Source organism: Kitasatospora sp. NPDC008050 (genome assembly GCF_042957465.1).
Taxonomy (GTDB): domain Bacteria; phylum Actinomycetota; class Actinomycetes; order Streptomycetales; family Streptomycetaceae; genus Kitasatospora.
Window position 1 is genome coordinate 1 of sequence record NZ_JBIBIJ010000016.1, and the last position, 55862, is coordinate 55862.

At 73.2% G+C, this 55862-nt stretch carries 53 protein-coding genes and 1 riboswitch (1 of these 54 running past the window's edge); of the genes, 30 read left to right on the forward strand and 23 right to left on the reverse strand.

What is annotated here, in order from left to right; translation table 11 throughout:
- Window positions 1-309: 309 nt before the first annotated feature.
- From ACFZB9_RS26715 to ACFZB9_RS26735, 5 genes are all read left to right on the forward strand, one after another.
- On the forward strand, window positions 310-450 hold the full coding sequence (locus tag ACFZB9_RS26715) for a hypothetical protein (RefSeq protein ID WP_329577890.1): 141 nt from the start codon (window positions 310-312) through the stop codon (window positions 448-450).
- Window positions 447-1625 carry a methyltransferase domain-containing protein gene (locus tag ACFZB9_RS26720; RefSeq protein WP_391451220.1) on the forward strand — a complete coding sequence of 393 codons (1179 nt, stop codon included), beginning with the start codon at window positions 447-449 and terminating at the stop codon, window positions 1623-1625. Before ACFZB9_RS26715 ends, ACFZB9_RS26720 begins: the two co-directional genes overlap by 4 nt.
- A gap of 70 nt (window positions 1626-1695) precedes the next feature.
- Window positions 1696-4680, forward strand: coding sequence for an AAA family ATPase (locus ACFZB9_RS26725; RefSeq protein WP_391451221.1), 2985 nt, complete (start codon window positions 1696-1698; stop codon window positions 4678-4680).
- Between the two features lie 346 nt (window positions 4681-5026).
- Window positions 5027-6709, forward strand: a complete 1683-nt coding sequence (locus ACFZB9_RS26730; protein ID WP_391451222.1) for a hypothetical protein — start codon at window positions 5027-5029, stop codon at window positions 6707-6709.
- A gap of 175 nt (window positions 6710-6884) precedes the next feature.
- A complete protein-coding gene (locus tag ACFZB9_RS26735; RefSeq protein WP_391451224.1) occupies window positions 6885-7661 on the forward strand; it encodes a thioesterase II family protein in 777 nt (258 codons plus the stop codon).
- A 76-nt stretch (window positions 7662-7737) separates the two neighbouring features.
- Here ACFZB9_RS26735 and ACFZB9_RS26740 read toward each other — a convergent pair whose 3' ends face one another.
- The 9 genes from ACFZB9_RS26740 to ACFZB9_RS26780 form a co-directional block, all read right to left on the reverse strand.
- Window positions 7738-9084 (reverse strand): ammonium transporter, encoded by a 1347-nt coding sequence (locus ACFZB9_RS26740; protein ID WP_391451226.1) that lies wholly within the window; start codon window positions 9082-9084, stop codon window positions 7738-7740.
- Window positions 9081-10451, reverse strand: a complete 1371-nt coding sequence (locus ACFZB9_RS26745; RefSeq protein ID WP_391451228.1) for an ammonium transporter — start codon at window positions 10449-10451, stop codon at window positions 9081-9083. Before ACFZB9_RS26745 ends, ACFZB9_RS26740 begins: the two co-directional genes overlap by 4 nt.
- Before the next feature lie 103 nt (window positions 10452-10554).
- Entirely contained in the window at window positions 10555-11490 is a 936-nt protein-coding gene (locus tag ACFZB9_RS26750; RefSeq protein WP_391451230.1) for an urease accessory protein UreD, read from the reverse strand.
- Entirely contained in the window at window positions 11487-12107 is a 621-nt protein-coding gene (gene ureG / locus ACFZB9_RS26755) for an urease accessory protein UreG (RefSeq protein WP_391451232.1), read from the reverse strand. Before ureG ends, ACFZB9_RS26750 begins: the two co-directional genes overlap by 4 nt.
- Before the next feature lie 41 nt (window positions 12108-12148).
- On the reverse strand, window positions 12149-12856 hold the full coding sequence (locus ACFZB9_RS26760) for an urease accessory protein UreF (protein ID WP_391451233.1): 708 nt from the start codon (window positions 12854-12856) through the stop codon (window positions 12149-12151).
- Entirely contained in the window at window positions 12853-14577 is a 1725-nt protein-coding gene (ureC, locus tag ACFZB9_RS26765; protein WP_391451235.1) for an urease subunit alpha, read from the reverse strand. The genes ACFZB9_RS26760 and ureC overlap by 4 nt, the downstream gene beginning before the upstream one ends.
- The gene (locus ACFZB9_RS26770) at window positions 14577-15035 is read right to left on the reverse strand and encodes an urease subunit beta (protein ID WP_391451236.1); all 459 of its coding nucleotides are present in this window, start codon (window positions 15033-15035) and stop codon (window positions 14577-14579) included. Before ACFZB9_RS26770 ends, ureC begins: the two co-directional genes overlap by 1 nt.
- Window positions 15036-15122: 87 nt before the next feature.
- On the reverse strand, window positions 15123-15977 hold the full coding sequence (locus ACFZB9_RS26775; protein WP_391451238.1) for a CbiX/SirB N-terminal domain-containing protein: 855 nt from the start codon (window positions 15975-15977) through the stop codon (window positions 15123-15125).
- A gap of 108 nt (window positions 15978-16085) precedes the next feature.
- Window positions 16086-16391 (reverse strand): urease subunit gamma, encoded by a 306-nt coding sequence (locus ACFZB9_RS26780; protein ID WP_391451240.1) that lies wholly within the window; start codon window positions 16389-16391, stop codon window positions 16086-16088.
- A 525-nt stretch (window positions 16392-16916) separates the two neighbouring features.
- On the opposite strand from ACFZB9_RS26780, the gene ACFZB9_RS26785 reads away from it, so the two are divergent.
- Both ACFZB9_RS26785 and ACFZB9_RS26790 read left to right on the forward strand, forming a co-directional pair.
- On the forward strand, window positions 16917-18581 hold the full coding sequence (locus tag ACFZB9_RS26785; RefSeq protein WP_391451242.1) for an APC family permease: 1665 nt from the start codon (window positions 16917-16919) through the stop codon (window positions 18579-18581).
- 282 nt (window positions 18582-18863) lie between these two features.
- Window positions 18864-20303 (forward strand): GuaB1 family IMP dehydrogenase-related protein, encoded by a 1440-nt coding sequence (locus ACFZB9_RS26790; RefSeq protein WP_391451244.1) that lies wholly within the window; start codon window positions 18864-18866, stop codon window positions 20301-20303.
- A gap of 83 nt (window positions 20304-20386) precedes the next feature.
- Here the strand turns inward: ACFZB9_RS26790 and ACFZB9_RS26795 are convergent, their stop codons facing one another.
- On the reverse strand, window positions 20387-22024 hold the full coding sequence (locus tag ACFZB9_RS26795) for a cellulose binding domain-containing protein (RefSeq protein ID WP_391451245.1): 1638 nt from the start codon (window positions 22022-22024) through the stop codon (window positions 20387-20389).
- 273 nt (window positions 22025-22297) lie between these two features.
- Window positions 22298-22987 carry a DUF5995 family protein gene (locus ACFZB9_RS26800; RefSeq protein WP_391451247.1) on the reverse strand — a complete coding sequence of 230 codons (690 nt, stop codon included), beginning with the start codon at window positions 22985-22987 and terminating at the stop codon, window positions 22298-22300.
- A 73-nt stretch (window positions 22988-23060) separates the two neighbouring features.
- On the opposite strand from ACFZB9_RS26800, the gene ACFZB9_RS26805 reads away from it, so the two are divergent.
- The gene (locus ACFZB9_RS26805) at window positions 23061-23315 is read left to right on the forward strand and encodes a hypothetical protein (RefSeq protein WP_391451249.1); all 255 of its coding nucleotides are present in this window, start codon (window positions 23061-23063) and stop codon (window positions 23313-23315) included.
- A 121-nt stretch (window positions 23316-23436) separates the two neighbouring features.
- On the opposite strand, the gene ACFZB9_RS26810 is transcribed toward ACFZB9_RS26805, so the two are convergent.
- Complete coding sequence (locus ACFZB9_RS26810; RefSeq protein WP_391451251.1) at window positions 23437-23730, reverse strand: hypothetical protein; 294 nt, start codon at window positions 23728-23730, stop codon at window positions 23437-23439.
- Between the two features lie 205 nt (window positions 23731-23935).
- Window positions 23936-24063: riboswitch (FMN riboswitch) on the forward strand.
- A 189-nt stretch (window positions 24064-24252) separates the two neighbouring features.
- Between ACFZB9_RS26810 and ACFZB9_RS26815 the strand changes: the two genes are divergently transcribed.
- The 9 genes from ACFZB9_RS26815 to ACFZB9_RS26855 all read left to right on the forward strand — a co-directional run bounded on the left by ACFZB9_RS26815 (window position 24253) and on the right by ACFZB9_RS26855 (window position 31937).
- The gene (locus ACFZB9_RS26815) at window positions 24253-24987 is read left to right on the forward strand and encodes a riboflavin synthase (RefSeq protein WP_391451252.1); all 735 of its coding nucleotides are present in this window, start codon (window positions 24253-24255) and stop codon (window positions 24985-24987) included.
- Complete coding sequence (locus tag ACFZB9_RS26820; RefSeq protein WP_391451254.1) at window positions 24984-25631, forward strand: nicotinamide riboside transporter PnuC; 648 nt, start codon at window positions 24984-24986, stop codon at window positions 25629-25631. The genes ACFZB9_RS26815 and ACFZB9_RS26820 overlap by 4 nt, the downstream gene beginning before the upstream one ends.
- Window positions 25628-26878, forward strand: a complete 1251-nt coding sequence (locus tag ACFZB9_RS26825; protein ID WP_391451256.1) for a bifunctional 3,4-dihydroxy-2-butanone-4-phosphate synthase/GTP cyclohydrolase II — start codon at window positions 25628-25630, stop codon at window positions 26876-26878. Before ACFZB9_RS26820 ends, ACFZB9_RS26825 begins: the two co-directional genes overlap by 4 nt.
- A 109-nt stretch (window positions 26879-26987) precedes the next feature.
- Entirely contained in the window at window positions 26988-27461 is a 474-nt protein-coding gene (gene ribH, locus ACFZB9_RS26830; RefSeq protein ID WP_391451258.1) for a 6,7-dimethyl-8-ribityllumazine synthase, read from the forward strand.
- A 152-nt stretch (window positions 27462-27613) separates the two neighbouring features.
- Entirely contained in the window at window positions 27614-27886 is a 273-nt protein-coding gene (locus ACFZB9_RS26835; RefSeq protein ID WP_327065557.1) for a phosphoribosyl-ATP diphosphatase, read from the forward strand.
- Window positions 27887-27987: 101 nt separating this feature from the next.
- Entirely contained in the window at window positions 27988-28833 is an 846-nt protein-coding gene (gene hisG / locus ACFZB9_RS26840; protein ID WP_391451261.1) for an ATP phosphoribosyltransferase, read from the forward strand.
- 43 nt (window positions 28834-28876) lie between these two features.
- Window positions 28877-29359, forward strand: a complete 483-nt coding sequence (locus ACFZB9_RS26845; protein ID WP_391451263.1) for a PH domain-containing protein — start codon at window positions 28877-28879, stop codon at window positions 29357-29359.
- Window positions 29360-29577: 218 nt separating this feature from the next.
- Window positions 29578-30900, forward strand: a complete 1323-nt coding sequence (locus ACFZB9_RS26850) for a hemolysin family protein (RefSeq protein WP_391451265.1) — start codon at window positions 29578-29580, stop codon at window positions 30898-30900.
- Entirely contained in the window at window positions 30897-31937 is a 1041-nt protein-coding gene (locus tag ACFZB9_RS26855; RefSeq protein ID WP_391451267.1) for a hemolysin family protein, read from the forward strand. The genes ACFZB9_RS26850 and ACFZB9_RS26855 overlap by 4 nt, the downstream gene beginning before the upstream one ends.
- A 59-nt stretch (window positions 31938-31996) precedes the next feature.
- Here the strand turns inward: ACFZB9_RS26855 and ACFZB9_RS26860 are convergent, their stop codons facing one another.
- Window positions 31997-34033, reverse strand: coding sequence for an AAA family ATPase (locus ACFZB9_RS26860; RefSeq protein WP_391451506.1), 2037 nt, complete (start codon window positions 34031-34033; stop codon window positions 31997-31999).
- Window positions 34034-34404: 371 nt separating this feature from the next.
- The gene (locus ACFZB9_RS26865) at window positions 34405-35058 is read right to left on the reverse strand and encodes a uridine kinase (RefSeq protein WP_391451269.1); all 654 of its coding nucleotides are present in this window, start codon (window positions 35056-35058) and stop codon (window positions 34405-34407) included.
- A gap of 232 nt (window positions 35059-35290) precedes the next feature.
- Here ACFZB9_RS26865 and ACFZB9_RS26870 point away from each other — a divergent pair, with 232 nt between their 5' ends.
- Window positions 35291-36460 carry an acyl-CoA dehydrogenase family protein gene (locus ACFZB9_RS26870; RefSeq protein WP_391451270.1) on the forward strand — a complete coding sequence of 390 codons (1170 nt, stop codon included), beginning with the start codon at window positions 35291-35293 and terminating at the stop codon, window positions 36458-36460.
- Window positions 36461-36621: 161 nt separating this feature from the next.
- Here the strand turns inward: ACFZB9_RS26870 and ACFZB9_RS26875 are convergent, their stop codons facing one another.
- The gene (locus ACFZB9_RS26875) at window positions 36622-37119 is read right to left on the reverse strand and encodes a hypothetical protein (protein ID WP_391451272.1); all 498 of its coding nucleotides are present in this window, start codon (window positions 37117-37119) and stop codon (window positions 36622-36624) included.
- A 264-nt stretch (window positions 37120-37383) separates the two neighbouring features.
- Here ACFZB9_RS26875 and ACFZB9_RS26880 point away from each other — a divergent pair, with 264 nt between their 5' ends.
- The 4 genes from ACFZB9_RS26880 to fxsA all read left to right on the forward strand — a co-directional run bounded on the left by ACFZB9_RS26880 (window position 37384) and on the right by fxsA (window position 42243).
- The gene (locus tag ACFZB9_RS26880; protein WP_391451273.1) at window positions 37384-37824 is read left to right on the forward strand and encodes an Lrp/AsnC family transcriptional regulator; all 441 of its coding nucleotides are present in this window, start codon (window positions 37384-37386) and stop codon (window positions 37822-37824) included.
- A gap of 75 nt (window positions 37825-37899) precedes the next feature.
- Window positions 37900-39558 carry an amidohydrolase gene (locus ACFZB9_RS26885; RefSeq protein ID WP_391451275.1) on the forward strand — a complete coding sequence of 553 codons (1659 nt, stop codon included), beginning with the start codon at window positions 37900-37902 and terminating at the stop codon, window positions 39556-39558.
- Between the two features lie 179 nt (window positions 39559-39737).
- Window positions 39738-41567, forward strand: coding sequence for an apolipoprotein N-acyltransferase (gene lnt, locus ACFZB9_RS26890; RefSeq protein WP_391451277.1), 1830 nt, complete (start codon window positions 39738-39740; stop codon window positions 41565-41567).
- A gap of 58 nt (window positions 41568-41625) precedes the next feature.
- A complete protein-coding gene (gene fxsA / locus ACFZB9_RS26895; protein ID WP_391451279.1) occupies window positions 41626-42243 on the forward strand; it encodes an FxsA family membrane protein in 618 nt (205 codons plus the stop codon).
- 156 nt (window positions 42244-42399) lie between these two features.
- On the opposite strand, the gene ACFZB9_RS26900 is transcribed toward fxsA, so the two are convergent.
- The 3 genes from ACFZB9_RS26900 to ACFZB9_RS26910 all read right to left on the reverse strand — a co-directional run bounded on the left by ACFZB9_RS26900 (window position 42400) and on the right by ACFZB9_RS26910 (window position 45003).
- Window positions 42400-42774: an RNA polymerase-binding protein RbpA gene (locus ACFZB9_RS26900; protein ID WP_101384134.1), complete on the reverse strand. Its 375-nt coding sequence runs from the start codon at window positions 42772-42774 to the stop codon at window positions 42400-42402.
- Between the two features lie 302 nt (window positions 42775-43076).
- The gene (locus tag ACFZB9_RS26905; protein WP_391451282.1) at window positions 43077-44681 is read right to left on the reverse strand and encodes an FtsK/SpoIIIE domain-containing protein; all 1605 of its coding nucleotides are present in this window, start codon (window positions 44679-44681) and stop codon (window positions 43077-43079) included.
- 127 nt (window positions 44682-44808) lie between these two features.
- Window positions 44809-45003 (reverse strand): hypothetical protein, encoded by a 195-nt coding sequence (locus ACFZB9_RS26910; RefSeq protein ID WP_391451284.1) that lies wholly within the window; start codon window positions 45001-45003, stop codon window positions 44809-44811.
- 437 nt (window positions 45004-45440) lie between these two features.
- Here ACFZB9_RS26910 and ACFZB9_RS26915 point away from each other — a divergent pair, with 437 nt between their 5' ends.
- The 4 genes from ACFZB9_RS26915 to ACFZB9_RS26930 all read left to right on the forward strand — a co-directional run bounded on the left by ACFZB9_RS26915 (window position 45441) and on the right by ACFZB9_RS26930 (window position 47649).
- Window positions 45441-45872, forward strand: a complete 432-nt coding sequence (locus ACFZB9_RS26915; RefSeq protein WP_391451285.1) for an ankyrin repeat domain-containing protein — start codon at window positions 45441-45443, stop codon at window positions 45870-45872.
- Between the two features lie 76 nt (window positions 45873-45948).
- Window positions 45949-46428 carry a GNAT family N-acetyltransferase gene (locus tag ACFZB9_RS26920; protein WP_391451287.1) on the forward strand — a complete coding sequence of 160 codons (480 nt, stop codon included), beginning with the start codon at window positions 45949-45951 and terminating at the stop codon, window positions 46426-46428.
- A gap of 211 nt (window positions 46429-46639) precedes the next feature.
- A complete protein-coding gene (locus ACFZB9_RS26925) occupies window positions 46640-46975 on the forward strand; it encodes a hypothetical protein (RefSeq protein WP_391451288.1) in 336 nt (111 codons plus the stop codon).
- 11 nt (window positions 46976-46986) lie between these two features.
- Window positions 46987-47649: an acyl-CoA thioesterase gene (locus tag ACFZB9_RS26930; protein ID WP_391451290.1), complete on the forward strand. Its 663-nt coding sequence runs from the start codon at window positions 46987-46989 to the stop codon at window positions 47647-47649.
- A gap of 52 nt (window positions 47650-47701) precedes the next feature.
- On the opposite strand, the gene ACFZB9_RS26935 is transcribed toward ACFZB9_RS26930, so the two are convergent.
- From ACFZB9_RS26935 to ACFZB9_RS26945, 3 genes are all read right to left on the reverse strand, one after another.
- Window positions 47702-48109, reverse strand: a complete 408-nt coding sequence (locus ACFZB9_RS26935) for a RidA family protein (protein ID WP_391451292.1) — start codon at window positions 48107-48109, stop codon at window positions 47702-47704.
- Window positions 48110-48220: 111 nt separating this feature from the next.
- The gene (locus ACFZB9_RS26940) at window positions 48221-48961 is read right to left on the reverse strand and encodes an IclR family transcriptional regulator (protein ID WP_391451294.1); all 741 of its coding nucleotides are present in this window, start codon (window positions 48959-48961) and stop codon (window positions 48221-48223) included.
- Window positions 48958-49992, reverse strand: a complete 1035-nt coding sequence (locus ACFZB9_RS26945) for a sugar kinase (protein ID WP_391451296.1) — start codon at window positions 49990-49992, stop codon at window positions 48958-48960. The genes ACFZB9_RS26940 and ACFZB9_RS26945 overlap by 4 nt, the downstream gene beginning before the upstream one ends.
- Window positions 49993-50110: 118 nt before the next feature.
- On the opposite strand from ACFZB9_RS26945, the gene ACFZB9_RS26950 reads away from it, so the two are divergent.
- From ACFZB9_RS26950 to ACFZB9_RS26960, 3 genes are read left to right on the forward strand one after another with little or no spacing between them, the layout of a single operon-like run.
- Entirely contained in the window at window positions 50111-51397 is a 1287-nt protein-coding gene (locus ACFZB9_RS26950) for an amino acid deaminase (RefSeq protein ID WP_391451298.1), read from the forward strand.
- Window positions 51397-53001, forward strand: a complete 1605-nt coding sequence (locus ACFZB9_RS26955) for an amidohydrolase family protein (protein WP_391451299.1) — start codon at window positions 51397-51399, stop codon at window positions 52999-53001. The genes ACFZB9_RS26950 and ACFZB9_RS26955 overlap by 1 nt, the downstream gene beginning before the upstream one ends.
- On the forward strand, window positions 52998-53630 hold the full coding sequence (locus ACFZB9_RS26960; RefSeq protein ID WP_391451300.1) for a bifunctional 4-hydroxy-2-oxoglutarate aldolase/2-dehydro-3-deoxy-phosphogluconate aldolase: 633 nt from the start codon (window positions 52998-53000) through the stop codon (window positions 53628-53630). The genes ACFZB9_RS26955 and ACFZB9_RS26960 overlap by 4 nt, the downstream gene beginning before the upstream one ends.
- 31 nt (window positions 53631-53661) lie before the next feature.
- Here the strand turns inward: ACFZB9_RS26960 and ACFZB9_RS26965 are convergent, their stop codons facing one another.
- Together ACFZB9_RS26965 and ACFZB9_RS26970 are read right to left on the reverse strand one after the other, a co-directional pair.
- A complete protein-coding gene (locus ACFZB9_RS26965; protein ID WP_391451301.1) occupies window positions 53662-54540 on the reverse strand; it encodes an SGNH/GDSL hydrolase family protein in 879 nt (292 codons plus the stop codon).
- 139 nt (window positions 54541-54679) lie between these two features.
- The gene (locus ACFZB9_RS26970) at window positions 54680-55576 is read right to left on the reverse strand and encodes a hypothetical protein (RefSeq protein WP_391451303.1); all 897 of its coding nucleotides are present in this window, start codon (window positions 55574-55576) and stop codon (window positions 54680-54682) included.
- A 264-nt stretch (window positions 55577-55840) separates the two neighbouring features.
- Between ACFZB9_RS26970 and ACFZB9_RS26975 the strand changes: the two genes are divergently transcribed.
- A protein-coding gene (locus ACFZB9_RS26975) for a DUF6299 family protein (protein WP_391451305.1) crosses the window boundary here: on the forward strand, window positions 55841-55862 show its beginning. It continues 437 nt past the right edge of the window; 22 of the gene's 459 nt are visible here — the first part of the coding sequence; it begins with the start codon at window positions 55841-55843; its stop codon lies off the right edge, out of view.

A 55862-nucleotide genomic window follows, 5' to 3' on the forward strand; every position in this document is an offset into this window, starting at 1 on the left:
GTTGCGATTAACGTCGCACGACGGGTTCGGGAGGAGGCCGCTGGGAAAAGGACCAAGCCCACGGGCTGGTACCTCGCCCGGCGGCCCACCTCACGTGCGACGCCGACCAACTGGTGACCGGCGACCGGCGCCTTGCCGTCCTGGTGGACGCCGCGCAAGCCAGAACACCATCCACCTTGAAGGGAGCTCACGCGTGAGTACACCTCCCCCGCCGCACCGCCCGCCGATACCCGGTCCGATGCCGCCGGACGGCAATCGCACGGCGGCCTGACCGAGTACATCGACCAGCGAGTCAAGGAGAGAGCAGATATGGGATGGGGAACCGGTAAGGGCGGAAGCTCCGGCGGCGGCAAGCACGGCGGAGACAAGGACTTCAGCAAGGACAAGCCGTCCAAGGACGGGCAGCGGCCGACGCCGGACCCGAAGCACAAGGGTGGCGCGGAGAAGTGACGCACGATCCCCAGCTTGACGAGCAGGCCGCCTCGCGCGGCCTGCTCCGCTCGGTGACGGCCGACCTCGGGCACGAGATCCCGGACGAGTGGGCCAAGGCGCTCACCGCGGTCCCCCGTCACCTCTTCATCCCCGATCGGATCTGGGTCGGCGACGACAACGAGCCGCTCATCCGCGCGGACGACCCGGCCGGCTGGCTCCGGGCCTCCTGCGCGAACGCTCCTGTGGTCACCCAGGTGAACGACGGGGCGGCCCCGGGGGAGGGTGTGGTGTGGCCGTCCTCGTCCGCGTCCATGCCGTCGGTGGTGGTGCGGATGCTCGAAGACCTCGATGTCCGCGAGGGCATGCGGGTGCTGGAGATCGGAACGGGAACGGGGTGGAACGCCGGTCTTCTCGCGCACCGTCTCGGCGATGCCAACGTGACCTCGGTCGAGGTGGATGCCCAGGTGGCTGCCACCGCCCGTACTGCGCTCGGTGCCGCCGGCCTGCGTCCCGAGGTGGTCTGCGCCGACGGCGGTGGAGGGTGGCCTCCTCGTCAGCCCTTCGATCGGATCATCAGCACGTGCGCGGTCAACCGGGTACCGACGGCCTGGCTCGCTCAGGCGCGCCCCGGCGCGGTCATCCTCACGCCGTGGGAGAACCCGTGGATCGGCTGGGGCACGCTGCGCCTAGTGGTCGGCGACGGCCGGGCCGAGGGCCGCTTCATGCCCTACGGCTCGTTCATGCTGATGCGCTCGCACCGCACGGATCTGCGGATCTTCCGCGACGTGGTGCGTGACGACCACCTGCCGGACGAGTCGACGACTGACCTGGATCCCTGGGTCGTGTCCGGATTGGACGCCGATGTCCAGTTCGCCATGGGTTCCCGGCTCGGCGATGTGTGGCACGCCCGGCAGCACGATCCGGACGTGGACGGTGTCGCGGTGCGGCTGTGGCTGGCCACCACCGACGCCTCCTCGTGGGCGGCTGTCGACTGGGACGGGGACCCGGAAGCAACGCGGTTCGCGGTGTGGCAGCACGGGCCCCGCCGGCTCTGGGACGAGACCGAAGTCGGCTATCGCTGGTGGCTCGACAACGACCGCCCCGGGCCCGGCAGGTTCGGCCTCACCCTGACCGGCGACGCTCAGCACCTCTGGTTGGACTCCCCGGCCACGGTGCTGCAGTGCTTCGGGTGACGAGCCGTCATAAATTGGACATTGCTTAAGGACTAGACCATTGCGGCGTCTCGGCGCCACACTCTTCGTCATGAACGACGTGACGGCTCTCCTGGGTCGCGAGACGACCCTGCTGCGTTGCCGGGCCGGTCTCGCGGGTGGTGGCGCGGTGCTGCTGACCGGGCCGGGCGGGATCGGGAAGTCCGCGGTGCTGGACACCCTCGCCGCCGAGGCGTCGCTGAGCGGCACGCTGGTGCTGCGCAGCGGTTCCTCGGCGCTGGAGGCCGGGTTACCGCATCTCGCGCTCTACGACCTGTTCGCCGGCCCGCTCGCCGAGCAGGACGCCCGGGCCGAGGGGCCGCGTGACGGGCTGATAGCCCCGCACCTGCGTGCCGCGCTGGACGTCGCGCTGCTGCGCGCCCCGGCCGGCGACGGCCCGCCCGGCCGACCCACCGGCCCCCACCCGGACTCCCGCGCGGACTCCCATCCGGACTCCCGCCCGGACCCTCACCTGGGCCGCCACACCGACCGGGCGGTCGACCAACTGGCCGTGCGGGTGGCTGTGCTGGAGCTGCTGCAGGCGCTGGCCGCGCAGCGTCCGGTGCTGCTGGTCCTGGACGACGCGCACTGCCTGGACGCGCAGAGCGCGCAGGTGCTGGCCTTCGCCGCCCGTCGGCTGGCCGGGCACCGGGTCCAGGTGCTGGCCGCCGAGCGGCTCGCCGACGGGGGCGAGCCGCACTGCCTCGCCCTGCTGCCGGGGCCCGCGACCGAACTCCCGCTGAACCCGCTGCCGGCCGCCGTCATCGATGAACTCCTGCGCACCCGGGGCTGCCTGACGCCGAGCGATCCGGTCACCGAGCGGATCGCCCTGGCCAGCGGCGGCAACCCCGGCTACGCCCTCGACCTCTCCCGCGCGGTGCGGCGCTCGCCGGGCCCGATCCGCGCCGACGACCCGCTGCCGGTGCCCCGCGGACTGCGCACCCCGCTGGCCGGCCGGCTGGCGGCGCTGCCGCGCGCGACGCTGGACGCCCTGCTCCAGCTGGGCGCCGCCCACCAGCCGCACCCGGCCCAGGCCGCGCCGCCCGCCTTCGGCCTGGCCGTGCCGCCCATCCTCGGACCTGCTGCCCCGCCCGCCCTCGGCCTGGTCGAGCCGGCCGCTCCCGCCCACCACCGCCCGGCCGGGGAGGCGCCCGCCCCGGCGGCGGCCGGGGCCGACCGGCAGGTGCTCGCCCCGGCGTTCGCCGTCGGCCTGCTGGTCCAGGGGCCGGGCGGCGAGCCGCGCTTCGCCCACCCGCTGCTGCGCGAGCTGGTCTACGCCGACGCCACCCCCGAGGAGCGCCGGCAGTGCCACCACCGCCTGGCCCAGCGGGCCAACGATCCGCTGGAGCGGGCCCGGCACCGCGCGCTGGCCTGCCCCGAGCCCGACCCCGGCCTGGCGGCCGAGCTCGCTGCCGCCGCCCGCATCGCGGTCGATCGCGGGGCGCCCGCGCTGGCCGCCGAGCTGTCCCGGCTGGCAGCCGAACGCACCGCCGACGAGCCGGAGTTGGCCGCCGAGCGGCTGCTCACCGCGGCCCGCCACGCGCACGACGCCGGCCAGGCCGAGGCGGCCGAGCAGGCCTGCGCCACCGTCCTGCGCACCGCCAACCGGGCGGCCCGGGTGGGCGCGCGGCTGCTCCTGGTGCAGCTCGCCGGCGGCGACCGCTCGGCGGTGCCCGCGCTGCTCGACGCGGCGCAGGCGGACGCCGGCGAGGACCCGCGGCTGCGCGCCGCCGTCCAGCTGCACCGGGCGGAGCACGCGCTCAGCACCGGGCGCTGCGACCTGGGATTGGCCGAACTCGCCGAGGCCGAGCGCCATGTGCGGCACAGCGGTGACCCGGAGCAGCAGATCGAGGTGATCGCGCTGCGCACCCCGATCGAGATGCAGCTGCGCCCCGACCGGGTGCTGCCCTCGCTGCGCCAGGCCGCCGCGCTGGCCGCCGGGCGTCCGGCCGCCGCGCTGACCGCCGCCTCGATCCAGGTCCGCTGCTGCCGGGTGGTGTGGCTGCTGCGCGCCGGGTCGGTGCCCGAGGCGCTGGCGGAGGTCGACGAGCTGCGCCGGGAGGTGGAGGGCGCGGGGCGGGTCAAGGACCTGGCCGACGTGCTGCACCTGGTGGCCTCGGTGAACGAGCGGGCCGGCCGCTGCGCCCAGGCCTACCAGGCCGGCCGGTACGGGGGGCGGCTGCGCCGGGAGCTGGGTCCCACCCCGGCCCCCGGGCTGGTGCTCAGCGCGGCCGCCGAGCTCAACGGCGGCACCGGCGAGCGCGCCACCGAGCTGGCCGCGGCCGCGGTCCGCGCCGCCGAGGCGGCCGGTGACATGGAGTGGGCCGCGTACGCGCTGGGTCTGCTGGGCCGCGCCGACCTGCTCGGCGGCCGCTTCCCGCAGGCCGCCGAGCACCTGGGCCGCTGCCGGTCGCTGCTGCGCGGGCTCGGCTACACCGATCCGGCGCTCTTCCTGGTGGACGCCGACCTGGTGGAGGCGCTCTGCGCCTCGGGCGCGGTGGCCCCGGCCTGGCGGGCGCTGGAGGAGGCCGCGGCGCAGGCCGCCCGGCTCGACCGGCAGGTGCTGCGGCTTGGACTGGCCCGGGCCCGCGCGCTGCTGACGGCGCGTGACGGCGATCCGCGCGGCGCCGCCGACGAGCTCCGCGCCGAGCTGCCGCGTTCGCACCCCTACCCGTTGGAACGCGCCCGCGCGCTGCTCACCCTCGGTGATCTGGAGCGCCGGGCGCGCCGCCGGGCGGCCGCCCGGGCGGACCTGCGGGCGGCGGCCGAGGTCTTCGCCACCGCGCGTTGCCTGCCCTGGCTGGCCCACGCCCAGGAGCGCCTGGCCCGGCTGGACGGGGCGGACGGTCCCGCGCCCGCGCTCAGCGACCTGGAGGGCCGGATCGTCGAGCTGGTGCGTGGCGGTGCCACCAACCGGCAGATCGCGGCCACCCTGCACGTCTCGGTCAAGTCCGTGGAGGGCAGCCTGACCCGGCTCTACCGAAGATTCGGGGTCCGCGACCGCACCGAACTGACGGCCCGTCGACTGGTGAGCTGACCCCTCCCGCGGGTGCCCGCACCGGCGGACAGCCATGACGACGGCCGGTCAAGGGTCCCCCCTCGCAATCGCAAGTCATGGGCAAGGGTGGCACTTTGACTTCGATTCATTGACCAGGCCAGGGGCGCGGGCTACGTTTTGCGCTCGACGCGGCATGCGCAGACCCCCCCCCACCTCTCTCACACCGCGTCGTGCCCGCCATCCTCTGCCGTCCCGGCCACCGTCCGGGCCCGGTTCGCCGTGCCCGGGTGCCGCGCCGAGGGCGCGGGATGCGCTCGCGGGCGACCCCGCCCGCCGAGCACTCGTCCGCCCCCACACCAAGGGCGATGTCCGCCAAGGAGTCCGTATGGACAAGCACCCAACGGAACGCCGATCACGATCCGCACGACTGGCACCGCTCGCCGTCCTCGGTCTGCTGGCCGCCTCGCTGTCCACGGCCTTCGCCGGCAGCGCGGCCGCCGTCCCGTCCGCCGGGTCGTTTGACGCGGTGTCCGTGACGCGCTCCTGCGCCGCGCCCACCCACCCGGGCGAGTTGGCCTGCCTGGCGCTCAAGCGCACCGACATCCACGAGCTCGCGCTCTCGCCCCAGGCGGCTCCCTCCGGCTACGGTCCGACCGACCTGGCCGGCGCCTACAGCCTGCCCACCTCGGGCGGTTCCGGCCAGACGGTCGGGATCGTGGACGCCCAGGACGACCCGAACGCCGAGTCGGACCTGGCCGCCTACCGCTCCCAGTACGGGCTGCCGGCCTGCACCACGGCGAACGGCTGCTTCAAGAAGGTCGACGAGAACGGCGGCACCAGCTACCCGACGGCCGACACCGGCTGGGCCGGTGAGATCTCGCTCGACCTCGACATGGTCAGCGCGGTCTGCCCGAACTGCCACATCGTGCTGGTCGAGGCCGCCTCGGCGAACATGAGCGACCTGGGCACCGCGGTCAACCAGGCCGTCGCGCAGGGCGCCAAGTTCGTCTCCAACAGCTATGGCGGCTCCGAGGACTCCTCCGACCTCAGCGCGGACAGCCAGTACTTCGACCACCCCGGGGTGGCGATCACCGCGAGCGCCGGTGACTCCAACTACGGTGCCGAGTACCCCGCGACCTCGCAGTACGTGACCGCGGTCGGCGGCACCGCGCTGACCAGGGCGTCCAACTCCCGTGGCTGGAGCGAGAGCGTCTGGAACACCAGCAGCACCGAGGGCACCGGCTCCGGCTGCTCGGCCTACGACCCCAAGCCGTCCTGGCAGCACGACACGGGCTGCGCGAACCGGATGGAGACTGACGTCTCCGCGGTCGCGGACCCGGCCACCGGTGTCGCGGTCTACCAGACGTACGGCGGCAGCGGTTGGGCCGTCTACGGCGGCACCAGCGCGGCCTCCCCGATCATCGCCTCGGCCTGGGCGCTGGCCGGCGCCCCGAACCCGGGCGACCGGGCCAACCAGTACCCCTACAACCACGCCAGCAGCTTCAACGACGTCACCACCGGTAACAACGGCAGCTGCTCGCCGTCCTACTTCTGCACCGCGGGCCCGGGCTACGACGGCCCGACCGGCCTCGGCACTCCGAACGGGGTCAGCGGCTTCACCGCGGGGACCACGACCACCGAGACCGTCACGGTGACCAACCCGGGCAGCCGGACGGCGACGGTGGGCAGCGCGGTCTCGCTCCAGGTCTCCGGCTCCGACTCGGCGGGCAAGGCGCTGACCTACAGTGCGACGGGTCTGCCGGCGGGGCTGTCGATCAGCTCCTCCGGTCTGATCTCGGGGACGCCGACCACGGCCGGCACCTCGAACGTGACGGTGACGGCGAACTCGGGCAGCGCCTCGGGCAGCACCGCCTTCACCTGGACCGTCGCCACCGGCGGCGGGGGTGGCTGCGCCGGGCTGGCGGCGTGGAGCGCGAGCAGCTCCTACGCGCCGGGCGACCAGGTCTCCTACAACGGCCACAAGTGGCTCTCGGCCTGGTACTCGACCGGGGCCACCCCGGGCGCGCCGGGCTCCTGGGCGGTGTGGACGGACCAGGGCGCGTGCTGACCTGATCACGGACGCGGTGGGCGATCGTAGGGGAGAGCGGTAGCCCACCGCAGGGCCGGGCCACGATGGCGGGGACCATCGTGGCCCGGACCCGTTTCACCGGGGTGGCCAGGTGGGACCAGGTGCGACGGATCGGACCTTTGCCTGCGTCCGCGATACCTGAAAGGCTCCCCTCATGTCACTGCTGCCCATGAACCCCACCAACTCCGCCGACGCCTGGGTCCGCCCGGTGGCCGCCCGCCCGCAGGCCCGCCGCCGGCTGTTCTGCTTCCATCCCGCCGGTTCGGGCGCCCTGCTGTACCGCGACTGGCCGGCCGCCATACCCGCCGATGTCGAGGTGCTCGCCGTTCAGCTGCCGGGCCGTGAGGCGCGGCTGGCCGAGCCGCACCTGACGGACTACGGGCAGGTCGTCGAGCAGCTCTTCGCGGCGATGCGGCCGTTGTTGGACCGCCCCTACGCGCTCTTCGGGCACAGCATGGGCGCGCTGATCGCCTACGGCATCGCCATGACGGCCCCGCGGGTCGGCCCGCAGGCGCCGACCCGGCTGACGGTCAGCGGCTGCCCGGGTCCGGGCTCGGCCCCCAGGAAGCCGGGCCGGGCGCGCTGGTCGGACGCGAAGCTGGTCGAGGACATGCGCGAGATGGGCGGCACCCCGGAGGAGGTGCTGCAGAACGCGGGCCTGCTGGAGCTGATCCTGCCGACGCTGCGAGCCGACTACGGGGTCTACGAGTCCTTCCGGCCCCCGGCCGGGCCGCAGCTGGCCTGCCCGGTCTCGGTCTTCGGCGGGCAGGACGACTCCGTGACGGTCGAGGAGCTGGAGCGCTGGAGGGACACCACCCGCGCCCACACCTCGGTGCGGCTCTTCCCCGGTGGCCACTTCTTCCTCATGGGGGAGTCGACCCAGGCGGTGTTCGACGCCGTCACCGCCGACCTCGCGGTGCGCCCCTCCTAGGGCTGCCGGGGGCTGCGCCGCTGCCCCGGGCCCATGGCGGGCCCGGGGCGACGACGGCCTCGGGGCGACGAGTGCGCTACTCGTCCAGCCGCTGCGGATCGGCCGCCAGCATCCGGCGCACCTGGTCGAGCAGCGCACTCGCGTCCGCCCCCGCACTCGCGTCCTCGCCCTCGGCCGCGCCCTCGCCCCGCAGCGCGTCCGCGATCTCCTTGAACTGCGCCTCCCAGTCGTTCCGGTAGACCTGCTCGTGCTCCTCGGCCGCGCTCGACTGGCGCAGCCCCACCGTCAGGTCCACCACCTTGCCGATCAGCGCGGTCATCCCGAACGAGAAGAGCCCGAGCACCAGCACCGCCACCAGCTGCTTGCCCAGCAGGTCCCAACCGCCCCCATAGCACAGGCCCTTCTTCCCGGTCATCACGCCGGTGGCCGCCAGCCCCACCATCACCATGCCGAACAGCCCGCCCCAGCCGTGGATGCCGACCACGTCCAGCGTGTCGTCCACCCCGAAGCGGTACTTCCAGCTGATCGCGAACGCGCAGGTCAGGCCGGCCAGGAAGCCGATCGCGGCGGCCCAGGCGGGCGTCACGTCGCCGGCCGCCGGCGTCATCGCGACCATGCCGGTGACCGCGCCCATGCACATGTCCAGCAGCCCGACCTGCCGGGTGCGCCAGTAGCCGGTCACCGCCCAGCCCGCCATCGCGGCCCCCGCGGCCAGCTGGGTGTTGACGAAGCCCATCGCCGCGGCCCCCGGCACACCGAGCGAGGAGCCGGTGTTGAAGCCGAACCAGCCGAACCAGAGCAGCGCCAGGCCGATCACCACCAGCGGCAGGTTGTGCGGGCGGATCGGCCGGCGCTCGAAGTCCGCGCGCCGCCCGGCGACCACCGCCAGTGCGAGCCCGGCCGCGCCGGAGCTGAGTTCGACCACCGTGCCGCCGGAGAAGTCGACCGCGCCGACCTGTCGGGCGACCCAGCCGTCCGGCGCGAAGACCCAGTGCGCCATCGGGACGTAGACCAGCAGGGTCCAGGCGCAGACGAAGACCAGCCAGCCGCGCATGGTGGCGCGCCCGGCCACCGAGCCGCTGATCAGGGCGACGGTCACGATGGCGAAGGACATGTGGAAGACCGAGAAGGTCACGGTGGGGGTGTCGCCGGTGCGCGAGTCGAGCCCGACGCCGGTCATGAAGACGTGGTCGAGCCCGCCGATCAGCCCGTGCCCGCCCACGTCGGTGCCGAAGGCGAGCGAGTAGCCGACGGTGAACCAGATGACGCTCACCAGCACCACGCAGCCGAAGCACATCTTGAGCATCGCGATGACCTGGCCGGTGCGCACCATGCCGCCGTAGAAGAAGGCCAGGCCGGGCGCCATCAGCAGCACCATGGCGGCGGCCATCATCAGCCAGGCGCTGTCCCCGCTGTTCGTCACTTCTCCTGCTCCCGTCGGGTCAGCACCGCGCGCAGCTCGGCCAGCAGCGCCGCGTCCGCCGCGTGCGCCTGCGCCCCGGTGTCCTCGGCACCCACCGGCACGGCCACCCGGGCGGCGAGCAGGCGCTGGCGGATCTCGACGATCGTCTCGTCGTCGTAGGCCTGTTCCTCCTCCGCGCCGGGCACGTGCTCGTACTCCTCGGCGGCCCGGAAGCCGACCGTCTTCTCCACCGCCTGGGCGATCAGCCAGGTCATCCCGAAGGAGAAGGCCGCGCAGGCCAGCACGGCGACCGCCTGGCGCCACAGCAGATCGAGGCCGCCGCCGTAGAACAGGCCCTTGCGGCCGCTCATCTGGGCGGTGGCGAACAGGCCGATGGCCAGGGTGCCCACGATGCCGCCCCAGCCGTGCACGCCCACCACGTCGAGCGTGTCGTCGTAGCGCATCTTGTACTTGAGGTTGATCGCGAACGCGCAGACCACCCCGGCCACGAAGCCGATCACCAGCGCGCCCACCGGCGAGACCTCGCCGCAGGCCGGGGTGATGGCGACCATGCCGGCCACCGCCGCCGAGGCCACGCCCAGCATCTCGACGTGCCCGAGCCGCCACTTCTCGATCAGCGGCCACCCCACCATCGCGCCGCAGGCGGCCAGTTGGGTGTTGAGGAAGGCCATCGGCGCGTTGTGCACGTCCTGCAGCGCGGAGCCGGCGTTGAAGCCGAACCAGCCGAACCAGAGCAGCGCCAGGCCGACCACCACCAGCGGCAGGTTGTGCGGGCGGATCGGCTCGCGCTCGAAGTCCCTGCGCTTGCGTACCACGATCGCCACCGCCAGCCCGGCCGCACCGGAGTTGATCTCCACCGGCAGACCGCCGGCGAAGTCCAGCGCGCCCAGGTGCCGGGTGACCCAGCCGTCGGGTGCGAAGACCCAGTGCGCCATGGGCACGTAGACGAAGAGCGTCCAGGCGACGACGAACCAGAGCCAGCCGCGCATGGTGGCGCGCCCCGCGATCGAGCCGCTGATCAGCGCCACGGTGATGATGGCGAAGGCCATCTGGAAGCAGGAGAAGATCACGGTGGGGATGGAGCCGGTGCGGCTGTCCAGGCCGACGTCGTGCATCATCCAGTGGGCCGGGGAGCCGATCAGGCCGAGGCCGCCGACGTCCTTTCCGAACGTCAGGCTGTAGCCGATCGCCAGCCAGAGCAGGGTGACCAGGGCCAGGCAGACGAAGCTCATCTTGAGCATCACCAGCACGTGTTTGGTCTTGACCATGCCGCCGTAGAAGAAGGCCAGGCCGGGCGTCATCAGCAGCACCATCGCGGTACTGGCCATCAGCCAGGCGGTGTTGCCGGTATCGAGGGTGGTAGGCATCCGAGGATCCTCCGGTTTCGGTCGCGGGCGGTTCGGGTCGCCGCGCCTGTCCCTCGCGGTGACGGTTCGTCAGTTCGTCGGCCCGGGAGGGCGGCGGTGTGCGTCAGGACTTGCGCACGGCCGGGGCCGGCACGCCGATCAGCAGTCGGCGCACGGCGTCCCAGGCGGCGTGCAGGGCCGCGCCGACGGTGGGGGAGTCGCCGCCCAGCAGTCGGACCCAGGCCCCGGCCTCCTGCGGCAGCACGCTGACCCCGTACAGCAGGCCACGGCCGGCCAGCGCCTGGTGCAGGACGTCGGCGACCTCGGCGGCGGGTGCCAGCGGAGTGACGGCGTAGAGGGTGGCGACCAGATCGTGCCCGCCCAGCACCGCGGGGCCGCCGACTCCGCAGGCGGCGGCAGCGGGCTCCAGCCGCACGGTGTCCAGCGCGAAGAGCCGCCCGTCGGGCCGGCGCCACTCCAGGTCGGCGGCGAACACCCGGTAGGCGTTGCGTTCCCCGCGCGCCAGCCGGCCCGCCAGGACGGTCTCCCAGGCCAGTACCGTGGCTGAGGGGTCGGCGCTGATCACGGTGCGCTGGTAGAACCGGGAGTCCCGGAACGGGATGACCGGCTCGGGCAGGTACTCGACGTAGGCCCGCTCGCCGGCGGTCAGGAAGACCTGCTGGGTGGCGTAGTCGGTGGTCATCGAGTGGATCCGGGTGGCCGCCTGGGTGCTGAGATGGACGGCGGTGCCGGCGCCGCACCGCAGGTCCAGACGGAGCCGGTCGGCCTGCACGATGCCGCCGCCGGTGGACATCAGATAGGTGATCGCGAGGTCCGGGCGGGCCGGGTCGAAGTACAGCGGCCGCATGATCTGCAGCGGCGACTTCTGGTAGTGGCCGACCAACTCGGTGCGTCCGCCGACCTGTTCGAAGTCCAGCTCCAGCAGGCCGACCTTGCCGGGGGCGCCGACGCCGAGCGTCGCCGGCCGGCCCGCGTGCCGCCGCACCTCGGCGGGGACCCGGGCCGGCTCGTAGTGCGCGGGCGCCAGCCGGGTGCTCACGCGGGCACCGGGCGGAAGGACTCCAGGAGCTCGGCGACGCGGGCGAGGCCGTCACCGGTCAGGCTGTTGGTGAGCACCACCGGGCGCCCCTCGCGGACCCGGTGCGCGTCGGCGGTCATCATCGCCAGGTCGCAGCGGACGTACGGGGCGATGTCGACCTTGTTGATCACCAGGACGTCCGAGTCGGTGATGCCGGGACCGCGCTTGCGGGGCATCTTGTCGCCCTCCGCCGTGTCGAGCACGAAGAAGAACATGTCGACCAGCGCCGGGCTGAAGGTGAGCGTCAGATTGTCGCCGCCCGACTCGTAGAGCAGGGTGTCGATGTCCGGGTAGCGCTCCAGGAGTTCGGCCCCGGCCGCCAGGTTCATCGTCGGGTCGTCCCGGACGGCGGTGTGCGGGCAGGCGCCGGTCTCCACGCCCACCACCCGCCCCGGGTCGAGCACCCCGGCCAGGCTGCGGCGCACGTGCTGGGCGTCCTCCTGGGTGTAGATGTCGTTGGTGACCACCGCGGGCCGTCGGCCCCGGGCGATCAGCACCGGGACCAGCGCCTCGATCAGCGCCGTCTTCCCGGAGCCGACCGGCCCGGCGACCCCCACCCGCAGCACCTCGTCCGCCATGTCCTGTCCTCTTCCTGCTCGATGAGACTTCTGGTGGCGTGTCATGTGGCGAACAGCCGTGCCTCGGCCCGCTCGTGGCGCCCGGACATGGCGTCGGCCAGCGGGACGAAGCCGCCGAGGTCGGCCAGTTCCCGCCGGACGGCCGCCGCGGTGACCTCCGTGATCACCGGCGCCGCGGCGCGCAGCGTCGACTGGGCGCGGCGGTGGTCGGTCAGCCGCAGGCGCAGCGCCGCGCCGGTGAAGCTGACGGCGAAGGCGAACAGGTCGCTGGCCACCGCCTGGTCGAGGGCCACCCCGCCGGCCGCGTAGGCGACCCCGGCGGCCACCGGCTGGCAGCCGGGCGCGACCCGGGCCGTCACCAGCTCGGCGTACCGGTCCAGCAGCGGGCTCTCCAGGGCGAGTTGGGCGGTGTCCAGCAGCTGCCGCCCGGTGCGCACGCAGGCCTGGCGCAGCTCGCGGTTGAGCTTGCTCGCGAGCAGCCGCTGGTCCACCTCGGCCACCGCGTCGAAGTCACCGGTCGTGGCCGCCCGGTGGGCCAGCGCCAGCGCGGTGGCATCGGCCGGGCCGACCGAGTGCCGCAGCAGGTCGGCCAGCAGCTCCGGCATGCTGTGCTGGTCCACCCGCTTGGCCTGCAGATAGCCCTCCAGGCCGTGCGAGAGGGTGTAACGGCCGCTGGGGAAGGCCGAGTCGGTCAGCTGGAGGCCGGCCAGCAGGGCCGTCAGCGGGCTCGGCGCGGGCGCGGCGCTCACGCGAGGTAGAAGAGCTGGTTGAGCGGCAGGGCCTCGGCCGGCGCGATGGTGGCCGGTACCCCGTCCAGGGTGACCTGGTAGGTGTCCGGGTCCACCACGATCCGTGGCGTGGCACTGTTGCGCACCATGTGCTGCTTGCCCACCGTGCGGCAGTGCCGAACCGGCAACACCCGGCTCTCCAGGCCGAGTTCACCCGGCACGCCGAGGTCGATCGCCGCCTGCGACATGAAGGAGACCCGGGTCGCCTGCCGGGCTCGCCCGTACGCCCCGTACATCGGCCGGTAGTAGATCGGCTGGGTGGTGGGCAGGGAGGCGTTCGGATCGCCCATCAGCGCCCAGTTGATCAGGCCGCCCTTGATCACCAGCTTGGGCTTGGCGGCGAAGGAGTTGATCGGCCACAGCACGATGTCGGCCAGCTTGCCCGGCTCCAGCGAGCCGATGTGCTCGGCGGTGCCCGAGGCGATGGCCGGGTTGATGGTCAGCTTGGCCAGGTAGCGCAGCACCCGGGCGTTGTCGTGGCGTTCGCTGTCCTCGGCCAGCTTGCCGCGCTGGTCCTTGCAGTGGTGCGCGGTCTGGAACGCCCGGGCGAAGGACTCGCCGATGCGGCCCATCGCCTGCGAGTCCGAGGAGAAGATGGAGATCACCCCCTCGTCGTGCAGCACCGTCTCGGCGGCCACCGTCTCGCTGCGCACCCGTGAGTCGGCGAACGAGACGTCCTCGGGGATGTCGTGGCTCAGGTGGTGGCAGACCATCACCATGTCGAGCAGCTCGTCGATCGAGTTGACGGTGTAGGGCAGCGTCGGATTGGTCGAGGAGGGAAGGACGTTGGGCTCGCCGGCGATCCGCATGATGTCCGGGGCGTGGCCGCCGCCGGCGCCCTCGGTGTGGAAGGTGTGGATGGTGCGGCCGTCGATCGCGGACAGGGTGTCCTCGAAGAAGCCGGACTCGTTGAGGGTGTCGGTGTGGATCGCCACCTGCACGTCGTACTCGTCGGCCACCGACAGCGCGGTGTCGATCGCGGCGGGCGTGGTGCCCCAGTCCTCGTGCACCTTCAGCCCGCAGACGCCCGCCTCGACCTGCTCGCGCAGCGCCTGGGGGAGCGCGGCGTTGCCCTTGCCCAGCAGGCCGACGTTGACCGGCAGGTCCTCCACCGCCTGGTACATCCGCCCGATGTTCCACGGACCCGGGGTGCAGGTGGTCCCGTTCGTGCCGTCCGAGGGGCCGGTGCCGCCGCCGATCAGGGTGGTGATGCCGTTGCTGAGCGCCTCCCGCACCTGCTGCGGGGCGATGAAGTGGATGTGGGTGTCGATGCCGCCCGCGGTGGCGATCAGGTGCTCGCCCGAGATCACCTCGGTCCCCGGGCCGATCACCAGCTTGGGGTGCACGCCGCTCTGCAGCCGGGGGTTGCCCGCCTTGCCGACGGCGGCGATGAAGCCGTCCTTGACCCCGAGGTCGCCCTTGACCACGCCGAGCACCGGGTCCAGCACCACCACGTTGGTGATCACCAGGTCGAGCGCGCCCTGCAGGTTGGTGGCGGCGGGGTCCTGCGCCATGCCGTCCCGGATGCCCTTGCCGCCGCCGTAGACGGCCTCGTCGCCGTAGTGGCCCTGGTTGAAGTCCTGCTCGACCTCGACCACCAGGTTGGTGTCCGCCAGCTGGAAGCGGTCGCCGACGGTGGGGCCGAAGAGGTCGGTGTACTGCTTGCGGGGGATCAGCGCCATCAGGACGCGCCCCCGGCCTGCTCGCGCCCAGCCTGCTCGCCCGGGCCGGACGTGCTCGGGCCGGACGTGCCCGGCCCGGACTCGCGCCGGGCGCCCAGGAAGCCGCGCGCCACGGCGCGCTCCAGCGCCCTGGCCCGGGTGTCGGCCGAGCCGAGGCCGCCGTCGACCAGGCCGCTGAAGCCGACCAGGCGCCGGTGGCCGGCGTAGGCGGTCAGCTCGACCTCACGGGTGTCGCCGGGCTCGAACCGCACGGCGGTGCCGGCCGGCAGGTCCAGGTGCATGCCGTAGGCCCGGTTGCGGTCGAAGTCCAGCGCCCGGTTCACCTCGAAGAAGTGGTAGTGCGACCCGACCTGCACCGCGCGGTCGCCGGTGTTGCTGACCGTCAGCCTGGCCTTCGGGCGGCCGGCGTTCAGCTCGACCGGATCGTCTCCGTACAGGTACCGGGCACTGCCTGACATCGGGTCATCTCTCTTCGGACGTGGGGGTGTGGGGGTGTGGGGGAGGCGCGGCTGGGCGTGGTGGGGTTCGGGGAGGCGTGACGCCGGTCAATGGCAGTGCTGCGGCAGGGAGTTGTGCGAGTGCGGGAAGCCGTGCCCGTGCTCGGCGTCGAGCCCGGCGGCGATGCCGTCGACGCCCTGCCCAAGGCGCCGCACCGCGGCGGCCACCCGGGCACGCAGCACGCCCGCGACGGCCCGTCCGCCGAGCAGCGGTCCGCCGTCCTCGCCACCGGGTACCACCGGCGCGGCCCCGAAGGCGGCCGGCACCAGGACGACCCGTCGCGCGCCGAGCAGGCGGCAGCGCTCGACGCCCTCGGCCACGCTCGGATCCCCGTTCTCGAAGGCGACCTCGACCCAGCGGTGGGTGCGGTACTGCCGCACCAGGCGGGCGATCCGGAACAGCTCCGCGTCCTCGAACGGCCCGGCCGCCGGTGCGGTCAGCAGGATCGCGGTGGGCTCGGCCGCCGTCCCGTCACCCACTGCCCCTTCGCCCACCGTCCCGCCGCCCGCTGCCGTCTGCGGCGCCGCCGGGAGCTCCAGCGCGCGGCCGGTGCCGCCGCGCAGCCAGCCGATCAGGTGCTCGGTGCCGCCGAACGGTTCGGCGAGCACGAGCCGGCCGCTGTTCGCGGGGCCGGAGAGCCAGCGCAGCGTCCTCGCGGTGTCGGCGATCAGCCGCGGGTCGCGGCCCAGGCTCATCGGCACCACGCAGACCGGATGATCGGACTCCGCCAGGGCCGCCGCGACCGCGCCCGCCAGCGCGCGTCCCGGGCCGACCGCGCGCCACTCGGGCCGGCTCTCGACCAGTGGCCGCAACCGCTGGGCCCCGCCGCTCTCGTGCCCGCCGACCAGCACCAGGGTGGCCGCGCTCTCGCCGCGGGCCGCGGTCGCCGCTGCTCCGGCCACCGTTGCTCGGGTCGCCGTTGCTCGGGTCGCCGCTGCTCCGGCCACCGCTCTCGCGGCCGCTCTGGCCGCCGTGCCGTCCGGTGCCGCAGTTCCAGCCGTCGGCACGGCTCAGGCCCCGACCGGGTCGTGGCAGGAGACGAGCTTGGTGCCGTCCACGAATGCCGCCTCGATCTGCAGCAGCGGCAGCATCTCCCGGACCCCGAGCATGACCTCGTCGGTGGTGACGATCTTCTTCCCGATCTCCATGCACTCGGCCACCGTGTGACCGTCCCGGGCCGACTCCAGGATCGCCTCGCTGATCAGCGCCACGGCCTCGCTGTAGTTCAGCTTGACGCCACGGTCGCGGCGTCGGCGCGCCAGCTCGGCCACCACGTAGACGTAGAGCTTGTCGATCTCCCGCGGTGCGAGATTCAACGGAGTACTCCTTCGGATGCGGGGGTGGTGGGCCGGACGGCGGCGTGGCCGGTACACGGTCAGCGGCTATCGATTCCACATTGTGGAAGAAAAGTTCCGGATGGGAGAAACGTAGAGCGGACACCCAGCGCCGTCAACATCCTGTTGAAAGGCTTGGCCATCTTTTGAGAGGTTTGGCCATCTCTTGGGGATCGGCGAGCGGTGCGGCACGGTGATCGGCATTCGCCCAGGTGGGGCCCCTGTACGCGGTTCGGCCGGGTGAACGAAAAACGGACACGAGATGACAACGATCGGACGATTTGAGCTTCATCTGAGGCTTACGTCCGCTTTCGTCGCCTAACTTGGGCCAGATTGCCCGGCCCAGGCCGCGCTGTTCGCAGACCCTGCAACCCGCAGCGGCTGCGACCCGCGGACTCCGCCGCCGGCGGCCCCTGCCTCGTGCGGACCGTCGCGCCCCGCGGACCCTGAGCCACCAAGCACAGGGCCCAACCCGGGGCGCCTGGGGACAAGACGGAGGACGATACGTTGAGCGCGCCCGAGTCGGGGACTGCGTCCCAGCATTACCGCCGCACGCTCGGCACGATCAGCCTCACGGCCGTGGGCCTCGGCTCGATCATCGGCTCGGGCTGGCTGTTCGGCGCCGAGCGCGCGGCCCGCCTGGCCGGCCCGGCCGCGATCATCGCCTGGGTGATCGGCGCCGCAGTGGCCCTCACCATCGCCCTGACCTACACCGAGCTCGGCTCGATGTTCCCCAAGGCCGGCGGCATGGTGCGGTACGGCCAGTACTCGCACGGCTCCCTGACTGGCTACCTCGCCGCCTGGGCCAACTGGATCGCCATCGTCTCGGTGATCCCCGGCGAGGCCACCGCCTCCGTGCAGTACATGAGCTCCTGGCACTTCAGCTGGGCACACCACCTGTACAACGGCAAGGAGCTGACCGGCACCGGTGTGGCCCTGGCGAGCGTGTTGTTGATCGGGTACTTCCTGCTCAACTGGTTCGCCATCACGCTCTTCGCCAAGACCAACACCGCGATCACCGTCTTCAAGGTGATCGTGCCGACGCTGACCGCGGGCAGCCTGCTGCTGGCGCACTTCGACACCCACAACCTCCAGGACCACGGGGGCTTCACCCCCAACGGCTGGAGCTCGGTGTTCACCGCGGTCGCGCTCTCCGGCATCGTCTGGGCCTACAACGGCTTCCAGTCCCCGCTGAACCTGGCGGGCGAGGCCCGCAACCCGGGCAAGTCGCTGCCCAAGGCCGTGATCAGCTCGATCCTGATCGCGCTGGTGATCTACATCGCGCTGCAGTGCGCCTTCCTGCTCGCGGTGCCGTCGCACGACCTGGCGAACGGCTGGGGCGGTCTGAACTACGACTCCCCGCTCGCCAACCTGTCGATGGCCTGGGGCCTGAACTGGCTGGCCATGCTGCTCTACGCGGACGCCTTCATCTCGCCCACCGGTACCGGCATGATCTACGCCGCCACCACCTCGCGGATGATCCAGGGCGTGCAGGAGAACGGGCAGCTGCCCTCGATCTTCGGCCGGGTCGACCCCAAGACCGGCATCCCGCGCCCGGCGCTGCTGCTCAACCTCTTCATCGCCTTCCTCTTCCTCGCGGTCTTCCGTGGCTGGGGTTCGCTGGCCGAGATCGTCTCGGTCGCCACGGTGATCTCCTACATCACCGGCCCGGTGGCCGTGATGGCGCTGCGCCGGCTGGCCCCGGACCTGAACCGCCCGGTCAAGCTCCGGGCGATGCCGGTGATCGCGCCGGTCGCCATGGTCTTCGGCTCGCTGGTGCTCTACTGGGCCCGCTGGCCGCTGACCGGCAAGGTGATCTTCCTGATGGCCGCCGGCCTGCCGATCTGGGCCTGGTACGAGCTGCGCAAGCCGTGGGCCGAGATCAAGCCGCACCTGAAGGCCGGCGTCTGGGTGATCGGCTACCTGCTGGTGATGGCCGGCATCTCGTGGGCCGGGTCCAAGGACTACGGCGGCCACGGCTACCTGCCCGAGGGCTGGGACCTGCTGGTGGTCGCCCTGATCGGCCTGGCCTTCTACGCCTTCGGTGTGCGCAGCGCCTGGGCGAACCCGTCGCTGGCGCAGATCCGCGAGGAGCTGGCGCAGGCCGAGGCGCAGAGCGCGGCGGCCGACGGCCTGCCGGGCACCGAGGAGCCCGCCAAGGCGAGCGCCTGACCGACTGGAACACCACCGAAGCCGGCTGACGGAACTCCCGTCAGCCGGCTTCCGGCGTTCCCGCGGCCGTGGCAAGCCCCCTGGCCTTGGAGCTTCCTCCAAGGCCATCCGCCGCTCTGCTGATCTCCGTTGTGTGGATCTTCAAGGATCGCGTGTGAACTGGCTTTCGAGCGGGGTATGAGTCAGGATCGACGGTTGGGTGCGGGGCGCCCGAGTGCGCCCTGCGGCCGAGCCGCATCCGCACCTGAGGTGTACTTTTCTCCCAGCCAGAGAGCCCCATTCATGCGCTTCCTGAACGACCTCAAGCCCGCGTACGACCTGACGTACGACGACGTCTTCATGGTCCCCAGCCGTTCCGCCGTGGGCTCCCGGCAGGGTGTCGACCTCTCCTCCAACGACGGCACCGGGACCACGATCCCGCTGGTGGTCGCCAACATGACGGCGATCGCCGGCCGCCGGATGGCGGAGACCGTGGCCCGCCGCGGCGGCCTGGTGGCCATCCCGCAGGACATCCCGACCGAGGTCATCGCCGACGTGATCGGCTGGGTCAAGCAGCGCCACCTGGTCTTCGACACGCCGCTCACGCTCGCGCCCGGCGCCACCGTCGCCGACGCGCTGGCACTGCTGCCCAAGCGCGCCCACGGCGGCCTGGTCGTGGTCGAGGACGGCAGGCCGGTCGGCGTGGTCACCGAGGGCGACTGCCAGGGGGTGGACCGCTTCACCAGCCTCGCCCAGGTGATGTCCCGCGACCTGCTGCTGCTGGACGCGGACATCGACCCGCGCGCCGCCTTCGAGAAGCTCAACGAGGGCCACCGCAAGCTGGCCCCGGTCATCGATGCCGACGGCAAGCTGGTCGGCATCCTGACCCGCAAGGGCGCGCTGCGCGCCACCCTCTACACCCCGGCGGTCGACGCCAACGGCAAGCTGCGGATCGCGGCCACCGTCGGCATCAACGGCGACGTGGCCGGCAAGGCCAAGGCGCTGATCGACGCCGGGGCGGACGTACTGGTGGTCGACACCGCGCACGGTCACCAGGAGTCGATGATCAGCGCGCTGCGCGCGGTGCGCGGGCTGGACCCGCAGATCCCGATCGTGGCGGGCAACGTGGTCTCCGCCGCCGGTGTGCGCGACCTCGTCGAGGCGGGTGCGGACATCCTGAAGGTCGGCGTCGGCCCCGGCGCCATGTGCACCACCCGGATGATGACCGGCGTGGGCCGCCCGCAGTTCTCCGCCGTGCTGGAGTGCGCCGCCGAGGCGCGCCGGCTGGGCAAGCACGTCTGGGCGGACGGCGGCGTGCGCCACCCGCGCGACGTCGCGATGGCGCTGGCCGCCGGCGCCTCCAACGTGATGATCGGCTCCTGGTTCGCCGGTACCTACGAGTCGCCCGGCGACCTGCAGACCACCGCCGACGGCCGCCAGTACAAGGAGAGCTTCGGCATGGCCTCGGCCCGCGCGGTGCTCAACCGCACGGCCGAGGAGTCCGGTTACGACCGGTCCCGCAAGGCGCTCTTCGAGGAGGGCATCTCCACCTCGCGGATGTTCCTCGACCCGGCCCGCCCGGGCGTCGAGGACCTGATCGACTCGGTGATCGCGGGCGTCCGCAGCTCCTGCACCTACGCCGGTGCCGCCAGCCTGGAGGAGTTCCACGAGAAGGCGATCGTCGGCGTGCAGAGCGCGGCCGGCTACGCCGAGGGCAAGCCGCTGCACTCCAGCTGGGCCTGATCGCTCCTGATCGCCTGACCCGCATGACCGAGCCCCCGACCCTGTGAAGGCGGGCTCGGTCATGCCCGCGCAGTCCGGGGCGGTCAGCCCTGGTAGGTGGCCCAGAGCTTGGAGAACTGGTACGGCGTCTGCTGGATGTTGGTGCACTTGAACAGGCTGCCCGTGCAGGCGTTGCCGTCCCGGGTGACCTCCCAGAAGGACAGCTCCCCCAGGTGGTTCTGCTGCGCGAAGGTGAGCAGCTGCTGGGCGTCGTTCAGGCCGAACACCTCGTCCGCGTTGTCGTTCTGGCCCAGCATCGGGGTGACCCCGACCATGGCCCAGGTCTGCGCGGTGGTCAGGTTCGGCCAGACCTGGGCGATCTGGGCCCGGGTGGACTGCGCCGCCTGGATCGCGTAGGCGCCCATCTGGCCGGACGGGTTGGGCGCCTCGGTGTCGCCGAAGTCCATCGCCATCACGTTGACCGCGTCCACATTGACGCCCGCGGCCTTGGCGGACTGCAGGATGTAGACGCCGTCGGCGGTCAGCCCGCTGGGCAGCACCGGCAGGGTCAGGGTGACCTTGAGGTCGCGGCCCTTGGCCCGCTGGGCGGCCTGCACGGCGGCGATCGCGGCCGAGCGCCGGTCCACCGAGGCGTGGTCGGAGACCGCGGAGCCCTCGATGTCGAAGTCGATCCGGTCCAGCCCGTAGGCGTCCACCGTCTTCTGGTACTGGGCGGTCAGGCTCGGCACGTCGGTGCAGGACTGGGCCAGTTCGGTGCCGTTGGCACCGCCGAAGGACGGGCGCACGTCGCCGCCGGCCGCCCGCACCGCGTCGAAGTCGGCCTTGTCCCAGCCGCTGCCCGGGTCGTAGGCGTTGAACCAGCTGGCCGTGCAGGGCGTGGTGCCGTTCACGATGAAGCCCAGCGAGAACTGCTTGAGGCCGGTGGTCTGGGCGATCTGCGCCAGGTTGGGGGTCGGGTAGGCGCCCAGGTCGACGAAGGGGGCGGCCACGCCGGGGGAGGTGCCGCTGCCCGCGACCCCGGTCACCGGGGCGGACTGCGCGGACTCGTTGCCGAGCGCGTCGAAGGCGGTGACGGTGAAGGCGTGGCTGCTGCCCGCCAGCAGGCCGTTGACCGTGACCTTGGTCGCCGTGGTGGTGGAGGCGACCACCGAGGAGCCCTCGTAGACGTTGTAGCCGGCCACGCCGGACGGGTCGGTGGAGGCGTTCCAGGAGAGCGAGATCGCGTCCGGGCCGGTGCCGGAGACCGCCACCGCGGTGGGGACGGTGGGCGGGGTGTTGGTGACCGGGACACCGGCACACGGCTGGTTGTTGATCAGACAGTTGGCCGGCGACACCTGGGTGCCGGTGGTGGCGATGTCCATCCCGACGGCCGGGGCGCTCGCCCCCGGGGCCAGCGGTGCGGCCCAGCTCGGCGAGGTGACCGTGTAGTGGGTGCCGGTGCTGGTCGCGCTGCTGGTCAGGGTGCCGTTCCAGGCGCTGCTGACGGTCTCGCCGGTGGGCAGGTCAAAGGTGAGCGACCAGGAGTTGACGGTTGCTCTGGTGTCATTGGTGACCGTGTAGTCGGCCTCGAAACCGCTCTGCCAGGTCTGTGGCTGGGTCAGGGTGGCGACCAGCCCGGTGATCCCGCTGGCGGCCTGTGCACCCATGGGGAGCGAGAGCGGCAGAACGACGCCGGTCAGCAGCGTGATGGCTACCAGGGTGGGCAGGGTGACGCGCCTCATGGGCGGGTCCTCCTTGGCGTGGGGCGGCGCACGGAGCATGCCGCCAGGACAGTGGGGGAGTGCCGCGGCACCCCCACATTGGTAGAGACCAATGCAGCACGTCAAGAGAGGTGGGGCGAAGCGCTCATGATTTAAGGTCAGCTTGCGCTTCGGCCCCGGCCACGCCCTGTCCCGCCCGCTGTCCCGGCCCTTGTCCGACCCTGAGCAGGCCCTGGACGGCCGGCGGTCGGACCCTGGTCGGCCCGGTGCGAGACCCTTGCCGACCCCTGGTCGTCAGCCCCCGACCGGGGTGAGCAGAGCGCGGCTGACCATGCCCACCGAGTCGTCCAGGGCGGCGACCAGGGCCCGGTAGGCGAGCGGTGCGTGGCGCAGCCCGCGCAGCGCCAGCACGGTGGCCCAGGCCGCCGAGCGGGCCCGGTCGATGCTCCAGACCCCGAGCACGTGCAGCAGCGGTTCGGTGAGCCCGAGCGGATCGGGCTCCGGCAGCAGCTCCGCCCGGACCTGGGCCTCCACCTGGGCCAGCAGGTCGTTGATCCGGTGGTAGTCGGCCTCGAAGGAGACCGGATCGCGGCCGAGCCGCGCGGCGGTGTCCATGACGGCGAGCGGCAGGTCGTGCTCGATATGGGTGTTCATCCCCGACAGTGCGGCCTGCAGCGGATGCACCCCGGGCGACCGGCGCAGCTCGAAGAGCGGGCGCCAGCAGGCCGGCGGGCGCCGCCCGGCCGCATCCGCGTCGACGGCGGCCAGGTACCGCCCGGCGAAGAGCGCGTCCAGCGTCGCCAGCGCGGCGGGGTCGGCGAAGTAACCGTCACCGAGTCTGGCGTCGACCAACTCGGTGACGGTCAGGTACATCCGGTGGAAGACGCCGACCCCATCGCCCGGCGGGAAGCCGGGCGCGAGCCCACGCATCCGTGCGATGACCTGATCAACCGTCAGGATCGATCCCTGGAGCAGCTCTGTCACGACGTCACCTCCGGCCTCCGGGTGGGGAGTCCAGCCTGTCAAATCGAGCGGGTGTGCGGGATCGGCTGGACGGGTGATTCCGCCGCCCGCCCGGCTCACCGCCCGCCCGGGTGGCGAACTCACAGCCCCGGCGTCCGCGTCATCCAGGGATCGGCGGTCCCTGCATCCGGTGGTCGGGACGCTCGAACTGGACTGCGAGGTGCTGGCGGGTTCGGGCGAGCGGCAGCTGCTGGTGGTCTACACGGCCCGCCCCGGCAGCGACACGGCCGGGCGACTGGAGCTGCTGCGGGTGGTCGGCCGGCAGCAGTTGACCGGGCAGCTGAGCTGACTGACCGTCAGGACGAGCCGCGGCTCGGCTCCGTGCGATGGCCACAGCTGATCAGATGATCGCCGCCCCTGCCGACCAGTGCCCGGGCCGACCAGAGCCGACCCGATCAGAGCCGACCCGGTCAGAGCCGGGCCAGCACTCCGGCCGACCCGTCGTCGCCGTCCTCGTCACTCCCACCACGGGGCCCTCGGTCGCCGCGTGCGCGCAGCGTCTCCAAGTCGTCGAGACCGGCGCCCGCGGAGGTGGCCAGCTCGGCCGAGGTCTGCGCGCCTTCGGTGGCGCCGGCGGGGCCGTCGATGCGCAGCGAGCCGTCGCGGTTCTGCGTGACGGTGTAGCCGAGCGTCTGCAGGATCGCCCCGACGGCCTGGTGCAGGTGGGCCCGGGCGGTGCGGTGCAGTACGAGCGCCCGGCCCACGTGTCGGGAGGTTCGTCCGGACGGGGGAGGGGCAGGCGCGGCAGGGTTGACGGTCGCCAGGTCCCGACCGCGAGGCCCCGCGCGCATTCCCGGCGGCTGAGTGAAAGAGAGCACAGTGCGGCCCTCTCCCGGAGCACTTGCGGATCATGGCACAATGACGAGCAGAACCAAGCAGCAGTACAGAGCAGTGCAATCAGTGACGTTCAGCGCACTCCGGGGTCGGTGAAAATCCGAACCGGCGGTTACAGTCCGCGACCCGTCCGCAGCCAGCGGCCGGTTGACCAGGTGAAACTCCTGGACCGACGGTTAAAGTCCGGATGGGAGGCGTGCGCGACGGATCGAGCGGTGCCGTGGTCCCCTTCCCGGGGTGACCGCGTTTTCTCAGGCAGTGGCGTGGTGCGCCCGCCCCCGTTCAGGGGTGGTGTGTCGACGCGGCGACGCCTGTGCTCCCGTTGGATCCGTGTCCGCTTCCCACGTCTTTGCCGCCCCGGAGTCCGCGCCTCTAGCGCGAGGAGAACCCGGGTGTTCACCGGCATCATCGAAGAGCTCGGCGAGGTCGTCTCCATCGAGGAGTACGGCGACTCCTCGCGGATCCGCCTGCGCGGCCCCCTTGCCTGTACCGGTGCCCGGCACGGCGACTCCATCGCGGTCAACGGCGTCTGCCTGACCGTGGTCGACAGTCCTGAGGAACTCGGCGCCGAGAGCGGCGAGTTCAGCGCAGACGTAATGGCCGAGACACTGCTGCGGTCCAGCCTCGGGGCGCTGCTGCCCGGCTCGCGGGTCAACCTGGAACGCGCGATGGCGCTCGGCGCCCGGCTCGGCGGCCACCTGGTCCAGGGGCACGTCGATGCCACCGGCGCCCTGCTCGGCCGCGAGCCCGGCGAGCTGGACGCGGACGGCAGGCCCCGCTGGGAGGTGCTGCGGTTCTCGCTCCCGGCGGACATCTCGCGCTACCTGGTGGACAAGGGTTCGATCACCGTCGACGGCGTCAGCCTCACCGTGGTGGCGGCCGCCGCGGACAGCTTCACGGTCAGCCTGATCCCGGCCACTCTCGCCCTGACCACCCTGGGTGCCAAGAAGATCGGCGAGCCGGTCAACCTTGAGGTGGACGTCCTGGCCAAGTACGTCGAGCGGCTGCTGGAGTCCCGGGCGATCCCCGGCCTCACCGTCGCCTCCGCGGTCTCCGCGCTCAGCACCGCGCCGGCCTTCACCGCCTCGGACAACGGCTCCGACGAAGCCCCGAAGGACGCCTCGTGAACTGGCTCAACAGCGTCGCCTTCTCGATATTCGGCCAGCGCGTGCTGTGGACCGACATGATCGGCAACCTGCTCGGCCTGGGCGCGCTGGCGCTCGGCTGGCGGCGCTCGATCTGGAGCTGGCCGGTCCAACTCCTCTCCGGCGCCGTACTGTTCGGCGCCTTCGCGACGGGCCACCTGTCCGGCCTGGCCGGCAAGCAGGTGATCGTGATCGTCACCGCGTTCTGGGGCTGGCTCCAGTGGCAGCGCGGCAAGCGGGACACCGGTGAGATCCAGGTCCGGTTCGCCAGTTGGACCGAGCGCCTGCTGCTGGTCGGTGCCACCGCGCTGGCCACCGTGGGCCTGGCGCTGCTCTTCACCCACTACTCCTGGATGTCCTGGAGCCCGTGGTCCGACGCCTACATCTTCACCGGCACGCTGGCCGCGATGGTCGCCCAGGCCCGTGGCTGGGTGGAGTTCTGGATCGCCTGGATCGCCGTCGACGTGGTCGGCGTCCCGCTGGCCTTCAACAGCGGTTACGCCTTCTCCGGCCTGACCTACAGCATCTACTTCGTCCTGGTACTGGCCGGCCTGCGCGCCTGGTGGCTGCGCAGTCGCACTCCCCGTACCGCTTCCGCCCCGACCCTCCAGGGAGTACCGGCATGAGCACCAGCTCCAATGACCTGACCCTCGACCCGGTCGAGCGCGCCATCGCCGACATCGCGGCCGGCCGTGCGGTGATCGTGGTCGACGACGAGAACCGCGAGAACGAGGGCGACCTGATCTTCGCGGCCACCGCCGCGACGCCCGAGCTGCTGGCCTTCACCATCCGCTACACCTCCGGCGTGATCTGCGTGCCGGTCACCCAGGCGGACGCCGACCGGCTGAACCTGCCGCCGATGACCCGGGTGAACGAGGACCGCAAGGGCACCGCGTACACCGTCTCGGTGGACGCCCGCGAGGTGGAGTCCACCGGGATCTCCGCCGCCGACCGCGCCCTGACGGTCCGCCTGCTGGGTGAACCGGCCAGTACCGCTGCGGACTTCACCCGTCCGGGGCATGTCTTCCCGCTGCGCGCGATGGACGGCGGTGTCCTGGTCCGCCCGGGCCACACCGAGGCCGGCGTCGACCTGGCCCGGCTGGCCGGCCTGCCCCCGGCCGCCGCGATCTGCGAGGTGGTCAACGACGACGGCACCATGGCCCGGCTACCCGAACTGGTCGCCTTCGCCCGCGAGCACGGTCTGGCGATCATCTCGATCGAGGACCTGATCGCCTACCGCCGCCGCACCGAGCAGCACGTGGACCGGATCGCGGCCACCAAGCTGCCGACCCTGCACGGCGAGTTCACCGCGGTCGGCTACCGCAACACGCTCGACGGGGTCGAGCACATCGCGCTGGTCGCCGGCGGGCTGGCTGCCGATGGCCGGCTGCCGGACGGCGAGGACGTACTGGTCCGGGTCCACTCCGAGTGCCTGACCGGCGACGTCTTCGGCTCGCTGCGCTGCGACTGCGGCCCGCAGCTGCAGGCCTCCCTCGCGAAGGTGGCCGAGGCCGGCCGCGGCGTGGTGCTCTACCTGCGCGGGCACGAGGGGCGCGGCATCGGCCTGGGCCACAAGCTGCGCGCCTACGAGCTCCAGGAGCGGGGCCACGACACGGTGGACGCCAATCTGGAGCTGGGCCTGCCCGCCGACGCGCGGGACTACAGCATCGGCGCCCAGATGCTCACCGACCTCGGCGTGCGCTCGCTGACCCTGCTCACCAACAACCCGGAGAAGCTCAACGCGCTGACCGAGCACGGACTCAAGGTCAAGGGCCGCGAGCCGATCCCGGTGCAGGCGAGCGAGCACAACCTGGCCTACCTGCTGACCAAGCGCGACCGGATGGGCCACGACCTGCCGTGGCTCGTCGGCTGAACCGGATTCGTCCCACCCGACACCGGATTCGTCCCACCCGACACCAGGTTCGGCCCGCCCGACACCAGATTCGTCCCACCCGACGTACCCGACCGGAAGGAAGACCATCGTGAGCGGCCACGGAGCCCCCGAGATCACCGTCGACAACGCCCAGGACCTGCGGGTCGCGGTGGTCGCCGCCCAGTGGCACACCCAGGTGATGGACGGGCTGCTGGACGGCGCCCAGCGCGCCCTGAAGGAGCTCGGGATCGCGGAGCCCACCGTCCTGCGGGTGCCCGGCACCTTCGAACTGCCGGTCGCCGCCAAGCGCCTGGCCGCGCTCGGCTACGACGCGGTGGTCGCCCTCGGCGTGGTGATCCGCGGCGGCACCCCGCACTTCGACTACGTCTGCGAGGCGGCCACCCTCGGGCTCACCCAGGTCAGCGTGGACACCGGCGTACCGGTCGGCTTCGGCGTGCTGACCTGCGACAACGAGGAGCAGGCGATCGACCGCGCGGGGCTGCCGGGCTCCGCCGAGGACAAGGGCCACGAGGCCGTCACGGCCGCGGTCGCCACCGCGGCCACCCTGCGCGCGCTGCGCTGACGCGCGACCTCGCTGACGCGCGACCTCACCGGGCAGGGCGCCGGCCGTCGAACCGGCGCCCACCTCGGCGTCCACCTCGGTGTCCAGCGGCGTGTCCACCGTGCGGGACGCTTTCCGCCCGCCCCGGGATACCCCGTATGGTGAGAGCCATCATGGCTTCCAAGACATTCGAGGAGCTCTTCGTCGAGCTCCAGCAGAAGGCCGCCACCGGCGACCCCGCGTCCTCCCGTACCGCCCAGCTGGTCGAGCAGGGCGTCCATGCCATCGGCAAGAAGGTGGTCGAGGAAGCCGCCGAGGTCTGGATGGCCGCGGAGTTCCAGACCAAGGAGCAGACCGCCGAGGAGATCTCGCAGCTGCTCTACCACCTTCAGGTGATGATGGTCGCCCGCGGCCTGACCCTCGACGACGTCTACGCCTACCTCTGACCCGCCCCGCGCAGGTCCGACCGGTTCGCCCCGTAGTGCCTTCCGTTACTCCCCGCACCGTTACTCCCCGCACCGCTCCCACAGCGAAGGATTCTCCTCTCATGCTGCGCATCGCCCTCCCCAACAAGGGTTCGCTCTCGGGTCCCGCGGCGGAGATGCTCCATGAGGCCGGCTACCGCCAGCGCAAGGACCCCAAGGAACTGGTCCTGGTCGACCCGGAGAACCAGGTCGAGTTCTTCTTCCTGCGTCCGCGCGACATCGCGGTCTACGTCGGCTCGGGCCGCCTGGACGTCGGGATCACCGGGCGTGACCTGCTGCTGGACTCCGCGGCCGGTGCCGAGGAGGTGCTGGCGCTCGGCTTCGGCGGCTCGACCTTCCGGTTCGCCGGCCCCGTCGGCTCGCCCAAGGACGTCACCGGGCTGGAGGGCCGGCGGATCGCCACCTCCTACACCGGCCTGGTCGAGCAGCACCTGGCCGAGCACGGCGTCACCGCCACGGTGACCAAGCTGGACGGCGCGGTGGAGACCGCGGTGCAGCTGGGCGTGGCCGATGTGATCGCCGACGTGGTGGAGACCGGCACCAGCCTGCGCAACGCGGGGCTGGAGGTCTTCGGTGAGCCGATCCTGGTCTCCGACGCCGTGGTGATCCGGCCCAAGGGCGCCGGTGAGGACCCGCGGATCGAGCAGTTCATGCGCCGGCTGCAGGGTGTGCTGGTGGCCCGCCGCTATGTGCTGATGGACTACGACATCCGGGCCGAGAAGGTTGGCGAGGCGGTCGCCCTGACGCCGGGCCTGGAGTCGCCGACCGTCTCCCCGCTGCACACCGAGGGCTGGGTCGCGGTCCGCTCGATGGTGCTCCGCAAGGAGGCCCAGCGGATCATGGACGACCTGTGGGGGATCGGCGCCCGCGGCGTCCTGGTCACCAACATCCACGCCTGCCGCCTCTGACGTCGCGCTCGACGTTCCGCACGTGACCGGGAGTTCCGCCGCCATGCCTGCCACCACCACCGGCACCGACCGCCCCGACCTGCCCGCGCTGCCGACGGTCTGGGCCCCGCGCCGCAACCGCCTGGTGCTGCTGCCGGCCAGCGCGGTGCTGATCCTGGTCTTCGGCGGCATGGCGGTGATCCTCCCGGCCAGCTGGCAGCTGAACGACCGGATCATGCTCACCATGCTGGGTCTGATCTTCGCCGGGGTGGGCCTGATGCTGGCCCGCCCCAAGGTGCTGGCCGACGCGGACGGCATCACGGTGGTCAACTTCCTGCGCACCCGGCGCCTGCAGTGGGCGGAGATCGTGCGGGTGAACCTGCGCCAGGGCGACCCGTGGGTCACCCTGGACCTGACCGACGGGACCTCGCTGGCCGCCGTCGGGATCCAGCCGGGCGGTGGACGCGAGCAGGCGGTGCGGGCCGCCCGCGGCCTGCGCGACCTCGCCGAGGCGCACGGCGCGGCTAGCGAGCCCACCACGGTCTGAGGCCCGCCCTGGGGCCGGGAGCGTCGCTCGGGGCACCCGCGGACCTGCCAAGGTTTCGAACAGGTATCGTTTAACCTGGTAAAGGCAGGGCAAAACCGCCCTTGCCCTGTGGGCCCGCGACCTGAGGAGTGACTTTCCCCCTCGATGGACGATCCGTCCGGTAGTAGTACCGCCGCCTCTCTCCTGAAACCCTGGACCGATCGAGAGCGGGCGGCGCTGTGATCACCGCCTGGCTGCTCCTGGGGGCGGCCCTTGTGCTGATTCTCGCCAATGGCCTCTTCGTGGCGGCCGAGTTCTCCCTGGTCACCGTGGACCGCAGCGCGGTCGAGCGGGCCGCCCAAGGCGGCGACCGCCGAGCGGTGGGCCTGCGCAAGGCCTTGCGCCACCTCTCCTTCGAACTGTCCGGCGCCCAGCTCGGCATCACCGTCACCTCCCTGGTGGTCGGCATGCTCGCCGAGCCGGCGCTGTCGGTGCTGCTCGGCCCGGTGCTCAGCGGGGTCGGCGTGCCCGCCGGGGCCGCCACCGGCCTGGCCGTGGTGCTCGGCATGCTGGCCGCCACCGTGGTGCAGATGGTGATCGGCGAGCTGGTCCCGAAGAACTGGGCGATCTCCCGTCCGCTCCAGGTGGCCCGGGCGCTGGCCGGTCCCCAGCGTGCCTTCTCCGCGCTGTGCCGACCGCTCATCGCCGGCCTCAACGGCAGTGCCAACCGCCTGGTGCGCTCGCTCGGCATGGAGCCCGCCGAGGAGTTGGAGCACGCCCGCACTCCTGGTGAACTGGCCTTCCTCGCCCAGCACTCGGCCAAGGCCGGGGCGATAGAGGAGGACGCCGCACTGCTCTTCGTGCGCACCCTGAGCCTGGCCGAGCTGACCGCGCAGAGCGTGATGACGCCCCGGGTGGACGTCGCGGCGCTGCAGCGCGACGCGACCGCCGCCGACGTGGTCAACCTGACCCGGGCCACCGGCTTCTCCCGCTTCCCGGTCTACCAGGACAGCCTGGACGAGGTCACCGGGACGGTCACCCTCAAGGACGCGCTCGGCGTCCCGCCGGAGCGCCGCGCCGAGGTCAGGATCGGCGAACTGGCGGGCGCGCCGCTGCTGGTGCCCGAGACCCTGCCCGCCGAGCAGCTGCTCGACCAGCTGCGCCGCCGCCAGCCGATGGCGATCGTGATCGACGAGTACGGCGGCACGGCGGGCGTGGTGACCCTGGAGGACATCGTCGAGGAGATCGTCGGCGAGGTGCGCGACGAGCACGACCCGGGCACCACCCCCGAACTGCTCGCGGTGCCGCCGGTGGGCGGCCGTCCGACCTGGCTGGCCGACGGGCGGGCCCGGATCGACCAGTTGGAGACCATCGGCCTGAACGCCCCGCACGGGCCGTACGAGACGCTGGCCGGCCTGCTCGCCGACCTCCTCGGCCGGCTGCCCGCGCCCGGTGACCAGGCCGATCTGCCCGGCTGGGAGCTGACCGTGCAGGCCGTGGACCGGCACCGCACCAGCCGGGTGCGCCTGGTGCGCCTGCCCGAGGAGGGGGAGCAGAAGTGATCTTCCTGCAACTCTTCGCCTCGGTCCTGCTGCTGCTCGGCAACGCCTACTTCGTCGGTGCCGAGTTCGCGGTGATCTCGGTGCGCCGCAGCCAGCTCGAACCGCTGGCCGACGCCGGTGACAAGCGGGCCAGGACCATGCTGGGCGCGCTCTCGCAGGTCTCGGCGCTGCTGGCCGCCGCCCAACTGGGCATCACGGTCTGTTCGCTGCTGCTCGGCGCGCTCGCCGAGCCGACCATCGCCCACCTGCTGGAGGGCCCGTTCCAGGCGGTCGGGATTCCGGCGCTGCTGGTGCACGGGGTCTCCTACGCGCTGGCGCTGGCCCTGGTGGTCTTCCTGCACATGGTGATCGGCGAGATGGTGCCGAAGAACGTCGCGCTGGCCGCTCCGGCGCGCGCCGCGCTGCTGCTGGGCCCGCCGCTGGCCCGGCTGGCGCTGCTGCTGGCGCCGCTGATCCGGTTCCTGAACGCCTTCGCCAACCTGGTGCTGCGGGCCTTCAAGGTCGAGCCCAAGGACGAGGTGGAGTCGGTCTTCACCGCCGAGCAACTGCTCTGGATCCTGGCCGAGTCGCGTGCGGCCGGCCTGCTGGCCGAGGCCGAGCAGGAGCGCCTGGAGGACGCGCTGGAGCTGGGTCACCGCCCGGTCCGCGAGGTGCTGCTGCCCTTCGACCAGCTGGTCACGGTCGACCCGACGGTCACCGTCCGCCAGCTGGAGCAGCTGGCGGTGGCCACCGGCTTCTCCCGGTTCCCGGTGCTCGACGCGGAGCAGCAGATCGTCGGCTACCTGCACATCAAGGACGTGCTGGAGCTGGAGGACCGGCAGGCGCCGGTGCCGGTGCGGCTGTGGCGGCCGGTCACCGTGGTGGGGGAGCGGATGCCGCTGGACGACGCGCTCACCGCGATGCGCCGCGCGGCCGCCCACCTGGCGGCGGTCACGGCGGCGGACGGGCGCACGCTGGGCCTGGTGACGCTGGAGGACGTGCTGGAGGAGCTGGTCGGCGAGATGCACGACCCGGACCACCGGCACGCCATCGCCTGACCGTTGCGGGCCGGACCGGCCACTGACGACGGGGCTGATCCGGGCCGAGCCCGCCCGGGTCAGCCCCGTCCGTCGATCAGCTCGCCGTAGGCCTGCACCAGGTCGGGCAGCCGCAGCGTCGCCAGGTCCTCCCGGCTCGGCCGCTCGCGGGAGAGGGTCAGCCGCAGGTCGCGGTAGGCGCAGGACTTCTCATAGAGGGTCCGGATGAACCGCCCGTTGCCGAGCTCGTCGATCCAGCCCTCGCCGACCACATGGGCGCAGATGCTGGCCAGCTCGTCCGCCGCGTCCTCGTCCCAGCCGTCGCCGACCCGGGCGGCCAGCGCGCTGCCGATCGCGGTCAGCTCGGCGGGGCGGTAACTGGGGAAGTCGACGCGGGTGGTGAAGCGGGAGTTGAGCCCGGGGTTGGCGGCCAGCAGGCGGTTCATCCCCTCGGGGTAGCCGGCCAGGATCACCACCAGCCGGTCCCGGTTGTCCTCGGCCCGCTTGAGCAGCACCTGCAGCGCCTCGTCGCCGTACGCGTCGCCCTTGCTGTAGCCGGAGTTGGCCAGGCTGTACGCCTCGTCGATGAAGAGCACGCCGTCCAGCGCCGAGTCGATCAGCTCGTTCGCCTTGACCGCGGTCTGGCCGAGGAACTCGCCCACCAGGTCGGCCCGCTGGGCCTCCACCAGGTGGTCGCCGGAGAGCAGGCCCAGGGCGTGGAAGACCTGGCCGAGGATCCGCGCCACCGTGGTCTTGCCGGTGCCGGAGGGTCCGGAGAAGACGAAGTGGCGCTTGGGCGGCTGCACCGGCAGGCCCTGCTCGGCCCGCAGCCCGGCCATCCGCAGCTGCGCGGAGAGCGCCCGGACCTGACGCTTCACCGGGTCCAGGCCGACCATCTGCTCCAGCGCCGACAGTGCGGCGTCCAGCCGCCGCTGTCCGGCCGCCGGGCCCTGGGCAGCACCGGCGGCACCGGGGGCCCGGCCCTCGCGGGGCGCGAGCGGCTCGCCCCGGCCGCCCTCCGTGCCGGCGCCACTGCTGGTGCTCGCACCCTCGCCACCGCCGCCATCGGTCCCACCGCCGTCGCCGCCGCCCGTCCCGCCGGACCGCTCGGCCACCGGCCGCTCGGTCACCTGGAGCGGCCCGGCGTCGGGCTCGTCCGAGTAGCCGCCGTCCTCCGGGGCGCCGCCGGCCGGCCCGGCGCCCTCCAACTCCCCGCCGCCCGGAAAGCCGGCCTCCGGGCAGCCGCTCTCCGGCCAGGGCACCTCGCCGTAGCCACCCTCGCCGAACGCCGTCTCCAGCACCCCGCCGGTCCCGGCGATCAGGTCCAGCGCGGTGGTGTCCACGCCCGTCGACTCCTCCGCCAGGCCCTCCCCGGCGCCGAACGCGGGCAGCTCCTCCAGCAGCCCGAGGCCGTCCTCGGCGGCGATCGCCGCCAGCCGGGCGGCGGTGTCCATGAAGGCCGGGTCGGCCCGGTGCACCGAGCGGTAGAGCGGCAGCGCGGCCGCGCTGCGCCCGGCGCCCTCGTAGGCCCGGGCCAGCCAGTAGCGCAGCTCCTTGCGCTGCGGCTGCTCGGAGCGGCAGCGGGCCAGCGAGGCGGCCAGCGGGGTCTGCGCCTGGGCGCACATGTCCAGGCGCACCCGGGCCATCCCGCCGAACAGTCCGGCCTCGATGCCGAGCAGCGGGTCGTCGAGCAACTGGTCGGTGTCCCTGATGAGTTGCTCCCAGTCCTTGAGCAGGTAGGAGCGGCAGGCGTGCAGGAAGCGCACCGAGGGGTCCTGGTCGGCGGGCGGGCACTGGGTCATCGCGCGGTCGAGTTCGGCCAGGTGCCGCCCGTCCAGCCAGTGCGAGGCGTGCGCCAGCGCGAGGTCCCGCTGGTCCTCCAGGACCGGTTGCACCCACCAGCCCAGCCAGTACCAGGAGCTGAGCGGACGCTGGTGGCGGCGGCGTTGCTCGCCGAAACGTTTCTTGTGGCGGTACATGGCGAGCAGTGCGCCCGAGGTGTCGCAGCGCAGCGCGTGCAGGCCGAGCCAGGCGTCGGCCATGCTCGGGTCGAGCCGGACGGCGGTGCGGAACTCCTCCTCGGCGCGTGCGTAGGCGCCGGCCGTGTAGGCGTCCATCGCCCGCAGCCAGGCCCGGTCGGCGGGCCCGTAGGGCCCGGTGCCGCCGGAACGGTCAAGACTGGTCACTCACGCCCCCCGTGGTGTGCACCGAGGCCCGGTCGTTGGCGGGTCAGCGCCGTGCACCCCGGACGTAGCTGCGCCTGCCCGGAATCGTACCCGCGTGGCGCTGATCCGGAAGAGTGCCGTGCAAGTCCAAAACACTGGTACGCGTTGACCGTTGGCGTACTGACGGTTTGCTGCGGTGTCTGTTCGGGACCATGCCCAGAGCGGGGCGCCGGAAAACAGCGCGGCGCCTCCGGCTCACGGGGGAACGAGTCGGAGACGCCACGTCTAGTTGCGAGATCAACAATCTCGCTCCGTAGGAAAACCTAGTTCCTTCGGCTGTCCCCGGTCAAGCGACCGCTTAGCAGGTCGCCCAAGCGATCACCGGGCGCGGTCACGGCTGGTGGGAGCGGTTCACCGGTGTGCCCGTCCACCAGCAGGTCCGCGTACGGACGGCTCGGGTCGGCGGCGAAGTGCGTGTTCTCGGCGCTCGACCAGTGCTCCCAGAAGTCGGCCAGCTCCGGCCCGTCCCGGCGCAGTCCGCGCGCCCTGGCGTCGGCGGCGGGCAGCTCCATCCAGATCAGCGCGGCCAGCGCCGGCCGTACCGCCCGCCGCCCGGCGCCCACGCCCTCCAGCAGCACCACCGGAGCGGGAGCGATCTCGCGCGCTCCCCGGAAGCGCCGGGCACCCCAGTCATAGGCCTCGAACCGGGCGGTCGCCCCCTGGGCCAGCGGCGTCAGTACCCACTCCCGCAGCCGCCCGGTCCAGGCGAAGAACTCCTGATGGGTGGCCAGGTCGTCCAGATGCACCACCGGTGCGCCGCCCAGCGCCCCGGACAGCCGGCCGGCGAAGGTGGTCTTGCCGCTGCCCGCATGGCCGTCCACGGCGACCAGCCGCACCCCGCCGCAGGACGGTGGCAGCGCCCGCAGGCGGTCGGCGAGGGCGGCGAGTTCGGGGCCGTGGCCGTGCGGGTGATCCATGTCGCTACTGTACGGGCGCTGACCTGTGCCTTTGGGCCTGATGGCCGATTGTCGGCGGGAACCGGCGAGGGCGAAACGGGAGGGTCGTGACGGATTGCCCTTGATCGGGCATACTCGCTTGGCCAGACATGTGAACGCCCGTTCACCGCGACCCGGTCGCGGGGGTTCACCGAGCTCCCCCACCACGCGCCCGACGGACACCCCGGGGCCCGACCGAGGAGGCGACCACCTCATGAACGCCGCACCCCCCAAGCCCGTGGAGCGCCGGCTGCCCAGCGACGAGGCCAGGGAACTGCTCGCGCTGACCCGCGACCTGGTCGACCGCGAGCTGCGGCCCCGGGCAGCCGAGGACGAGGCGGCCGGCCGCTTCCCGCGCGAGGTGTTCCGGACCCTGGGCGATGCGGGCCTGCTCTCGCTGCCCTACGCGCAGGAGCACGGCGGGGGCGAGCAGCCGTACGAGGTCTACCTCCAGGTGCTGGAGGAGCTGGCCGCCGGCTGGCTCGCGGTCGGGCTCGGGGTCAGCGTGCACACCCTCTCCTGCCACGCGCTGGCCGGCTTCGGCACCGAGGAGCAGCGCAAGCGCTGGCTGCCCGGGATGCTCGGCGGCGCCCAGCTCGGCGCGTACTGCCTCTCCGAGCCGCAGTCCGGCTCCGACGCCGCCGCGCTGCGCACCCGCGCCGACCGCTCGGCCGAGGGCGGCGACTACCTGGTGCGCGGCACCAAGGCCTGGATCACCCACGGCGGCCGGGCCGACTTCTACAGCGCGCTGGTGCGCACCGGTGAGGACGGCCCGCGCGGCATCAGCTGCCTGCTGATCCCGGGCGACGCGCCGAACCTCTCGGCCGCGCCGCCGGAGCACAAGATGGGCATGAACAGCTCGCCCACCGCCCAACTGCACTTCGACGGCGTGCCGGTAGCCGCCGACCGGCTCATTGGCGAGGAGGGGCAGGGCTTCCAGATCGCGCTCGCCGCGCTGGACTCGGGCCGCCTGGGCATCGCGGCCTGCGCCATCGGCGTGGCCCAGGCGGCGCTGGACCTGGCGGTCGAGTACGCGGGCAACCGCAAGCAGTTCGGCCGCCCGATCGCCGACTTCCAGGGCCTGTCGTTCATGCTCGCCGACATGGCCACCCAGATCGAGGCCGGGCGCGCGCTCTACCTGGCCGCCGCCCGCCGCCGCGACGAGGGCCTCGCCTTCTCCAAGGAGGCGGCGATGGCCAAGCTCTTCTGCACCGACGCCGCGATGCGGGTGACCACCGACGCCGTCCAGGTGCTCGGCGGCTACGGGTACACCCAGGACTTCCCGGCCGAGCGGTACATGCGCGAGGCCAAGGTGCTGCAGATAGTGGAGGGCACCAACCAGATCCAGCGCCTGGTGATCGGCCGTCACCTCACCCGCGGCTGACGCCGGTTCGGCCCGGGGCCGAACCAGCACGGGCCGGAGCCGTATCGCAGGCCCTGTCCGACCATTCCCGCCGGGCGCGAATTGTCGGACAGGACCTTGATCCGACCCCGGCCCGACGCGCTGCTCCGCTGCGGCCCAACTCGCCTGTGCGGGCCGCCCGATCAGCGTCGTACCAGGCCGCCCAGCGGCGCCTGGCGCATCGGCGGGACCTGCGCCGGGGCCGACGCGATGCGCTGCAGCGGCAGCGAACCGGGCCCGCCCACGTGCGAGAACGGCTGGGTGCGCCAGTCGAGTTCGGCCGGCAGGGTGAGCAACGCGTCCAGCGTGTCCAGCGCGTCGGCCGGCGCGGCGCCGGGCTCGGGCGCGCACTCGGCCAGGTCCTCGGCGGGCAGCCCCGAACCCGCGCACAGCGCGGGGGAGAACGGGTGCCAGGCGGTCCGCAGCACCGCGTGCTGCGGCAACTGCTCCTCGTCGCCCAGCAGGGCGATCGGGCGGTCGCACTCGGGACAGTGCACCCGGATGATCTCCCACGTCTCGGCCTCGCCCGGGTCGGTGCCGGGGATGTGGCCGAAGCCCGGGGCGAGATCGTCGCCCTCCGGTTCTTCGTGCGAGATCGGAATGCTGTCGGCGCCGACGGCGCGCTGCTCAGCTGCAGGCATGTGATCCCCCTTGGATCTGGCCGGGCCAACTCGGCCGGGCCACCAGCAGCCTTTCCCTGTCACGCCGACTCATAACCCTGCAGGTCGGCGCAGGGTGATGCACCCCGGTGTGGCCTTCGCCACATTCCGCTGGCATGTGCCACCCACCGCGACCCGGAGCGCCCGCGCCGCACCGCCGCCGGCCGCGCACCCCGCCGCGGGCCGTCGTCCGCCGGCGCCGTCCTTGTCCGGCGCGCGCCGGGCTTTCGGGTAGGTTTGCGCCTTGTGGAGGATCTCGATCAGCGCATTGTCCAGCTGCTCGTCCAGGACGGGCGGATGAGCTACACCGACCTGGGCAAGGCCACCGGCCTGTCCACCTCGGCCGTCCACCAGCGGGTCCGGCGCCTGGAACAGCGCGGGGTGATCCGCGGCTACTCCGCGATCATCGACCCGGATGCCGTCAACCTGGCGCTGACCGCGTTCATTTCGGTCAAGCCGTTCGATCCCAGCGCCCCGGACGACGTGCCCGAGCGGCTCGCCCCACTGCCGGAGATCGAGGCCTGCCACAGCGTCGCGGGGGACGAGAACTACATCCTCAAGGTGCGGGTCGGCGCCCCCGGCGACCTGGAGGACCTGCTGGCCCGCGTCCGCAGCGCGGCCGGCGTCTCCACCCGCACCACCGTGGTGCTCTCCACCCCGTACGAGGCACGGCCGCCCAAGCTCTGAGCCCGTCGGCGCGGCGGGCCGCATCGAAGGGGGCGCTGTCCAGAACCCGGACAACTCGGGTGCAGACTGTCCCCCATGACCGAACGCACCTCCCGCACCGTGCTGCTGCGCGGCGGCACCGTCTACAGCCCGGCCGACCCCTTCGCCACCGCGATGCTGATCGAGGGCGAGCAGATCGCCTGGGTCGGCAGCGAGGGCGCCGCCGACGCCTACGCGAGCGTCGCGGACGAGGTGGTCGACCTGGCGGGTGCACTGGTCACCCCGGCCTTCGTGGACGCGCATGTGCACGCCACCGCCACCGGGCTCGCGCTCACCGGCCTGGACCTCACCGACTGCCCCTCGCTGGCCGAGGCGCTGGCGCGGATCGCCGACTTCGCCCGCGGCGCCGAGGGCGTGCTGATCGGCCATGGCTGGGACGAGACCCGCTGGCCGGAGGGCCGCCCGCCGACCCTGGCGGAGCTCGACCAGGCGGCCGGCGGCGCCCCCCTCTACCTCTCGCGCACCGACGTGCACTCCGCGCTGGCCACCAGCGCGCTGCGGGCCCGCACCCCGGGCCTGGCCGAGCTGTCCGGCCACCACCCCGCCGCCCCGCTGCGCGCCGACGCCCACCACGCCGTGCGCCGCGCCGCGCTCGACCAGCTGACGGACGATCAGCGCCGCCAGGCCCAGCTGGCCACCCTGCGGCGGGCCGCCTCGCTCGGCATCGCCGCCCTGCACGAGTGCGCGGGACCGGAGATCTCCTCCGAGGGCGACCTGGCGGCCCTGCTGGCGCTGGCCGCCGAGGAGCAGGGCCCCGAGGTCTACGGCTACTGGGGCGAGCTGAGCGAGCGCGGCGGCGTGGAGCGGGCCCGTCGGCTCGGCGCGGTCGGCGCCGGCGGCGACCTCTTCGTGGACGGCGCCTTCGGCTCCCGCACCGCCTGCCTGCACGCCCCCTACGCCGACGCCGCGCCCGCCGACGGGCCGGCGGCTGCCGGCGGTGAGGTCCCGCGGACCGGCACCGCCTACCTGACGGCCGAGCAGGTGGCCGACCACGTCACCGCCTGCACCGAGGCGGGCCTGCAGGCGGGCTTCCACGCGATCGGCGACGCCGCGATCGACGCGGTGCTGGCCGGCGTGCGAACGGCCGCCGACCGGCTGGGCCCGGCCCGGGTCAAGGCGCTGCGCCACCGGGTCGAGCACGCCGAGGCGCTGGACGACAAGACGATCGCGGCCTTCGCCGAGCTCGGCCTCACCGCCTCGATGCAGCCGGCCTTCGACGCCGCCTGGGGCGGCGGGACGGGCATGTACGCCCAGCGGCTGGGCAGCGAGCGGGCCCGCGCGCTCAACCCGTTCGCCGCGCTGCTGCGGGCCGGAGTGCCGCTGGCCTTCGGCTCGGACGCTCCGGTCACCGCGCTGGACCCGTGGGGCACGGTGCGGGCCGCTGCCTTCCATCAGACCCCCGAGCACCGGATCTCGGTGCGGGCGGCCTTCGCCGCGCACACCCGGGGCGGCTGGCGGGCGCTGGGCCGCGACCAGGAGGGCGTGCTGGTCCCCGGCGTACCCGCCACCTACGCGCTGTGGCGCACCGGCGAGCTGGTGGTCCAGGCCCCTGACGACCGGGTGGCCGGCTGGTCCACCGACCCGCGCTCCGGCATCCCCGGCCTGCCCGACCTCACCCCGGGCACCGAGCTGCCGGCCTGCCTGCGCACCGTGGTTCGCGGCCGGACCGTGTACGAGCGTGCACTCTTGGGCTGACCTGCGGATTTTCAGACAACGGTGACTACCGGTCGGCGCCGCCCGGCGGGTACCGTCGTGCCGAACCCGCAGCGTCCGCCCGGCCGGAGCCGTCGGTTCCGGCCGGGCCCCGCACGGCTCTGATCCCGTAGCAGTCCGATCCAGCACAAGTCCGATCCAGCCAGAGAGATGGTGCGCAGGTGGCATTGCCCCTCGACGAGGCTCCGCACGCCCTTGACCCGGAGCCCGGGAAGAGCACGCCGCAGGAGCCGCGGCCCGCGCCGGCGGGCCGACTGCAGCGCCTGCGCACCAAGGTGCGCGGCGGCTGGCGCCGCAGCGCTGTGGCCGCGGCGGCCGGGCTCGCGCTGGCCGCCGCGTTCCCGCCCTACGATGTCTGGCCGCTGTCGGTACTGGCGGTCGCCGCGCTGTCGCTGCTCACCCGCGGCCGCACCTTCCGGCAGGGCGCCTGGACGGGCTTCGCCTTCGGCCTGCCGTTCTTCCTCTGGCTGCTGGACTGGATCCGGGTGATCGGCCCGGACGCCTGGGTGGCGCTCTCCGCCATCGAGGCGCTCTTCCTCTGGGCGCTGGGCGGCGGCCTCGCGCTCACCTCGCGGTTGCGCTGCTGGCCGCTGTGGGCGGCCTGCCTGTGGGTGACCGAGGAGTGGGCGCGCGACCGGCTGCCGTTCGGCGGCTTCCCGTGGGGCCGCTTGGCCTTCGCCAACACCTCCAGCCCGTTCACGCCGCTGGCCGCGCTCGGCGGCGCGCCGCTGGTCACCTTCGCCGTGGCGCTGACCGGCACGCTGCTCGGCTACCTCGCGCTGCCCTGGCTGCGCCGCCTGGCCGCCCGCCGCGCCGCCCCGGCCGTCGAGCCGGCTGCCCGCCAGGCCGCCGAGCCGGCCGTCGACCAGCCGGCCGACCAGCCCTCCAGCCAGAGCGGCCAGAGGGGCCGGAGCGGCGAGCCGGTGGCCCCCGCCGCCGCGCCCCGACCCCGCCGCCGGGTGCTGCTGCCGGTCGGCGCGGGCGCCTGCGCCGCGCTCATCGTGGTCAGCGGCTACGCCGTCCCGGTGCCCACCACCTCCAAGGACACCGCCAAGGTCGCCGTCATCCAGGGCAACGTCCCGCACCCCGGGATGGACTTCCTGGGCCGCCCGATGCAGGTCCTGGACAACCACGCCGCCGAGACCGAGGCACTGGCCGCGAAGATCAAGGCCGGCCAGGCGGCCCAGCCCGACCTGGTGATCTGGCCGGAGAACTCCTCCGACCTCGACCCCTACAGTGACCCGCTGGCCTACGAGCGGATCACCCAGGCGGTGCGCACGATCGGCGTCCCCACCCTGGTCGGCGCCCTGGTGGACGGCCCCGACGCCCAGCACGTGCAGAACGAGGGCATCGTCTGGGACCCGATCAGCGGCCCCGGCGCGCACTACACCAAGCAGCACCCGGTCCCGTTCGGCGAGTACGTGCCGTACCGCTCGGTGCTGGCGAAGGTGATCACCCGGTTCCAGCGGGTCGCGCACGACTTCTACCCCGGCAAGGGCACCGGCGTCATGCAGCTGGGACCGGCCCGGATCGGCGACGTGATCTGCTTCGAGGTCGCCTACGACGAGATCGTCCGGGACACCGTCAACGACGGCGGCCGGGTGCTGGTCGTGCAGACCAACAACGCCACCTACGCCCGCAGTGGGCAGCCCGACCAGCAGCTGGCGATGTCCCGGCTGCGGGCGGTCGAGCACGGCCGCGCCGTGCTGATCGCCGCGACCAGCGGCATCAGCGCGATCATTCGCCCGGACGGCAGCATCGAGAGCCGCACCAGCGAGCTGACCGCGGCCTCGCTCAGCGCCGACGTGCCGCTGCGCGACGGCAAGACGCTGGCGGACCGGCTGGGCGCGGCGCCGGAGTGGGCGCTGGCCATCATCGGGCTGCTGGCCTGCGGCGCCGCCGTACTGATCGAGCGCCGCCGCCGACCGGGCACCGGTTCGGCGGCCGGAACACAGCCGACCGCCGAACCGTTGTCCACGGTGGCGCCCTGAGCGCTCGGGAGCGGCCCGAGTGGCGGGCGGGGGCGCCGCGATGGAGTGGACTCGTACCGTGACCCAGCACGTTGACCCGACCCGCGTTCCCGGCCGGCCCGGGGCCCCGAGCCGCCGCCGCGGCCGCCTGCGCCGAGTACTGCCGCTGCTGGTGGCCGCCTGGCTGGTGCTGGAGATCTGGCTGGTCATCCAGGTGGCGTCGGTGACGGGGTGGCTGGTGGTGCTGCTCCTGCTGCTGCTCGGCGTCATGGTCGGCGGCCGGCTGATCAAGCGCGCCGGGCTGAAGGCGCTGCGGGCGGCCTCCGCCTCTTTCGAGCAGGGCGCGGTGCCGCCCTCGGGCGCGGCCGAGACGGGCACCAGCCTGACCGTGCTGGCCGGGCTGCTGCTGATCCTGCCCGGCTTCCTCTCCGACCTGATCGGGCTCACCCTGCTCCTCCCGCCGACCCGGGCGCTGTGGCGGCTGGCCGGGCGCCGGGCCGCGGTCCGGGTGCTGCGCACCCAGGGCGGCGGCGACCCGCTGGCCGAGGCGCTGCGCCTGCAGGAGCAGATGCGGATCCACCGGCCCGACGGCAAGATCGTCCAGGGCGAGGTGGTCGACCCGGCCGATCAGCCGGGTGCCCCCGGGCCGACCTGGCGCCCGGGCGACGGCGACCAGCGCCCGCCGCTGGGCCACTGAGCTCAACCTGACGGCCGGCCGGCACTGTTGACGGCCGGCCGTCCTCGACGGGCCGGCACCGTTGACGGAGAGCTGGACGGGCGGCCGGGGAACCGGACGGGAAACGCTTGGGCCCCGATCCGGATGGATCGGGGCCCAAGCGTTCGTGCACTCGTGTCAGGCGCTCTTACGGGTGTCCCGCGGGTGGACCGCAAGGTTCATCCCGCCGGAGCGGAGCACGGCCAGCCGCTCGGCCAGCACCTCCTCCAGCTCCTCGCGTGTCCGGCGCTCCATCAGCATGTCCCAATGGGTCCGGGTCGGCTTGGTCTTCTTCTCCTCCGGCTCGTCACCGTCGAGCAGGACGGCCTCGGTGCCGCAGAAGCGGCACTCCCACACCGAGGGGATCTCCGCCTCGACGGAGAAGGGCACCTCGAACCGGTGTCCGTTCTGACATGCGTACTCGACGGTCTGGCGCGGAGCCAGGTCAATGCCACGGTCGGTCTCGTAGCTAGTGGCGCCGAGTCGCGTGCCTCGGAGAGCTCGCTCGCTCATGAATCGTGCCTCCAGGGCTTATGGCCCACAGGACTAGTTGGGGTCGCTGTCTTCGTCGTTCGGTCAACGCTCGACTTGCGACGAAGATTCCCGTCCCGGGACATGCGTCGTCTGTCGTGCCGCCCCTGTTTGTACCCATCTCCGTCCGATTTGTCACATCTGGACTGGGTTATCACCCTGAGTGTCACGAAATTCGCGCCCAGTGACCGAATCGGCTTTCTTACCGTGTGAAGGACGGCTTGCCGGAGCGTATCGGTGCGCTTGCCGAATTGGCCATTCGGCCAGCTCATCCGGCTGCCGGTTCAGCGCGGGTTGCCCAGCCCCGCCTTGCGCAGCTCCACCCGGGGCGCGGTGGCCCCGGCGGCCGGCTCGGCGGCGGGTGCCGCCTGGGGCTGGTGCTGCGGCAGTGGTGGAGCGGCCGCCTCGATCCGGGTGTCGCGGTGCGGCAGCAGGGCGATCACCGCGTCCCGCAGCCGGGCCGGCGCCTCCTCGTCCAGCGGGTCGACGGTGGCCGGCACCTGCAGGCGGACCGGCGGCTGGCTGCCGATCCGGGCGTAGCCGCGCCCGGGCGGGGTGTGCGTGGCGGGAACCAGGTCCAGCGGCACGCCGAGCGCGAGCCGAAGGTCCTGCGCGCCGTGGCCGCCGAGCACCACCCGGGCCCGGGCGGCGGCCCGCACGGTGGGCGAGATCCGGTCCACCGCCTCGATCGCGTCCACCACCACCACGGTGACGCGGGCCGCCCGGCCCTGCCGCAGCGGCAGTTCCAGCAGCCCCTGCGGATCGGGGTGGCCCTCGGCCTGGGCCAGCTCGGACAGCTCGGTGGGGTGGTCGAGCAGCAGCCACAGCGGGCGGGTGGCGTCGGCCGGTGCGGGCTCGCCGTGGTAGCGGGCGGCGTTCAGTGCGGCCAGCCGGCGCTCGGTCTCCCGGGCCGCCCAGTCGAGCGCGGCCAGCGCGCCGCGCAGGCTGGTCTCCACCGTGTGCACGCCCGGCCGGTTGACCAGGCAGGCGTGCTCGCCGGTGCCCGCACCGTCGATCACCAGCACGTCGCCGTGGCTCAGCGCCTGCAGGGCGATGGTGCGCAGCAGGGTGGAGGTGCCCGAGCCGGTGGAGCCCAGGGCCAGCAGGTGCGGTTCACCCGAGCGGGCCCCGGTGCGCCAGATCACCGGCGGCTGGTGGCCCGAGCCGCCGTCGTGGCTGACCGGGATCATCCGCTGGGTGGCCTGCGGGTCGGTGAAGCCGAGCACGATCTCGCCCGGCGTGGTCACCCAGGTCTGCGCGGGGACGTTGCCGGGCAGCGGGGCCAGCGCGGTGATCTGCAGGCGGCTGCACTCCAGGTCCCAGTCGAAGCGGTACTCCCGGGCCCGGCCCGCCTTGGCCTGCACCACCTGCTCGATGCGCGCCCGGGCGGCGGGCTCGGTGTCGGTGAAGTAGGCCGGATAGCCCATCTCCAGCGCGGCGAGCCGGCCCTCGGCGTCGAAGGACCAGCCCGCGAAGGCGTCCTGGTACCGGCCGTCGGGGCGGTAGAGCGGGCAGACGTCGTCCGGCGCGGCCAGGTAGGGGGTCAGTGCGGCGTAGAGCGCGGGCAGCTTGACGTCGGCCGGGTCGGGCTCGGGGGCCGGGGCGGGCTTGCGCTCGCGGCCGCTCCAGGCGGCGCTGGCCACCAGCGCGACCACCGCGAAGAGCGGGCCGTGCGGCAGCAGCACCACGCCGATCAGTCCGGCGACGGTGAGCAGCAACGTCGGGCCGCGCCGCTCCTTGGGGGTGGCCTGCCAGCGGGACCTGGCCCAGTCGGTGTGCCGGCGCAGGCCGCGCGCGATCAGCGTGAGCGGCGCGAACATGTCGGCGGCGTGGTCGCCCGCGGTGCGGGCGAGGTCGCGGCCGCGGGTCAGGTGGCGATTGAGGGACATGGTCCTTTGACTCCCCGGGCGATCGGACGGACTGGGCGGCGGGACGGCCGCGACTGGCCGCGGGCGGGCGGCGCGCTGGCGGCGGTCCGGGGCGGTGGGACCCGCGCCCGGACCGCCGCCGGATGGCTCAGAACTTGAGGCCGCTGACCAGGCTGGCCAGGCTCGCGCCGCCGGCCTGGATGCTCGGCGCGATCGCGCTGCCCGCGAGGTAGAAGCCGAAGAGGGAGCAGACCAAGGCGTGCGAGACCTTGAGCCCGTCCCGGCGGAAGAAGAGGAAGGCGATGGTGCCGAACAGGACGATGCCGGAGATGGAGAGGATCACGGGGGACTGCTCCTCGGTGAGGCGGGACAGGGGACCACTGTCGAGTGCATGGCAGTGCCGGGGTGCTCCGCGCTGCCATACAGGGGGACAGTGTCACGGAAAGTGCCACAATCGTGACAAAAAGTAATAGATGATGGAACGGGGCAAATGGGTGGTCTTCGAGCGAAGTCGCAGGCCGGGGGTGGGAACGCGGGTTCGGGTCGGCTTCCGGTGTGGGCCGGGCGGGCGGTTTTCCCGCCTTTGCGCGCTCGCGGGTGTGACCGGCGCGAACATCGCGCGGCGCGCCGAATTCGCTCGAACGGCGGGTGGCGCGGGGCCCATGCGGGTCGGCGTTCCCTGCTGTTCGGGCCAAGGCGGCTCTGGTCACGAAGATCGCGGGCGACTACCGTTCCGAGGGTTGGAGCGCTGGTTTCCGCCACCGATCGAAAGGGCCTTCGATGACCGACTCAGCTGAATCCCTGCCGCCCGTCGCTGCCACCGAGGAGTCCGAGGAGGCCGCGCTGATCGAGCTGGCGGGGCGGATCTTCGAGGCCGCCCGCGGCGGTGACGCCGAGGCGCTGGGCGCGTTTCTGACCGCCGGAGCCCCGGTGAACCTGGCCAACGATCGCGGTGACACGCTGCTGATGCTGGCCGCGTACCACGGCCACGCCGCCGCCGTGCGCCTGCTGGTCGACCGTGGCGCCGACCCGAACCAGGCCAACGACCGCGGCCAGACCCCGCTGGCCGGCACCGTCTTCAAGGGGGCCGACGAGGCGCTCGACGCGCTGCTCGCCGGCGGTGCCGATCCGCACGCCGGGCAGCCCTCGGCTTTCGAGACCGCGCAGATGTTCGGCAAGCAGGAGCTGGTGGAGCGGTTCGCCGGCCGCTGAGCGGCTGCGGGCGGCGATGTTTGGCGGCAGAAAAGGTCCAATCATCGGATAATCCTGTGGCCTTATGATTGCCGTCATGGAACTGCGCATCACCGGATATGACCACCCTGACGCCGAACTGCTGACCGCCGAGGTGCAGCAGGAGTACATCCGCCGTTACGGCGACATGGACATCACCGAGATGCGGCCCGAGCACTTCGCCGACCCGCACGGGATCTTCGTGGTGGGCTACCTGGACGGCGCGCCGGTCGCCTGCGGCGGCTGGCGCGTCAAGGACGGCAGCTACCCGTACCTGCGCGACGGCGACGTCGAGCTCAAGCGGATGTTCGTGGTCCCGACCGCCCGGGGCCGGGGCCTGGCCCGGACCGTGCTGCGCCACCTGGAGGCGGTGGCCGGCGCGGCCGGGCGCAGCCGCGTGGTGCTGGAGACCGGCACCGAGCAGCCGGAGGCGGTGGCGCTGTACGAGTCCGAGGGATACCGGCCGATCACCAAGTTCGGCGTCTACCGGGATGCGCCCGAGTGCATCTGCCTGGGCAAGGAGCTCGACCCCCGCTGAATTCCGCGCACGGTGCCGCCGATTGGCTGGTTACTTGACTGATGACGGTGAATTATCCGTACTCCGGTCGTGGGGAACTGCCATCAGGTGGCGGAAGATTCGCGAATTGGGTGGTTGGACTGGGTTAGCGTCGTCCTCGCTGCGTCCTTGGGCACCTCCGGAAACCCGGGGGTGCCCGTCCCTGTCCAACCCCTATTTCCCGGGAGACACCGTGCACGACAATTGCCAGCCGGAAAACAGTGCGGCCGCCGCCGACGGGGTCCAGCTCGCGGTGAACGCGCTCGCCGAATTCCCCGTCAAGGGTGGGGCCGGAAACATGGCCGGGCGCATCGCCGCGGCAGCGGACCTGTGCCGGGCGGTGGACAAGGCGCTGGACACCCTGGTGGTCCGGATCGCGGCCGAAGCCGCCGAGGAGGGCTGGACCGCGGGCCGGATGCGGGCCGCGAACGCCGGCTACCACGCCCGCCTGGAGCAGGCCCTGGCCGGGCCGCGGCGCAGCTCCTCCCCCTCGGTCGGGGCCGGTGCCCGTCCCCAGGCCAACGGGTGAGGGGACAGCAGATGACGACGCACCGCAACGCCCACGTCCTGCACTGCCCCACTCGCTGGAGCGATGTCGACCAGAACGGGCACATCAACAATGCCCGGCTGGTCGGCTACATCCAGGAGGGAATCTACGACCTCTTTCACCACCACGCGAAGGCCGTCCAGGATTCGCTCTTTTCCGCGGGTTTCCTGATCGCCCGGCACGAGATCGATTATCTGGAACAGCTGCACCACCGGCCGGAACCGCTGATGGTGCGGCTGATGGTCGAGCGGCTCGGCCGCAGTTCGGCACACGTTCGAGTGGACGTCTGCCGTGACCCGTTCACCTACATGACGGCCAGGACCGTGGTGGTGGCCAGGGACCGGGCCTCGGGGCGGTCGCGCAAGCTCAGCCAGTCCGAGCGGCGGTTTCTGTCCGACTATCTGACGGTCACCCCGTCGGTGCCGGCCGCCGGCAAGCCGCGGGTGCCGACCCCGTCGGTGCTGGCCGGCTCCAAGCCGCGGATGGCGGCGCCGTCCGTGCCGGCCGCCGCCAGGCCGGTGACGGCCCGCTCGGTGCTCACCTACCAGAGCACCTCCGCGGCCCGCCCCGGCACCGTGCCGCGCGGCCAGGGCCAGCAGGCGCGCAAGGTGCCGCTGCCGAGCCGGCTGCCGGCCCGAGTGCTCTGCCGGGCCTGACCCCGTGCCCGCCGCGGCCGGACCCCGACCGGGGTCCGGCCGCGGCGGCGGTTCAGTCCAGCACGGCCTGCGCGTCGATCTCCACCAGCATCACCTCGTGGGGCAGTTCGACGAAGACCGTGGTGCGGCAGGGCTTGACCCCGCCGGGCGGCAGGTTCTCCTCGATGAAGGCGGCGTAGGCCTCGTTCATCGGCGCGAAATGGGCGCGCTCGGTCAGGTAGACGCGGAACATCACCACATCCGCCACGCTCGCGCCGCCGGCGGTCAGGATCGCCTTGACGTTCTCCAGGGTGCGCCGGGTCTGCGCCCGGACGTCACCCTCGTGGAGGTAGGCGCCGGTGGCCGGGTCCTGCGGGCCTTGCCCGGAGACCTGCAGGATCGGGCCCTTGCGCACGCCCTGGGAGAACACCCAGGCCGGGGCCGGGGCGCCGTCGGTGCGGATCTCGGTCTTCTCGGTCATGCTGCTCATTTCGGTCGTTCGGATGGCGGTCGTTCGGACGGCGGTCGTGCGGGCGGCGGCCGGTGGGACGGTGGCGGGCCGGACGATTCGGACCGGCAGGCCGACGGCTGCTCAGGGGGAGCCGCAGGCCGCCGAAACGGCGCCGGTGGTGGCGAGCAGCTGAGGCAGCAGCTCCAGCACCCGCTCGTAGGGCAGCACCAGGTCCGGCACCGAGAGCGAGGCGGCCGCGACCACCCGCCCGGTGGCATCCCGGATCGGGGCGGCCACGCAGTTCATGAACGGCTCGTGCTCGGCCCGGTCCTGGGCCCAGCCCTGACCGGTCACCTGGGCCAGCTCGGCCAGCAGCGCCTTCGGCGTGGTCAGGGTGCGCTCGGTGAAGGGCGTGAACGTCAGGGCGGCCACCAGCTTCTGGCGCTCGGGCAGCGGCAGGTCGGCGAGCAGCACCTTGGCCACCGCCGCGCAGTGCATCGCCACCGGCAGCCCGATCCGGGAGTACATCCGTACCGGCTGGCGGGACTCGAACTTGTCGATGTAGACCACCTCGCCGCCTTCCAGCGCCGCCAGATGGACGGTCTGGCCGGTGGCCGCGCTCAGCTCGGCCAGGTACGGGGAGGCGGTGCGGCGCACCGAGCGCTGCTCCAGGGCCCGGCTGGAGAGGGCGAACAGGCCGGCGCCCAGGTGGTAGCGGAAGCCGCCGTCGCGGTAGACCAGCCGGGCCTCCTCCAGGCTCTGCAGCAGCCGCAGCGCGGTGGTCTTGTGCACCCCGAGCAGCCCGGCCAGCTGATCCAAGGAGCGTTCCCCCTCGGCCAGTTCGGTCAGCAGGGTGAGCGCGCGGGTGACCGTCTGGCTCATCTGCCACCGCCCACGGGGGTCTCGACGCCCGCCGGTTTGACCCGGGTGGCCGCCCACTGGGCCTCGGTGGCGTCCAGCAGCGCCGCCACCAGCTCCGGCGGCGGCAGGGTGCCCTGGTCGCCGGGGGAGGTGAGGGCGGCCGCGGCCGCCAGATGGCCCAACCGCAGCCGGCGGCGCTGGTCGAATCCGCGCAGGGTGCCGGCCAGGTAGCCGGCGGCGAACGCGTCGCCGGCGCCGGTGGGCTCCACCACCTCGACCCGCAGCGCCGGTTCGCTCACCCGCTGCCCGTCCCGGCCGATCGCGGTGACCAGCCGGCCGGCGTCCTTGATCAGCACGGTGGCGGGGGAGGGCAGCAGGGCGCGCAGTTCGTCCGGATCGCCGGTGCCGAGCGCGGCGGCGGCCTCGTCGGCGCCGAGCAGGACCAGGTCGGCGGCGTTCAGCAGCGCGGGCAGCACGGCCGGGTCGCGGTGCCGCCAGAGCGCGGGGCGCCAGTTGAGGTCGAAGCTGACCAGGCGCCCGCCCCGGGGCGCCGCCAGCAGGGCGCGGACCAGTGCCAGGCAGCTGTCCGAGAGCGCGGCGGTGATGCCCGACAGGTGCAGCAGCCGGGCGCCGGTCAGCAGCGCGGCGACGGCGGGCTCGGCGAGCAGCTCCGGGCCGAGCGCGGCGGCGGCCGAACCGGTGCGGTAGTAGTGCAGCCGGCTCTGTCCGGGGCCCAGGTCGTGCGGGTGCGGCCCGGTGCTGCCGACCTCCTTGACGTACAGGCCGGTGGGGCGGTGCGGGTCGAGGACCACCGCCGAGGTGTCCACCCCGTGGGCCGCCAGTTCGGCGAGCAGGCGCCGGCCGAAGCCGTCGGCGCCGACCCGGCTGAGCCAGGCGGTGGGCACGCCCAGCCCGGCCAGCGCGCAGGCGACGTTCGACTCCGCACCGCCGACCCGGCTGTGGAAGCTCTCCACGGCCTCCAGCGGCCCGGGTCGGTCGGGGAGCAGCACGGCCATCGATTCGCCGAGGCAGACCGCCTCCACTGCTGTCACCAGGCACTCCCCTTCGTTGACCGGTGTCGCCCCGCATGTTAGAACGGCATAGCAGCATATGCAAAGGATGTTGCAACATATGCAACGACCCACGTCAAGGGTGGTATCAGACGCAGTGATGGAGCAGCGGACAACAGGGATCGACCGGGCCGCGGTGGCCGCACTCGCCGAGGAGCGGCTGGACTGGCGGTTCAAAGCCGTCCCGGCCGAGGCCTGGGGACTGACGGTGCGCGAATACCTCGCCACCGGCCCGACCCTGGACCAACTCGCCACCCCGCTGGTCACCCTGGACGCCGGCGCGCTCGACCACAACCTGCACACCATGGCCGACTGGTGCGCCCGGGCCGGCGTGCAGCTCGCCCCGCACGGCAAGACCACCATGGCCCCGGCGCTCTGGCAGGCCCAGCTGGACGCCGGTGCCTTCGGCATCACGCTGGCCAACCTGCCGCAGCTGCGGGTGGCCAGGGCATTTCGGGTGAGCCGGGTGCTGATCGCCAACGCGCTGCTCGATCCGGGTGGACTGGCCTGGCTGGCAGGAGAGTTGGCCGCCGACCCGGACTTCCGGGTCAGCACCTGGGTGGACTCGGTCGCCGCCGTCCAGCAGATGGACCAGGCACTGCGCGCCGCCGGGGCCGAGCGCCCGCTGGACGTCCTGCTCGAACTCGGCGGCCCCGGCGGGCGCACCGGTGCCCGCGACCAGGCCACCGCGCTCGCCGTGGCGCGGGCCGTCGACCAGGCGCCCACCCTGCGGCTGACCGGCGTCGGCGGCTACGAGGCCGCACTCGCGCACGACAGCACGCCCGCCGGCCTGGCCGCCGTGGAGGCGTACCTGGCCGCCCTGGTCGAGCTGCACGACGCGCTGCGCGCCGCGGACCTCTTCGCCGCGGCGGACCAGGTGCTGGTCAGCGCGGGCGGCAGCGCCTACTTCGACCAGGTCGCCCGGGTGCTGGCCCCGCTCGCCGCCGCCCACCGCGACACCACGGTGGTGCTGCGCTCGGGCTCCTACCTGGCGCACGACGACGGCTTCTACCGGGCGATCTCGCCGCTGGCCCGTGGGGCCGGCGGCCGGCCGCTGCGCCCCGCGCTGCACGGCTGGGCCCGAGTGGTCTCGCAGCCCGAGCCGGCCCTTGCGCTGCTGGACGGCGGCAAGCGCGACTTCCCCGCCGACCTGGGCCTGCCCGAGCCGCAACTGGCCCGCCCCGGCCGTCCGTTGACCGGCACCGTGACCGCCCTCAACGACCAGCACGCGTTCCTGCGCGACAGCGACGCCGAGATCGGCGAGGTGGTCAGGCTCGGCCTCTCCCACCCCTGTACGGCCTTCGACAAGTGGACCCTGATCCCGGTGCTGGACGACGCGGCGGCCGAAAACCCCCGGGTGGTCGATCTGGTGCGGACCTTCTTCTGATGTCCGGCCTGCTCTTCCGCGGTGCCACCGTGGTCGACGGCACCGGCGCGGACCGCTATCAGGCCGATGTGCTGGTGCGCGACGGCCTGATAGCCGAGATCGCCGCAGTCGGCAGTGGGCTGACACAACGTCAGAACATCGACGCACACGGGCTGGTGCTCGCACCGGGCTTCATCGACATGCACAGCCACTCGGACCTGCGCCTGCTGGTCGAACGCGACCACCTGTCCCGGGTCACCCAGGGCGTCACCTGCGAGGTACTCGGCCAGGACGGTCTGTCCTACGCCCCGGTGGACGACCGCACACTGCCCGAGCTGCGCCGCCAACTGGCGGGCTGGAACGGCGATCCGGCCGGCTTCGCGTGGGACTGGCGGACCGTCGGGCAGTACCTGGACCGGCTGGACGCGGGCATCGCCGTCAACGCCTGCTACCTGGTCCCGCACGGCACGCTGCGCACCCTGGTGCTGGGCTGGGAACGCCGTCCGCCGAGCCCGGCCGAACTCGACGCCATGCGCGAACTGCTCGCCCAGGGCCTGCGCGAGGGCGCGGTGGGCCTGTCCAGCGGCCTGAGCTACACCCCGGGCATGTACGCCGACACCGACGAACTCGCCGCGCTCTGCGCGGTGGTGGCCGCCCACGGCGGCTACCACTCGCCGCACCAGCGCTCCTACGGAGCCGGCGCGCTGGCCGGGTATGCGGAGATGGTGGAGATCTCCCGCCGCACCGGCTGCCCGCTCCACCTCGCCCACGCCACCATGAACTTCGCCGTCAACCGGGGCCGGGCCGGCGAGCTGCTGGCCCTGCTCGACCGGGCCCTCGCGGACGGCCTGGACCTCACCCTGGACAGCTATCCCTACCTGCCGGGCTCCACCACCCTGGCTGCCATGCTGCCCAGTTGGGCCGCCGAGGGCGGCCCGGACGCCACCTTGGCCCGGCTCGCCGACCCCGCCGCGCGCGAGCGGATCCGGCTGGCGCTGGAGGAGCAGGGCAGCGATGGCTGCCACGGCGTGGTCGCCGACTGGTCCGCGGTGCAGATCTCCGGCGTGCGCACCCCGCACCTGGCCGACGCGGTCGGACGCACGGTGGCCGAGTTGGCCGCCGCGCGCGGCAGCACCGGCACCGAGGCCTTCTTCGAGCTGCTGCGCGCCGACGAGCTGGGCACCACCGTCCTGCAGCACGTCGGACACGAGGAGAACGTGCGGGCGATCATGCGCCACCCGGCGCACACCGCCGGCAGCGACGGTCTGCTGGTCGGCGCCCGCCCGCACCCTCGGGCCTGGGGCACCTTCGCCCGCTACCTCGGCCACTACGGGCGGGAGTTGGGCGTGCTGACGCTGGAGCAGGCGGTGGCCCGGATGACCGGGCGCCCGGCCCGGCGACTGCGCCTGCTGCGCCGCGGCACCATAGCGGTCGGCCACCATGCCGACCTCGTGCTCTTCGACCCCGCCACGGTCGCCGACACCGCCACCTTCGAGCAGCCGCGCCGCGCCGCCGCCGGCATCCAGCACGTCTACGTCAACGGCACCGCCGTGCTGCGCGACGCCCGCCCCACCGGCGCGCTGCCAGGCCGCGCGCTGCGCCGCACCGATCGAGGGACCCGATGACCTTCCGCAAGCAGCTCGCCGCCGCCCAAGTGATCGCGGTGGTCCGCGCCGCCGTGATACCCGACGCCGCCGCGCTCTGCGCCGCGCTCGCCGAGGGCGGCATCCACTGGGTCGAACTCACCTGCACCACACCACGGGTGACGGAGCAGCTGGCCCGGGCGGCGGCCGCCGGCACCGGCTGCCGGCTGGGCCTTGGCACGGTGCTGACGGCCGAGCAGGCCCGGGCGGGGATCGAGGCCGGCGCCGAGTTCCTGGTCACACCCGGCTGCCGCCCGCCGGTGGCCGAGGTGGCGCGCGCGGCCGGCGTCCCCGTGGTGCTGGGCGCACTGACCCCCACCGAGGTCGCGCACGCCGTGGAGCTGGGCGCCGACGCCGTCAAGATCTTCCCGGCCCGGGCATTCGGCCCGGGCTACTTCAGGGACCTGCGCGGCCCCTACCCCGAGGTCCCACTGGTCGCCTCCGGCGGAGTGGACGCCGCGAGTGCGCCCGACTACCTGGCGCAGGGCGCGCTCGCGGTCTGCGCGGGCGGCGAGGTGGTGCCCGCGGCGGCGGTCGAGGCCGGCGACTGGGCCGAACTCACCCGCCGGGCCCGGGCGTTCACCACCGCCATCGGTGCCGGCCCGGCCTGACGGCGGGCCGGCACCCCTGGGGCCGCTCCGGTCAGAGTCTGGTCAGGAACGCGCCCGCGATCACCTGGTAGCCCGTGTCGTTGGCGTGGATGTCCTCGCGTGCCATGTTGGTCCAGCCCATGATCCTGGCCACGTTCAGCGGGACCTGCTGTCCGTCCAGCGGTACCAGCGGCAGGAAGGAGTTGGTGCCGAACGCCTTGGCCACGTCGGCGGTCGGCACCCCGTGCAGCGCGTCCACCAGGTCCAGTGTGCCGTTCAGTGCGTCGGCCACCGGCACCGACAACGAGGCCAGTACCTTGCCCTGGGTGCCGGTCAACCAGGCCGCCAGGAACGGGTCGTAGAGGTTCATCCCGATGATCCGGGTGTGCGGCCCGGCGGCGGCCCTAAGGCGGGTCAGGATCGTGCCCAGGTCCCGGCCCGCGGTGACGACGCCCTGGGCGGCGCAGGCCGCGTCCAGGCTCTCGGCGGTGGCGCAGCCGTCCACGTCGTTGGCGCCGATGTCCAGCGTGACCGTCACGTCGTCGTGCCGGTGCTCCGCCAGGAACGCGGTGGCCGTGGCCAGTTGGGGATCGGTGTACGGGTGCGGGTAGTCGCAGCCGCCGTTGATCATCGAGCCGCTGGTCTCGCCCGGGCAGCCCAGGTCGGTGAAGGAGAACGGGTGGCCGTCCCGGGCGGCCCGCCGGCCCAGGGTGGCCGCTATGTCCTGGGCGTAGCCGTGGCCCACCTCCGAGCCGCCGCCCGGCAGGCTCTGGTACCCGGCCGCCAGCGAGTCGCCCAGGGCCAGGTAGTAGCGGGTGCCCGGGCCGGTGGCGGCGGAGGCGGGCGAGGCGGTGAGACCGAGCGCGGTGGCGCCGAGCAGTGCGGTGCAGGCGGCCGCGCACAGGCGGCGGCCACGGAGAAGCGATCGCATGAACCCTCCCGGGCGGCCCGGCGCGGCCCCGATGGCGGCGCGCGGGCCGAACCCGGCGAGGCTACTGCGAGGTATCGGCAGCGGTAAGGGGTCGGAACCGCCGGATTTCAGGTGGCCTCGGGGCCGGCTGCGACGACCGTCAGGGCAGTGCGACCAGGTGCAGGGCGAGCAGGTCGGCCAGCGGCTCGGCGATGCTGCAGGTGCCGAAGGCGGTGAAGGCGCCGCGCGCCGCGCGCGCCTGCCCCTCGTCGAGGTCGGCCAGCTTCGCCGCCAGCACCGCGCCGTCCCGCTCGCCCAGCAGCCCGGCCAACTCCGGGTGCTCGGCGCCGCTCAGGGCCGCGTGGGTGGCCAACAGCACGTTCAGGAAGCCGTGGTGCGCGAACCCGGTGGCCTCGTCGTCGTGGCGCACCGCGTGGTGCAGGCCCGCCGTGCACTTGAAGGCCAGCTTCCGGTAGACCGCCGCGTAGAGGAAGGAGGCCAGCTCCAGCTCGCCGGGGAAGGCCGCCGAGGTGACGCCGCCGGTGCGGAACTTGGCCCGGTAGGCGGATCCCTCCAGCTCGTCCAGGCCGAGCAGCAGCTCGGGCCCGCGGGGCAGTTCGATCGCGGCGTCCACGCCCGGCGCGTACTCGGGCAGCAGCCGGTCCAGCTCGGCGCGCACGGCCCGCACGCCCTCGGCGACCGGCTTGTCCCGGTCCGCCAGCACCTCCAGCCCGGCCAGCCGCAGCCGGGGGTCGGCCGTCACCGCGCGCAGCGCGTCCGCCAGGCCCGCGCTGCCCTCCGGCACGATCAGGCCCACCGGCAGCTGTCCCTCCAGCGGCGCCTCGCCGGCGGCGAGCTGCTCGGACAGTGCGCCGATCCGCCCGGCCGCGCAGAGGAAGGGGCCGACCAGCTCCGCGTACCAGGCCGAGCGGTGGGCCAGATGGGCGGGGACGGCCTGCGGCAGCGCCAGGTCACCGGGCGGGAAGATCGCCGCGTCATCGCAGAGCCCGGCGAAGAGCGGCGGGATCACGCTCGGGGGCGTCTGAGGGGTCGTCATCGCTGCTCGTCCTTCTGGTCGCGGCGGGGCACGCCGATGTGCCCCCTGGACCCGAGCCTGCCGCAGCCGGGCGGGCCGGGGCAAGAGGGCCCGCGCTCGCCCGCGCTCAGGGGCCCTGCCGCGGCGGCTCCCGCGGCCGGTCCGCCCACCGGCCCAGGACACGCGCCGAACGGGTGAGAATGCGCGGCCCCGCTTCGGGGAGGCGGTACCTCTAGCCCCGAACGCGCTGTCACCGGATGCGCGAAATCGTCACTGGAGGTAGTCGTGCGAGTCCGTTCCACTTCCG

What these genes read in the sequence shown, in the direction of transcription:
- ACFZB9_RS26715 (WP_329577890.1), top strand. Translation starts at nt 310, where the DNA reads ATGGGATGGGGAACCGGTAAGGGCGGAAGCTCCGGCGGCGGCAAGCAC.
- ACFZB9_RS26725 (WP_391451221.1), top strand. Translation starts at nt 1,696, where the DNA reads ATGAACGACGTGACGGCTCTCCTGGGTCGCGAGACGACCCTGCTGCGT.
- ACFZB9_RS26730 (WP_391451222.1), top strand. Translation starts at nt 5,027, where the DNA reads ATGGACAAGCACCCAACGGAACGCCGATCACGATCCGCACGACTGGCA.
- ACFZB9_RS26735 (WP_391451224.1), top strand. Translation starts at nt 6,885, where the DNA reads ATGTCACTGCTGCCCATGAACCCCACCAACTCCGCCGACGCCTGGGTC.
- ACFZB9_RS26745 (WP_391451228.1), bottom strand. Translation starts at nt 10,451, where the DNA reads ATGCCTACCACCCTCGATACCGGCAACACCGCCTGGCTGATGGCCAGT.
- ureG (WP_391451232.1), bottom strand. Translation starts at nt 12,107, where the DNA reads ATGGCGGACGAGGTGCTGCGGGTGGGGGTCGCCGGGCCGGTCGGCTCC.
- ureC (WP_391451235.1), bottom strand. Translation starts at nt 14,577, where the DNA reads ATGGCGCTGATCCCCCGCAAGCAGTACACCGACCTCTTCGGCCCCACC.
- ACFZB9_RS26770 (WP_391451236.1), bottom strand. Translation starts at nt 15,035, where the DNA reads ATGTCAGGCAGTGCCCGGTACCTGTACGGAGACGATCCGGTCGAGCTG.
- ACFZB9_RS26790 (WP_391451244.1), top strand. Translation starts at nt 18,864, where the DNA reads ATGCGCTTCCTGAACGACCTCAAGCCCGCGTACGACCTGACGTACGAC.
- ACFZB9_RS26795 (WP_391451245.1), bottom strand. Translation starts at nt 22,024, where the DNA reads ATGAGGCGCGTCACCCTGCCCACCCTGGTAGCCATCACGCTGCTGACC.
- ACFZB9_RS26825 (WP_391451256.1), top strand. Translation starts at nt 25,628, where the DNA reads ATGAGCACCAGCTCCAATGACCTGACCCTCGACCCGGTCGAGCGCGCC.
- ACFZB9_RS26835 (WP_327065557.1), top strand. Translation starts at nt 27,614, where the DNA reads ATGGCTTCCAAGACATTCGAGGAGCTCTTCGTCGAGCTCCAGCAGAAG.
- hisG (WP_391451261.1), top strand. Translation starts at nt 27,988, where the DNA reads ATGCTGCGCATCGCCCTCCCCAACAAGGGTTCGCTCTCGGGTCCCGCG.
- ACFZB9_RS26845 (WP_391451263.1), top strand. Translation starts at nt 28,877, where the DNA reads ATGCCTGCCACCACCACCGGCACCGACCGCCCCGACCTGCCCGCGCTG.
- ACFZB9_RS26860 (WP_391451506.1), bottom strand. Translation starts at nt 34,033, where the DNA reads ATGGACGCCTACACGGCCGGCGCCTACGCACGCGCCGAGGAGGAGTTC.
- ACFZB9_RS26865 (WP_391451269.1), bottom strand. Translation starts at nt 35,058, where the DNA reads ATGGATCACCCGCACGGCCACGGCCCCGAACTCGCCGCCCTCGCCGAC.
- ACFZB9_RS26870 (WP_391451270.1), top strand. Translation starts at nt 35,291, where the DNA reads ATGAACGCCGCACCCCCCAAGCCCGTGGAGCGCCGGCTGCCCAGCGAC.
- ACFZB9_RS26875 (WP_391451272.1), bottom strand. Translation starts at nt 37,119, where the DNA reads ATGCCTGCAGCTGAGCAGCGCGCCGTCGGCGCCGACAGCATTCCGATC.
- ACFZB9_RS26885 (WP_391451275.1), top strand. Translation starts at nt 37,900, where the DNA reads ATGACCGAACGCACCTCCCGCACCGTGCTGCTGCGCGGCGGCACCGTC.
- ACFZB9_RS26900 (WP_101384134.1), bottom strand. Translation starts at nt 42,774, where the DNA reads ATGAGCGAGCGAGCTCTCCGAGGCACGCGACTCGGCGCCACTAGCTAC.
- ACFZB9_RS26905 (WP_391451282.1), bottom strand. Translation starts at nt 44,681, where the DNA reads ATGTCCCTCAATCGCCACCTGACCCGCGGCCGCGACCTCGCCCGCACC.
- ACFZB9_RS26915 (WP_391451285.1), top strand. Translation starts at nt 45,441, where the DNA reads ATGACCGACTCAGCTGAATCCCTGCCGCCCGTCGCTGCCACCGAGGAG.
- ACFZB9_RS26920 (WP_391451287.1), top strand. Translation starts at nt 45,949, where the DNA reads ATGGAACTGCGCATCACCGGATATGACCACCCTGACGCCGAACTGCTG.
- ACFZB9_RS26930 (WP_391451290.1), top strand. Translation starts at nt 46,987, where the DNA reads ATGACGACGCACCGCAACGCCCACGTCCTGCACTGCCCCACTCGCTGG.
- ACFZB9_RS26935 (WP_391451292.1), bottom strand. Translation starts at nt 48,109, where the DNA reads ATGACCGAGAAGACCGAGATCCGCACCGACGGCGCCCCGGCCCCGGCC.
- ACFZB9_RS26940 (WP_391451294.1), bottom strand. Translation starts at nt 48,961, where the DNA reads ATGAGCCAGACGGTCACCCGCGCGCTCACCCTGCTGACCGAACTGGCC.
- ACFZB9_RS26950 (WP_391451298.1), top strand. Translation starts at nt 50,111, where the DNA reads ATGGAGCAGCGGACAACAGGGATCGACCGGGCCGCGGTGGCCGCACTC.
- ACFZB9_RS26955 (WP_391451299.1), top strand. Translation starts at nt 51,397, where the DNA reads ATGTCCGGCCTGCTCTTCCGCGGTGCCACCGTGGTCGACGGCACCGGC.
- ACFZB9_RS26960 (WP_391451300.1), top strand. Translation starts at nt 52,998, where the DNA reads ATGACCTTCCGCAAGCAGCTCGCCGCCGCCCAAGTGATCGCGGTGGTC.
- ACFZB9_RS26965 (WP_391451301.1), bottom strand. Translation starts at nt 54,540, where the DNA reads ATGCGATCGCTTCTCCGTGGCCGCCGCCTGTGCGCGGCCGCCTGCACC.
- ACFZB9_RS26970 (WP_391451303.1), bottom strand. Translation starts at nt 55,576, where the DNA reads ATGACGACCCCTCAGACGCCCCCGAGCGTGATCCCGCCGCTCTTCGCC.